The following is a 57,671-nucleotide window of genomic DNA, read 5'->3' as shown; positions in this document are numbered from 1 at the left end:
CTGCAATCGCTGTATTCGATTGCTCTGGCGGCTTTAGCTATAATCCTGATTATTGTGCTATCCGGAATTGGGGTAAGATATGCCATACGCCGCCTGGTTTGGATTCTCCCTTTCAGTGGAACAATAATTTTACTGGTTCCTTTTACTCACGGGGGTGAGCCGTTAGCTGCCTTTTCCCTACCAGGAATAACTTTGTATGTTAGCGGGGAAGGGGTATATAGGGCGTTACTGTTGGGAAGCCGGGTGATTGTATCAGTCCTTACTATTATGTTGGTTACCGCAACTACAACTTCTGTTGAGTTGTTGCGGGCCATGAGAGCGTTACACGTCCCCGTAATTTTTATTCGCTTAACGGAGTTTACCTGGAGGTATGTCTTCGTATTGCTCGATGAACTAAATCGTATGCACCAAGCCCGGAGAGCAAGAGGCTTTACCCTTCGTACCATATGGGATTCTTTTTCCCGCAAAACCCTGGCGGAAACCATAGGGATGCTTTTCCTGCGATCTTTACAGAGAGCAGAACGAGTATATCAGGCTATGCTGGCCCGAGGCTTTACCGGTGAAGTTAAGGGCAGAATGGATGGTCAAATCCGAGCAGTTGACTATATGTGGGGTTTAATGTTGGTATTGTTCTCTATTTTGCTCTTGTTAATTGATCGAGGAGGAATGACATGGAATCTGTAATCGAAGTTTCTGATCTCCATTTTGCTTACCGGGATGGTACAACGGCTCTGCGAGGGGTAAGCTTTTCCCTCGAACCAGGTTCGAAAGTAGCCTTACTGGGGTCGAACGGTGCTGGGAAATCGACCCTTCTTTTACACCTGAATGGACTGTTTTTACCCCAGCAGGGAATAATCCGCGTTCTAGGTAGAGAGATTAACAAGAAAACAGAGCTATGGGTACGTCAAAAAGTAGGAATAGTTTTTCAAGACCCAGATGATCAGGTGTTTTCCAGTACGGTCTGGGAGGATGTTGCTTTCGGACCGTTAAATATGGGGTTCTCTTCGGAAGAAGTGACCAGGCGAGTAAACTGGGCTTTAGAGGTAATGGGAATACAGCATCTGCAAGAGAAACCTCCTCATAACCTTAGTTACGGGCAAAAGAAAAGGGTAGCTATCGCTGGAGTTTTAGCGTTAGATCCGGAAATCGTTATTATGGATGAACCGATGGCTTTTCTGGATCCCAGAGGACAAGAGGACCTGAAGGAAATACTGGAATGGTTACATGAACAGGGAAAAACGTTAATAGTGGCTACTCACGACGTGGATTTTGCCGCTGCCTGGGCTGAAACAGTGCTTGTCATGAAGAATGGTGTTCTTCTCCGTGAGGGCACGAGGGAATTATTGACCGATGAAAAGATCATTGAAGAGGCCGGGCTTAGGCTTCCCCTGGTAGTGCAGATATTCCGACAACTGGGCATAGATACTGAAACGAGGTTACCCCTTTCCGTGGAGGAAGCTGTTAGACAAATTAGGATGCTGTTGGAAAGATAGAAGGGTTTTAGTGAAGCATTGTGGAATAAATAGCTAAAAATATTATCTATAGAAAGGGAGCTCGATAATGCACCTGGCGGACGATATTACCCAACTGATAGGGAAAACACCGATGGTAAGACTTAACTCTCTGCCGGAGCCAGGTTCCGCTGACCTGCTTCTAAAATTGGAGTCCTTTAACCCAGCAGGCAGTGTAAAGGACCGTATTGCCCTCAGTATGATTGACAAGGCAGAGAAAGAAGGGATTCTCAAGCCGGGCTCGGTTATCGTAGAACCGACTAGCGGCAATACAGGTATTGGCCTGGCTATGGTGGCTGCTGCGCGGGGATATCGCCTGATATTAGTGATGCCGGAGACGATGAGTATAGAAAGGCGCAAGTTGATGGCGGCCTTTGGAGCTGAGTTCGTCCTAACCCCGGGCGCCGAGGGAATGAAGGGCGCAGTGGCTAAGGCAACGCAGATTGTGCGAGAAAACCCTGATTACTTCATGCCGCAACAGTTTGAAAATCCTGCGAATCCCCAGATTCACCGGGAAACTACGGCTCAGGAGATCCTGGAACAGACCGGAGGAAATCTAGATGCTTTTGTGGCCGGAATAGGTACGGGAGGCACCATAACTGGAGTAGGGGAAGTCTTGAAAAAACAGTTGCCTCACGTTAAAGTAATAGGTGTAGAGCCGGCATCTTCCCCGGTGCTTTCGGGTGGAGAGCCTGGCCCCCATAAAATTCAGGGTATTGGTGCCGGATTTGTGCCAAAAGTTTTAAATCTGAATATTATAGATGAGATTGTTACGGTTTCCAATGAGGAAGCTATGGAGACGGCACGACTTTTAGCTCGCAGAGAAGGCATTCTGGCAGGAATATCTTCTGGAGCGGCTGTATATGCTGCCTTACAATTAGCCAAGAAACTAGGTAAAGGCAAAACAGTGGTTGCTGTCGCTCCGGATACAGGCGAGAGATATTTAACGACCGAGCTGTTTAAATTTCCTGCCCAGTAGCGGTTGTAATGCCGCAGGTTATCATCAAAAGGCCTCGAACACAAGAAAAACACGAGCCCCCTGTTCCGAACTTTCAATTGTAATTAATCCTTGCAACCCTTAAGGTTGGTTATTAAAATTATAAAAGTAGTTTGCAGTTTTTTTATAGTTTAGGAGGGGAACAACTCTATGGCTGGACATTCAAAATGGGCTAATATAAAGCATAAGAAAGCACGTATGGACGCAAAAAGAGGAAAATTATTCACTAAACTTGGACGGGAAATAATTGTAGCGGCTAAGCTAGGGGGCGGCGACCCGGAAGCAAACCCTCGGTTGAAGGCAGCTATACAGAAGGCCCGGGAGGCTAATATGCCTAATGACAATATCATCAGGGCCATCAAACGGGGAACCGGGGAAATTGAAGGAGCAGACTATGAGGAGGTCGTATACGAGGGTTATGGGCCGGGTGGAGTAGCATTACTTTTAAAGGCTACTACTGATAACCGGAACCGTACCGCTTCAGAAATAAGACACCTGTTTGCCAAAAACGGAGGAAACCTGGGAGAAAACGGTTGTGTCGCGTGGATGTTTGACATGAGGGGTCTTTTAACGGTAGATCTCAATGAGGTACAGCAGGATCCCGAGGAAATTATGCTGGAGAGCATAGAAGCCGGCGCGGAAGATGTTAGCGTAGAAGGAGAAACAGTGGAAATAATCACTGCGCCGGATGAGCTGATGACGGTTAAAGAAACCCTGGCCGAAAAGGGATATAAATTTACTATAGCTGAAGTAACTATGATACCCAAAACTACAGTTTCCGTCAGTGACAGAGAACAGGCGGAAAAGATATTAAAGCTGGTTGACGTTCTGGAAGACCATGATGACGTCCAGTCGGTGTACGCAAACTTCGATATTCCCGACGATTTGATGAAAGAAATTGGACAGTAAAAGGAGTTGCCTCCCGTAAAGGCAACTCTTTTTACTTATCTGCTTCGGTATTCATCGAGGGAGTCGAGCGCCTCCAACAATTCTTCTACACTGCCAAAGTTGAGCGTGCCTTCGCGTACCTGCTGTTGCCACGGTCGGGGAAGACTGTCTATTCTTACGTCGGTTACGGATACAACCCCTCCGTCTATGCCAACGGGTCCCCGGATTATAGCTACATAGTCACCATAGGCTCCCAAATGACGTTTTTTGGCATCTTCGGGGCACAGGTCTTCTATCTGCCTGCTAAGTATTATGTAGTCGCCGGCTTCATAAACGGTCCACCCTTCCTCCTGGGAGAAAGTTTGTTGCAATTCGTTTACAGAGAGACCGTCTAGATGCTGGATATCTTCCTTTTCTTTGGTTATCGTATGTTCACAGACCGCATAATATTCCTGAAATAAAAGCTTGCGCTCATTAGCCCTTTCTCCTTTGTCCTGGGAGGTGGCAGCAGCCGGCGTAAATATGGGTTTTTGTAACTTCGCGGTCCCGAAAAAGTTGTTGGAAGCCAGATATACTAAGAAGAAGCTTACTAAGGAAGCTAAACTGCAGGCTATTAGGATATGCTTATATTTTTTCCAAGCCATCTACAACCCTCCTTTGTAGGAATCCTTTAACTTATAGCTTATCCACTTTTAGATCGGCATATACCTGGATGAGAGATTACCTAATTTTGCTTCGTCAGCGTTAGGAGCTGAAAGTACAAAGCAAACAGCAGCCATCGGGAAAGAATGTTCTGCTACGAAAGGATAAGGCTATGGCATGTCGAATATAGAACGAAGAGGAGAGAAAATTCATGGTTATTTTGGGCATTGATCCCGGCACGGCTATCACCGGCTATGCAGTGATAGAGGCCTCGGACAACAGAATATCACCAGTTGATTACGGCTGCATCCGAACTAATGCTCAACATGCCCTTCCCCAGCGGCTGCAAACCATATACTTCCGGATACAGGAGTTGATAGAAAAGTACCGTCCCCAACATTGTGCCGTAGAGGAACTTTTTTTCAATAAGAACAGCAAGACAGCCATGGCTGTAGGTCAGGCACGGGGAGTGGCTTTACTGGCGGCGGCTAATGCGAATCTGGAAATCTACGAGTATACACCGTTACAGATTAAGCAAGCCGTAACGGGTTACGGTCGGGCCGACAAGTTTCAAATTCAGCAAATGGTTAAAATGCTTGCCGGGTTGAAGGAAGTTCCCCGGCCGGACGATGTAGCCGACGCTTTGGCGCTTACTATCTGTCATGTCCATGCTTATCGCATGCTTCAGGTTGTGTCTGCAAAGGGTGATACATATTGATAGCGTATTTGCGAGGAAATTTGCAGGATAAGGCGGCAGACAATATTGTAGTAGAGGTAGGAGGGATAGGATACCAGGTCATTGTCCCGGCGGGAGTACTTGCCAAACTGCCGCCTCCCGGGCAGTCAGTAATGGTTCATACTTATCTGCATGTCCGGGAAGATGGATTACAATTATTTGGTTTTTTGGATCTAGGAGAACTGGAGTTATTTAAAACCCTTCTCAGTGTTTCCGGTATGGGACCGAAAAATGCCATAGCGGCATTATCTACTATGCCGGCAGAGCAAATTAGACAGGCTATTATTACCGAGAATGTAAATGCTTTGACTAATATACCGGGTATCGGCAAAAAAACGGCTCAAAGGTTGATATTAGAGCTTAAGGATAAATTAGGCAAGCAGTTAAAGGAAGAGGTTTTGGTATCCACTGCACAAGGGGAAACCTCAGCGTTAAATGATGCCCTGGAAGCTTTGATCCAGTTGGGATATAGTCCTCAGGAGATACAAGGGCTACTCCGGAAAGGGCTCAAAGAACTGGGACAGAATGTACAGGCCAATGATCTGGTCCGTTTTGTTTTAAAGCAGTTAGGGAGAAGCTAGCAGGAGGTTCATATAATGACCGAGCGGTTGGTGTCTGCCAGAAAAAAAGAAGAAGATCTTTCTATAGAGAATAGCCTCCGGCCTCAAACTTTCAAGGAATTTATAGGGCAAAAAAAGGTGAAAGAAAAATTGGAAATTTTTATTCAAGCCGCCAGAGCTAGAGGGGAAGCTCTAGACCATGTTCTTCTGTACGGGCCTCCCGGACTGGGTAAAACAACACTGGCTCACATCATCGCTCAAGAGCTAAAGGTTAACATACGCATTACTTCCGGACCCGCCATTGAGAGACCGGGTGATCTGGCTGCTATTTTAACCAATCTGGAGCCTAATGATGTTTTATTTATCGATGAAATTCATCGCCTTCACCGCAGTGTGGAAGAAGTGCTTTATCCGGCTATGGAGGATTTCGGGCTGGATATAGTTTTGGGGAAAGGCCCCAGCGCTCGGTCTCTGCGCTTGGGTCTGCCTCCGTTTACTCTGGTAGGCGCTACCACCAGGGCCGGTTTATTGAGCTCACCGCTGAGAGACCGGTTTGGTGTGATAAGCAGGTTAGACTTCTACGAAAATGAAGAATTGGAGCAGATAATTATGCGGGCGGCTAAGATTTTAAATGTTTCTATCGATCATGAAGGAGCGAGAGAAATTGCCCGGCGCTCTAGAGGGACCCCTCGAGTAGCTAACCGGTTGTTGAAAAGAGTAAGAGACTATGCAGAAGTTAAAGCAGAAGGGAAGATTACGCGAGAAGTAGCCCGGGCAGCTCTTAAACTGTTGGAGATTGATGAATTAGGCTTAGATATGGTTGATCGAAAAATGCTTCTTGCTATAATTGAGAAATTTGATGGGGGACCTGTAGGTTTGGAAACCTTGGCCGCCACAATCGGAGAAGAGCCCGATACGGTAGAAGATGTATATGAGCCTTATCTTTTGCAGCTAGGTTACATAAGCAGAACGCCTCGCGGACGGGTAGTAACCAACCTGGCGTATCAACATTTTGATCTACCCATAAGAAAGGTCACCGGACAGGAAACTTTTTCCTTTTAGGTGACGGCCCGAGGTAACACCTCGGGTTTATTAATGACTGAACATATCGCTTAGCGGTATCAAGCGGGCGTACTCTTCTAAAGGGATACTGGTTTCCCAGTGACCGGTTAACTTGGCCAGGAGGATTACGGCTAAGAAAGTACCCCACAGGAGAATAATGTAGTGTGGAGGTTTTAGATATAACCTTTTTGCCGTAGAGGTTACCCTTAACGCTTCAGGAACGGGACAACTGTCGATGCAGTTCAGGCAGGCGGTACACTCGGGAGAATAGACCCTTCTCATTTGATCTACCTTAAGGTGATTGGGACAGTTTCTGGTACATGCCCTACAGCCAACACAGTAATTTTCTTCACGGGTGATTTTAAAGGGGCTAGCCAGGCTGAGAAGACCCAGCAGTGCTCCGTAAGGACAAAGATAGCGGCACCAGAAATGACGGATGATGAGCGAAAGTAGCATTAGAATCAGTAAAACCTTTACGGTAAAAGGACTGGGGGATAGAAAGAATTTCAACATTTTAACGTCGGCGATTTTATTGTACGGAGCGTGGAGAAAAGCACTTATGGCGGCGACCGGCATATCCAGAACTATAACTTTTAGGAAGAAACCCAGCACAAGATACTTGACAGCCATAAGCGGTTTGTCCAACCATCGGGGCAGGGTAATATTGGAACCGAAAATCTTTTGGCCCAGAAGTCCCAGGCCTTCCGAAAGAGTTCCTATAGGGCAAATCCAGCTGCAAAATCCTTTCTTAAATAGCCAGCTAACCAGCAACACGGCGATAAAAATGGCCAGTCCGGCCGGGTGAACGGAGTCAAAGACCCCGGTAGTCAACCATAGCTTAAAAGCCATTAAGGCACTTATGGGAAGAAACCCTTCCACGGAAGGGGGTCGGGATACAAATTGACGGCCTGCCTGTTCAAAAAAGCTTACAAATTGATAAAATCTCCAACCGATATAAAGTAGAAAAAGGGAAAAGGCAATCTGAATACTGTGACGAAGCCAGCGAATTTTTTTGAACATGATGTTTCCCTCCAGAACAGTTTTTTAAGACCATATTACTGCCTGGCAGCAAAAAAAGTCTGTAAGCTAAATCACCATTGTGACAAAAAATACACCTGCCTGTGTTGTATTTCACAGAACGGGGATCGTTTGCAGGTTATGATGGAAATAGAAAAAACGAGACGTTAGAGGGAGGTTGTTAATTATGAAAGTCAAAGTTGAGAGGGAGCTTTGTATAAGCTGTAGTCTTTGTGAGGTTACCTGTCCTGAAGTGTTCGAACTGGATGCGGAAGGCAAGTCTAGGGTGATGGTAGATGTGGTGCCGCCGGAACTGGAAAGTACAGTTAGAGAAGTAATTGATGATTGCCCTGTGGGAGCCATTTCGGAAGAGGAATAAGGTGGAGGTCAGGTAGAGTGTTAACCCGAAAGGGTTAAGGAGGAGGGAAAACATGAAATTGGTGGGCAATTGCCAGACAACTGCTATGGGAATTTTGCCCCACACCGAAATCAATCAGGCCCTCCGACTGGCTTTGTCCCTGGATATACCCTTTTGGCCTCAGTTGCCGAAGGTGAGTTTTTGCGAGGACATGTACGCCCAGGCTGCAGAGCAATTCCCGGGGGTAACTTTAGATTTGGAGGAACAGAGAGTTAACTTTTCTATGGATAAATTCTACCAGGATTTGCCTATATACGTGGAAAACCTGGATGACCTCAGATACTTTGCCATTTCGGAAAAATATTCTCCTGTTTACCATCGTTTTTTGAACCAGGACTTGCAGAATTATTCTGCCATAAGGGGACAGAACATAGGGCCCGTCAGTTTTGGCCTCAAGATAACCGATGAGACCAAAACCCCTATAATTTATCACGATGAAGTGAGACAGGTCATATTTGATTATATGGCCAAAAAAGTAACTCAGCAGTACCGGGAACTGCAAGAAAAAAACGAAAATGCTTTTGTTTGGGTAGATGAACCCGGGCTGGAATTAATTTTTATGGCTTTTACCGGCTATCCCAGTGAAAGAGCAAGGGAAGACTACCGGGAGTTTTTGCAGCATATAGCCGGTCCCAAGGGCGTTCACTTGTGCGGTAATCCCGACTGGTCTTTTCTGCTAAATCTTGACTTGGACATTCTTTCCATAGACATACTGCAGTGGGGGCACATTTTTGTTAAATACAAAGAGGAATTGAAAAAGTTCTTGGACAGAGGAGGTATTATCTCCTGGGGCATCACTCCTACTTTGACCGAGGAAGTCATCGCTGAAAATGTGGATACCCTTCTGGAAAAGTTAGAGGAGCTGTGGGACGCCTTATCTAGGGCCGGGATAGATAGGCGGCAGGTGGTGCGGCAGGCATGGCTGGCGCCTGCCCGGTGCTGTCTACTGAATGCGGATGGAGTCAAGTCCGTAGAGAAATCCTTTGCCATGCTGCGAGAACTGTCGGCCCGGCTGCGGGATAAGTATTCTTTAACCTGAAGATAATTATATTTGGTATTATTATCGGAATTGGATTTGTTTGTTACTAAAGACGGCAAGTTGCCGTCTTTTTTGTACGGACGAGCTGAATTTACAAGTAAATTTTTTCGGATGGCACATAAGAATGAATCATTTGATACACAAAATCAATCAGTTGACGGGTGATTTGTTCTGGATAACTGTAAATTCCATTCTTGCATTCGAAAGGATAGTGAAGTAATGGAGAATCAATTTTATTTTTTCTGATATTTTTCAGATAATCACGGGGCATGCGGAAAACGCCGATACTAATATCTTTGATTTTTTCGGCAGGCAATATAGAAAATGTTTCCTGGATACACTGTTTGTAGTGTTCTTGCCATTTTTCGATATACAGGATAGGATCAAAACACAGTCTAACTTTCCACCCGTCATTGATTGATTGTTTGATACATTTCAGTCTTGCATTGAGCGAAGGTGTTTTTTGTTCAAATTCGTTAATCGCTTCTTGAGGAGAGAGTGTCCACGCCAAAACAATATTTTCGGAGGGCGGTAAATGCCGGATGGCAGAATAATTGACGCTTTTGGTCCGCAGTTCGATTTGTAAATCCGGATGCCTTCGGGCATACTGAATCCACATCGAAGCAAAGGGTACTACGTTTTCAAAAGCGAGCAAGTCGGTATCGTAGGAAATAGAAAGGTAAACAGGATGCTTTTGTAAAAGAGACTCTAATTCCGAGAAAAAATCCTCAATGTTGACAAACACAACGATATTGGCAGATGGATACATTCCTTGAAGATAGCAATAATCGCACTCGTAAATGCAGTTCAAAACGGAGGAAGTATAGTAGAAGTGTTCATTTCCAAAATTTTGACAAACTTTTGTCCCTGGATAGATGAAGCGATCTTTTTTTACTGCTAAAATCAACTTCCGACTATTCTTTTGCAGAAAGAAATTTTGCCTGGTTCTACAAAAGACATCTTTATAATGATTGACTTCTATTCTGGTAGCGTGAGGAAACCGGTGGAGTACTTTTTTTGTGATGGGGTGAGTTGCTATACTTTTTTCAATATAAATATGGGAAAAGCTATTCATGAACAAGTTGTCTTTTGATTTGTTCAAAATAGATCTTCCCTTCGCTTTTCGACTTAGCCGTAACATTTAAAAAAGGTCGTAAGCACGCAAGGCTTTTTTGATAGCGTATTTTATACTGTTTTGCAAATTGTTTTAGTTGGTGGGTCATAGTGACAGATAATCGTAAATTTTGGCTTATTTGATGTAACATGTCATAGTCATTTTCAGTCAATATGTCACCAAAATTCATATTGAGTAGCTTAATATTATTGATCAATTCACAAATTACGGGTATGTTTTGGTGGATTAGTTCAGAAACCATTCGTTGGGACAACTTTTTTTCTTCTAAAAAATCAGAAACGATTTTAACACAGTAAATGTTATGAGGGGGCAGAAAAGAAGCAGCAGCTTCATAAAACCCGGCACCTTCCATATCGACGAAATTTCCTTCAATGGTGGAAACCATGTTTTTATAAACCGGGTGAGAAAAGGTTTCGAGTGTGCCTTCCACCAGGTGATGTTTAATTAAAATGTCGGGATAATATGTTCTTTTAGTTTCATGATGAATGATTTTATGGCATAGAACCGGAGTACCATGTTTATGGTCAGTACTGGTAGCACCACAAATCCCTATATTGAAAGCAGCATCCGTGCTTTTGACCTGGTACAGGGTCAACAAATGAGCAGTAGCAATAGCGGCAGCAAGAACTCCTGTCCCGCTAATGATGAGTGCCACATCCTGGCTACTATAAATTTCATATTTAGAGAATTGGGGTATTTTTTTTAAGCAAAAATAACGAATTAATGGTTTCGCTTCACTGTAAAAAGCCGTCACGATATAGAGCATCATCAAACACCCGGTTATTGCTTTGTCTCTATAAATTATATAAGACATTCTTGGATAAGTACAGCGATACGGAAGCGGGGATCATGTCAACCTACTGTAGGAATTTCGCGGGATACTCGCCGCCTGCAGGCCGCAAACTGTTAGATAAACGAAATATTATCACCAAGCGTCTCCAAAACCCGATATCGAAGATTGTCAAATGATGGCGATTATTGATAATTGATCGGAATGATCAGGTTTAATCGCCTTTTTTCCCCCGATAACATTTTACTTGTATTCAAGTGGGTGTTTGCAGAAGTGTCAACCCGGTTGCAGGAGGGTGACCTGCCGGCAAAATTTAAGAAAAATGTAAGAAAGATGAAAAGAAAGTGTAATAAGTTTTTGGTAATTTTAAGGCCGAAAACAGTCTCCTGATTTTGTGTTAAATTTCACATGCGCAGGCAGAGGGGGTGGAACGGGAGGTCTTGTTGCCAGCTGGGGATTACAAAGCCGGAAAGGAGGAGAGCTTTTGAAACCGGTTAGTAGATTGTGGTTGACTTTTTTGCTAGTTGTGGTGCTGGCTTTGTTTTTGCAAGGCTGTTCTAGTGGGAAAGAGGTTAAGGAAACTTCTGCAGTGGAAAACGAAACTGCTGTAGAGGCCGAGACGGTAGACTATACTCCCCAAAACGATGTGGAGGCCTATTATAAGGAAGTAATGCCCGGTAAGTTCAAGATGTGGAAGGAAAGTGCTCATGGCCGCAACGGGGTAACCTGTTCTGTCTGCCATGAGGACCTCAAGGATAACAAGCTTCCGGCGGAAAAGCTAGTTTACAACGGCGAGTTTGACACAGTTAAGCCGGAGACTTGTGCTAAATGTCACCAGAAAGAATATGAAGGATGGAAGAACACCCGTCATGTCCAGGCTGTAGAGTTTTCCAAGAAAAACGTCCGTTATCACCTGTTAGACGGATACCCGGCCATGCAGGTGCTAGGATGTAAGTCCTGTCACGAAAAAGTTGCCAAAACCTGTAGCAGTTGTCATACGGTGCACAGTACTGAGCTTCCCAAACCGCCGCTTAACATTACCAATGGGTGTGAGAACTGTCATATGGGACCTGACCACCCGCAGAGGGAAGCTTTTGAATCTTCCAAGCACCATCAGGTGGCGTTAGCTACAGGTGAACCTACTTGTATCACCTGTCATACTACCGAGGAAAACCGCCATGAGATTTTCCGTATTAAGGGAACGGAAGATCACGGCCGTACCAAGATGCTGCAAAACTGTCAGAACTGTCATAGCCGCGAGTTTGCGGAAGATGCTTTGGCGAAAGTCGATGAAATTAAGAAAGAAACCAATCGGATCATTGACGAAGCCCGCAAGATCATTCAGGGACTGTATCGCGACGGTATCCTCAAACCGAGCCCTGGTTCCTTGCTGGACGAAAACGGCATGCCTATGCTGAATGCTAAGGGAACCAGTTACAGTCACGTCAGCCATATTGAAAGTTTGATGTTTGAACTCTTCAAGTATGCCGGAGCGACAGCCATCAAAGGTGCTCAACACTTTGCTCCAGACTACGCCCACTGGCACGGAAATGCAGACTTGTGGCAGAAGTATCTTGAAATAAAGAATGAAGCGGAAAGGTTGAGGCTGGAAGCTAAGCTTAAGGAAAAACTGGGTATCGAAACGGAAGAGTATCCCATGTTTAAGTACTCGCAAGAAACCGGTAAGGAGTTGCAAGACTTAAATTAATTAGCGGACAGGAAATTTTAGAGACTGGGGGAAGAGGGTTATGGCCCTCTTCCTTTTTTTGAGTCACGGGATAGAACAGGTCTAGCTGGCTTTTTTATGGCATGTTTTGCTAGAATGGTGGGGGAGGTTTTACCGTAACTTTGTCGAAATAGCTTTAAAAAAGCTGGAGGTAAAAATATGTTTTCCCGCTTAACCCTGACTCAGCGCTTCATGCTAGTCATCACCATTGCGGTATTAATAGTGGCTACGGCCGCTTTTTGGTGGGACATGAAACTACAGCAGGAGTATGCCTTGAAGGAATTGAAAGAAAAGGCCCGGGTGATAGCACTGCAATTGGTGGCCACCCGCCAGTTTATAGCTGCCAACCAAGACCGGATTAACAGTGATTCTCAGGGTCACTTTGAATTTAAGGGCCTAAACCCGGCGGCGGTGGGTAAAGGTGTTGGTGATATTTTTAGCAGGTTAACCCGTTACCGGTTCAAGCAGACGCGGCTCGAGGTTAGAAATCCGGACAACGCACCGGACGATTACGAGAAGAAGGCTTTGTTGCGCTTTAAAGCTGAACCGGATTTAGAGGAGATCTGGGGCATCGATATAGTAGGAGGGGAAAAGGTATTCCGCTATTTAATTCCTTTATATTATGAGGAACCGTGCATGGCCTGCCATGGAAAGCCGGCGGGGGAAAAGGATATTTCGGGCAATCTAAAGGAAGGTCACGAGGCAGGAGAGTTGGCCGGTGCCATCAGTATTACTACTCCCATGAGTTACGTGGAGGAAGGTCTGCGGAGGACTTTTTACAGCCATTTGTTTTTCTTCGCGGCTTTAGTCGTCTGGTTGCTGTTTCTCTTAAACTGGTTTATGAACCGGTTGGTGAGTTCCCCTTTGCGAAGATTAATGGTCATGGCCTCTAGAGTGGGAAAGGGTGAATGGGGAGCTCTAGTAGATGAGACGAAAATGGCCGGTGAAATCCGGGAATTAGCCCGTCAGTTAAACTCTATGGCCGCCCAACTGAAAGAACTTTATGCCAAACTGGAAGTTAAGGTAGAAGAGCGGACCCGCCAGTTAAAGGAAGCCAACCGGCAACTACGGGCACAGCAGCAGCAATTGAAAGAACTAAACCGGGAGCTTAGAGAGGCCAATCGAGTAAAATCAGAATTTATGGCCAATATCAGCCATGAACTGCGCACTCCGCTTACTGCTATCCTTGCCTTTACGGAGATGCTTCTGGACGGTGCTGCCGGCAGGATTACGGAAGAACAAAAGGAATATCTACAGGATATTGCGGAAAGCGGGCAGCAACTACTCAAAATGATTGACGATTTATTGCGGCTCTCTAAAATTGAGGCAGGAAAGATGGAGTTAAACCGCAGCTTGATAGAAGTGTATCATTTGGTCGAGGGAGCCGTGCGCACGGTTAAACCGTTGGCGGAGCGGAAAGGCCTGGTGATCCATACGAAAGTCGAGGAAGGCCTGCCTAGTTTGTTCGCGGATCGAGAAAAACTGGGGCAGGTTTTGTTGAACCTTTTAAGTAACGCGGTTAAATTTACTCCCGCCGGGGGATATATAGAAGTTAGGGCGGGCCTGACCAAAGACGGCCGGGCATTTTCCTTTGCGGTCAAAGATACCGGTATCGGTATCGCGCCGGAGGACCAGAAAATCATTTTCGAGAAATTCCGACAGGTAGATGGTTCTCCCTCCAGGTCCTACGGAGGTAGCGGATTAGGATTGGCTTTGGCCAAGCATTTAGTCGAATTGCACGGCGGAGAGTTAACCGTGGAAAGTGAGCCGGGTAAAGGGAGTACTTTCACCTTTGTAATTCCTGCACAGCTGAGTGAGGGGGAAGTTTCATGAAACAAACCATTTTGGTGGTGGATGATGAGCCTAAAATATTAAAAATCCTGGAGCATTCTTTGCGGCGGGAAGGTTTCGAAGTTGTCAAAGCCGCCGACGGGGAAGAGGCTGTTATGCTGGCGCAGGAGAAGAAACCGGATTTAATTGTACTGGACCTTATGTTACCTAAGATAGATGGTTTTGAGGTCTGTCGTCGTGTGCGTAAATCGAGTGATGTTCCTATACTTGTCCTTTCGGCTAAAGGAAGCGAAGTGGATAAAATTGTTGGTTTCCAGCTGGGAGTAGACGATTACCTGACCAAACCTTTTAGCCCGGCTGAGCTGGTACTGCGGGTAAAGGCAATTTTACGGAGGGCTTCTACCTCCGAAATCGTTAAGAAGAGGAAGCAGCTTGTTTTCCCCGGCATCAAAATAGACCGGTCTACTCATACGGTGGAGGTGGCAGGAAAAGAGATAAACTTAACGGTTAAAGAATTTGAACTGCTATGGCTTTTGGCTTCCCATCCGCGCCAGGTATTTACCCGGGAACAGTTATTGGATAGAGTTTGGGACGGTGCTCACTGCGGGGAGGAAGGCAGTGTTACCGTTTTGGTACGCCGTCTCCGGGAGAAAATTGAACCGGACCCGGCTAATCCTCAGTTTATTAAGACCGTATGGGGATTGGGATATAAATTCGAAACCGATGACTTGAAGGTTGATTAGTAATTTAAAGATTGTTTGTAATATAATATATACTTAGTAAAAATAAAAATGCGGAGGTAATGTACGGTGAATGAGTGGAGTTCTTTAGGGAAGTTATTCATTATGTTTGGAATATTCGCCGTGATTATAGGTCTTTTTATGCTGGGAATGGGTAAAGTTTTCAATATTGGCCGACTGCCGGGGGATATTTACTACCAGAAAGGCAACTTTACATTTTACTTCCCGCTGGCTTCCAGTATTCTGTTGAGTATAATTTTAACTATTATCCTCAACCTGCTCTTACGCAGGTAATTTTATTTTGGAGTTTATTGACTTTTGCCTTCCACCCCCCGAAAAGCTTAAGTTCTTACGAACAAATGTAATGAGCGAGGTGATAGGGTTGGAGACTTTTGATGAAGATCCGTACGTGCTTCTTCATAAAGCTCGTGCCGGAGATAGACACGCTCGAGAGGAATTTACCAGGCGCTTCACCCCGTTTGTTTTGCGCGTAGCTTCGGAAAGTGTGGGAAGATATGTAGCGCTGGGACAGGATGATGAAAGCAGTATAGCCTTAATGGCTTTTAATGAAGCAATTGATCAATATGATCCAGGACAGGAAACTAATTTTTTGACTTTCGCCGAAACCGTTATCAAGAGGCGATTGATCGATTACCTTCGCCGGGAAACAAGACGACGGCAACGGGAATTTCTTATTTCCCCGGAAAAAACAGAGGAAGGATATCCGGATTCCTTCCCCGTATCTCTTCAGGAACGACAGGCCGTTGAAATTTTTAACCGGCAACAGGAGGCGAGTGAACGAAAAGAAGAGATAGCCCTATTTAAGAAGAGATTAGAGGAGTTTGGTATCTCGTTGCCGGATTTGGCCCGCTCATCGCCCCGTCATAAGAGTGCCCGTCGTAGAGCCATGGAGGCGGCAAGGATTTTAGCGGAGGAAGATTCTCTCCGGGAGTCTTTTCTTCGCCATAAAATGTTACCGCTCAAGGAACTGGAAATCAGAACCAGATTTAGTCGCAAGACCTTGGAACGTCACCGCAGGTACATAATAGCCATCGCCTTAATCTATGTAGATGAATTTCCTTACCTTAAAGAGTATCTTAAAGAGACTGATTCGACAGTTGAAAGGGGGTAGGACGGTTGAAGACAAAGGAACGGAAAGGACTGATTTTGGAAAAAACAGGAGATAAAGTTATAATACTCACGCCTGACGGAGAATTTGTCGAACGTTCTGCCCGCCTGGTCAAGGGAGAAATTGGAGATGAGATTTATTGGAATACACCTGTAAGGTTCGGAGGGATTGGTCGAAGATTACTGTTGGTCGCAGTGGCTGTTCTCTTTTTCTTCCTATTGCCCGGGATTGTTTCCCATTTTATCTGGCTGCCTGTAAATCAGGAGGCAGTAGCCTTTGTGAGCGTAGATATTAATCCTAGTATAGAGATTGCCTTAAATCGTCAGCAAAAAGTTATTTCTGCTTCTGCCTTTAATGATGACGGCAGGCGGCTGCTGGAAGGTCTTAAACTTAAAGGGTGGGTGGCGGAGAAAGCGATAGCCATGATTATCCAAGAGGCGGCAAGGGCAGGGTTTTTCCAGCCGGACCAGGAGAATACGGTAATTCTGGGAGTTTCGCCTGGGGGAGCCGAACAGGAATGGGTTGAAAAAGTAGAGAGAAAACTTAGAAATACCGCAAGGCAAACGGTGGAAGAAATACAGGTAGATGCTCTGGTAGAAACTGTGCGCCTAACTTCAGAAGATCGAGCTCAAGCCAGGAAATTAGGCCTTTCCCCGGGGAAATACGCTATCTTTATGGAAGCCGTGGCCTCCGGCCTAAAGGTAACGGTTGAAGATATGCGGGAGAAAAGTGTGGCCCATGCCATTAAAGAGGCCGGGGGTAAAGTGGGCGAGGTTATGAGGCGGGCCCACTGGAAGAAGAATTTTCACCGGATGATCAATAAAAAAGATACCGGGCACGATAATGGCGCGAGCACGGAACCGGAAGGTTTTCCGCCAAAAAGCAACTACGGGACGAATGATGATTTGGGGCAGCAGAATAACCTAATGGGGCCGTATCAGACCAAACCGGCGGCAGGTAAACACGTTTACTCTCCTGGCCGAGGAAGGCCCGCTTCTCCGGAGCTTGAAAAAGTTCAGAAGAGAAGACTGAAGCAGCGTCCCCCCAAATTCGGTAGCAAGCAGAAAGTTAACCACCAATAGTCTGGCTGAAACGGCAGGACTCTTATCGTTTTTGTCGAAACCAAAACAGGTAGTGCCTTTTTGAGGAGAGATGAAAGTGGAGCGAAAGAAGTTAGTATGGTTAATAGGGTTTCTGCTGATTTCTTTTTTTATGAGTGAGTTTAAGGTCAGTGCGGAAGAAATAGTACCTATCAGGGTCCGTCTGGCTTCGGGGAATGATGCCGTGAGTTTTCGCGTGGTAGAAGGAAAATATGAACTGGTGGACGGTGCCCTAAATTTACCTATTGGTTCTCCTCTCCCCGGCGAGATCTGGACGATTCGTAAAGAAGGGCTCAACCTGAAGGTTGCCGTAAACGGCCAATTACAAGAAATACCTTACGAAGGTCCTCTCTTTCTCACTCAGAAGGACACCTCTCAATTGAACCTATTTAGCTATAATGACACGCGCTACCGGGGGGATCTGGTTATTTACAATACTCAAAACGGTCTGCTGGTAGTCAACGTTTTGGATATTGAAAAGTACCTCTATGGTGTAGTAGGCAGAGAAATGGGGTACTGGGCGGAAGAAGAGGCTTTGAAAACCCAGGCGATAGTTTCCCGGACCTATGCCTTAAGTCGCAGGAATCCGGACCGGCTGTATGATGTAGGTTTAGATACTTTTACGCAAGTCTACGGTGGATATGAGGCAGAGCTGGAGCCTGGGGCCGATAGAGTTAAAAAGGCGGTTGATGCCACTGCCGGACTGGTAATCTATTATGACGGGCAGCTTATTGAAGCTTTCTTTCATGCCAATGCCGGGGGTTATACGGAAAGTAGCGAGAATGTATGGTCGGAAGCAAGGCCGTACTTAAAGGCGGTACCTTCTCCGTGGGATGAATATGCCTTAAAATACCCGAAGCAAAGTAGTGGCTGGCCAGCCAACACCTATAGCTGGGTTAAAACTTTTACTCGCCAGGAACTTGAGGAACAGTTGGAGCAGTGGAATGAGCAGAATCAGATCCTCGGACGGGATGACAGGGTGGTTAGAGTGGGAAAAATCTTGGCCCTTAAAACCTACCGGTTTGCAAAGGATAGCCGGGAGAGTAATGCTTCCGGCCGGGTAACCCGCCTGGATCTAATTGGAAACAGGGGGACCAAGACTTTCTGGCGGGATACCATCCGCTCCGTATTTGGTCTTAAGAGTACCCTTTTTGAAGTGAAGTTTGATTCCACGGTTAGCATTTTATCTGGAGTGGGTGAACAGGTTGAGGTGCATAATGGTAGCAGTATATTTGCTATCGGTGCAGAAGAAAATCGTTTAACTCCTAATGGTAACAGGGAAACTTATGTGGTGAAAGGTATGGAAAGCCGGCGAGTTATTCCGAAGGAGTTCCGGAACGTTACTTTTGTGGGTAGGGGCCACGGGCATGGAGTAGGCCTCAGCCAGTGGGGCGCCCGGGGTATGGCGGCGGCCGGGCATAATTATCAGGAAATAATCGAACACTATTATAACCAGGGCAAGAAAGACGGTAGGTTGACGATCGGGCCTTATCGGTTGAAGACCGAAGGTGGCGAAAAATGAGAGTAGCGGATTTTGATTACCAGTTGCCGGAAGAATTAATTGCCCAGGAACCGGTGGAGCCCAGAGATTCTTCCCGGTTAATGATTCTGCACCGAAAAACCGGAAAAATTGAACATCGGATTTTTAGGGATATAGTTGAATACCTTCGCCCGGGGGACGTAATGGTTCTTAACAACACGCGGGTAATACCGGCTCGGCTTTACGGGCGGAAGGCGGAAACGGGAGCTCAAGTTGAGGTATTTTTGCTTACGCACCGCGAGGGAGACTGTTGGGAGACATTGGTAAGACCTGGAAAAAAAGTGAAGCCCGGCAATTCTATTATTTTTGGTAACGGAGAACTGGTGGGGAAGGTTGTGGGCTACACGGAAGCGGGTGGTAGGCTAATACAATTCCAATACGATGGGAGTTGGGAAGCAGTAATAAATCGTTTAGGCAGGACTCCTTTGCCGCCTTATATCAGGACGGCGAAAGAATACCGGGAAAGATACCAGACGGTATATGCCCTTCACGAAGGGTCAGTGGCGGCGCCTACGGCAGGACTTCACTTTACTCCGGAATTGTTGGAGCAGATTAAGAAACGAGGTATCAAGGTGGTCTTTTTACTTCTCCATGTAGGTTTGGGGACATTTCAGCCCGTCAAAACCGATAGAGTTGAAGACCATAGAATGCATGCGGAATATTACCGGCTTTCTTCCGATACGGCTGAAACGATTAATCATGCCCGTCGGAAGGGTGGTAGGGTAATTGCGGTAGGGACTACTACCGTACGCACTTTAGAAACGGTAGCTGATGAAGAAGGAAACGTACGTTCTGGAGAAGGTTGGACCGACATCTTTATCTATCCTGGCCATCGTTTCCGGGCTGTTGACGCCCTGGTAACTAATTTTCATTTACCGCGATCGACCCTTCTTATGTTAGTAAGCGCGTTTGCCGGTAGGGATAAAATTATGGAAGCTTACCGGGAAGCCATTGATAAAAATTATCGTTTTTATAGCTTTGGTGATGCCATGTTGATTCTATAGATTTTTACGGACAGGGGGTACTACCCTGACATGACGATAGCCTTTGAGGTAATTAAAGAATGTAAGGATACCCGGGCTCGGGTTGGTCGGCTTTATACTCCTCACGGGGTGGTAGATACACCGGTATTTATGCCGGTGGGGACGCAAGCGACGGTCAAAGCCATGTCCCCCGAGGAACTGGAAGAAATAGGAGCCCAAATTATTCTCAGCAATACTTATCACCTATATCTGCGTCCCGGGGCGGAAATTATAAAAGAGGCAGGCGGCCTTCACCGCTTTATGCACTGGAATCATCCCATCTTAACGGACAGCGGGGGATTTCAGGTTTTTAGTCTGGCTGATCTACGCCAAATTAATGATGAAGGAGTCACTTTCCGTTCTCATATCGACGGCTCCAGTCACTTCTTAAGCCCGGAGAAGGCTACTGAAATACAAATGGCTCTGGGATCAGATATTGCTATGTGTTTTGATGAGTGTCCCCCTTATCCTGCTTCCTATGAGCAGGTAGAAAAAGCAGTGAAACGTACTTCTAGTTGGGCTGAACGGTGTCTTGAGGCTCACCGGAGAGAAGACCAGGCCCTTTTTGGCATTGTTCAAGGGGGAGTATTTCGAGACCTCCGGGAGAGAAGCGCCGCTGAGCTAACAGCGCTTGATTTTCCCGGCTATGCCATCGGGGGCCTGAGTGTGGGAGAACCTAAACGGTTAATGTATGAAGTGCTGGACTATACTGTACCCCTGCTTCCGGCATCCAAACCCCGCTATCTCATGGGAGTGGGTACTCCTGATGCTCTATTGGAAGGGGTTAAGAAGGGGGTAGACATGTTTGACTGCGTTCTTCCAACCCGGGTCGCCCGGAACGGTTTGGCACTTACTTCCAGCGGGAAGGTTGTGGTTCGTAATGCCCGGTATGCCCGTGATTACGAACCTTTAGATCCTGAATGTGACTGTTATGTCTGCCGAAACTATACAAGAGCTTATATTAGGCATCTGTTGAAAGCTAACGAAATCCTGGGCTTGCGTCTTACTACTTATCATAATTTGTACTTTTTGATCCGACTAATGGCCAAAATTCGAACGGCCGTTATGGAAGGGTATTTCTTAAAATTTGCCGAAGAGTTTATGGCAAAATATCTAGAAAAAGAGGTTTCCTCGGGAGAATGTCGAAACCAATGAACTGTTGGCAAATGAGAAAGAAAGGCAGGTGAAAAGATATGGAGGCTTGGGCCGGGACTATCATTTATGCTGTCCTTTTTTTTGCCATCATGTATTTTCTGCTGATTCGACCGCAGCAAAAGCAACAAAAGAAGCGGCAGGAAATGATTAAGGCATTGAAAGTCAATGACCCGGTGGTTACCATCGGAGGTATTCACGGCCGTATAACTAAGATAAAGGATACCTCCATAATGATACGAATTGCGGACAAGGTGGAGATCGAATTAGAGAAAAGTGCTGTTGCCTATGTCCCCGGCAAACAGAATAAAAAATAGCAACGTTGGGATTAGAGGTGGAACCAATGGTAACGCTGGAGGATGTAAAAAAAGACCCGGAGGTTGACACCTATATACGGATGGGAAACGAGTACTTGGGAGTATTAGGCTTTACTGAGCATGCCTACCGGCATATTAATTTAGTTGCCAATATTTCTCGCAACATTTTGCAACGGCTGGATTACCCGGAACGAGATCAGGAGCTGGCAGCTATAGCCGGATACCTTCATGACATTGGGAACGTAGTGAACCGGCACTATCATGGTCAGTCGGGAGCGCTCATTGCCTACACTATTTTACGTCGTATGGGTATGCCGCCGGAGGAAATAGCTACGGTCGTTTCGGCGATCGGCAACCATGAAGAAGAATACGGCCATGCGGTCAACCCGGTGGGAGCAGCTCTTATCCTGGCAGATAAGTCTGATGTCCATCGTTCTCGGGTAAGAAATCAGGATTTTGCCACTTTCGACATTCATGACCGGGTTAACTATGCAGTACAACATTCCTTTCTACGGGTTGATGCTAAAGCCAAGTCTATTACCATGGAGTTGAAAATTGACCTGGAAATCAGTACGGTAATGGAATACTTTGAGATTTTTTTAACCCGCATGATTATGTGCCGCCGGGCAGCCGACTTTCTGGACTGCCACTTCGGCCTGATAATTAACGGAGCCAGGTTACTGTAGGTATTATTATACAATTGACAAGGCTTATCCGGAGATATTAATGGGCAGGTATGCGAAAGTCAACTATTCACAAGAAAGAAGGGGGAGAAGCTGGATGAACTGGGGAAAGTTTTTCCAGGTTACTCTAATCATAGTGGCTGTTATAGCAGTGGCAGTAGCCAGTTATACTCCTATAAAAAATAACTTAAATTTAGGTTTGGACCTGCAGGGCGGCGTTCATGTTCGGCTGCAGGCGCTAGATACTCCTGAGAATCCGGTGGAAGACGCCGACATGGTCCAGTTGAAGGCTGTTATGCGGCAGAGAGTTGACGAACTGGGCCTCAGCGAACCGGTTATCCAGCGGGAAGGAAGAGACCGACTGATAATAGAAATTGCCGGAGTAGATAATCCCGAAGAAGCGGTGAAGGTCATAGGCAAGACAGCATTTCTGGAATTTAAGACGGCGGACGGAGAAACAATTCTGACCGGGAAGGACTTGAAAGATGCTAAAGCTGTTACTGACCCTAATACCAACGAGCCGGAAATTGCTCTGGAATTTAAGGCCGAAGGAACAAAGAAGTTTGCAGAAGTAACTGCTCGATTGTCTCAACAATACCCGGAAAATGATCCCCGCCGGCGGATAGGAATTTACCTGGACGGAGAGTTGTTGACTAACCCGGAAGTAAGGGAGCCCATTCCGTCCGGAAAAGCAGTTATCACCGGAAATAGATCTTTTGACGAGGCGGCAAAAATTGCTGCTCTATTAAGAGGGGGAGCCCTGCCGGTCAAGGTGGAGATTATAGAGAAAAGAACGGTAGGCCCCACCTTGGGGAAGGATTCTTTAGAGAAAAGTAAAGCGGCCGGACTTTACGGCATAGCCGCCATTATGTTATTTATGTTACTGTACTACCGTATCCCGGGACTGGTGGCTGACTTTTCTTTAATACTGTACGGAATCATCGTAATGGGAGTTATGGTTCTTCTGAAGGCCGTACTAACTCTGCCTGGAATAGCAGGATTAATTCTTTCGGTGGGAATGGCTGTAGACGCCAACATCATTATTTTCGAACGAATTAAGGAAGAGTTGAGGAACGGTAAGACCTTGCGAGCTTCTATCGAGTCCGGTTTCCGAAGGGCCTTCTGGACTATTTTTGATGCTAACGTCACCACCTTAATTGCGGCAGTCATCCTGTACCACTTTGGCAGCGGTCCTATAAGAGGGTTTGCCGTAACCTTGAGTTTAGGTATTCTGGCCAGCATGTTTACGGCTATTACTTTTACCCGTTTTATGCTGCGCAATATTGCTGAAACCAATCTGGTCCGTCATAAGTGGCTATATGGGGCTTAAGGGGTGAGAAAAATGAATTTTGTAGGCAGACGCAAATTATGGTACCTTTTATCCCTGGCAGTCATTATTCCCGGTCTAATATCGTTGTTTGTACAGAGCTTGAATTTTGGGATTGATTTTACGGGAGGCAACCTTTTGCACATTCGCTTCGAAAAGGATGTCAAAATCAGTGAAGTGCGGGAGGTATTTGCAAAGTTTGGCCTGGAGGACAGTTCTATCCAGGCGGCAGAAGGAAATCAGTTTATCGTGCGGACAGTAGAACTGACTGAAGAGAAGAATGACAAGATTTTGAAGGCCTTAGAAGAACGGTTTGGTTCTATAGAAGTGCTGCGAAATGAAAAAGTGGGTGCCGTCATCGGGCGGGAATTGACCACTAATGCCATCTACGCTTTGGTGATAGCGTCCCTACTGATAGTCATTTATATCAGTTTCCGGTTCGAATTTCTTTTTGGAATTGCGGCCATTGTAGCCTTGCTCCATGACGTTTTTGTCACCCTAGGTATTTTTTCCCTTTTTCAAATTCAAGTGGATGGGGCTTTTGTAGCTGCTATCCTAACCATCATTGGTTATTCGATTAACGATACTATTGTCATCTTCGACCGTATCCGGGAAAACTTAAAAATGAAACGAAAGGAAAGTCTCGAAGAACTGGTCAACCGCAGTATAGCTCAAAACCTGACCCGGTCCATCAACACTTCCCTCACTGTTATCTTTGCGTTGCTGGCTCTTCTGTTTCTGGGGGGAGAAACTACTAAAGTTTTTGCTCTGGCGCTGTTGATCGGTACTATTGCGGGAACTTACTCTTCGATTTTCACCGCCAGCCCTCTTTGGATTGACCTGCGAAATTTTGTAAGAGGCAGGAAACTGGCTCAAAGAACTTAGCTCCATTAATTGTCACTTATGTTCTATGTCTTTACGCCGGAGTACTAATATGTTACCATGTTTATAAACCGAAGTCTTTTGTGGAACTTCTCCTGCCCGAGAGAAGTTCCACTTTTTAATTGTTTTCAATATAATACAGAGGGGTTTTAATCATGGTTGATAAACTTGCAGCCGCGAAGCTATCAATCGTTTCCAACTCCATTCTAGTACTTTTCAAGCTCATCACTGGCCTAAGCATTAATTCGGTCAGTATAATTTCAGAAGCCATCCACTCCGGCCTGGACCTTCTTGCTTCCGGAATTGCCTATTTCTCGGTACGGGAAGCAAGTAAACCGGCCGATGATTTACACCAGTTCGGTCATGGGAAGATTGAAAATTTGTCGGGAACTATTGAGGCTATATTAATCGTTTTAGCGGCTATCTGGATAATTTTTGAAGCGATTAAAAAACTCCTTCATCCTACTCCCATTGCTGATGTCCGTTTAGGAATAATCATCATGCTCATATCCGCCTCGGTCAACTGGATTGTATCACAAAAACTATTCCAAACTGCTCGAGAAACCGATTCCGTCGCCCTGGAGGCCGATGCTCTTCACTTAAGAACTGACGTATATACCTCTGCCGGCGTTCTACTGGGATTTGTGGGCATAAAATATACCGGTTGGCCCTGGCTGGACCCTCTGCTGGCTTTGGCTGTAGCTCTATTAATTATAAAAGAAGCTGTAAGATTAACCAGGGAGGCGTGCTTGCCTTTATTGGATGTCAGGCTTCCCGAAGAAGAGGAGAAGGCTATAGTGGGCATTATTGAAGGGCATGCCGAACATTTCATTGAATTCCACAAATTGCGGACCCGTAAGGCCGGGGCGGAAAGGCACGTTGACCTGCATCTGGTATTTCCCAAAGGAAGACCGGTGGCTGAAGTGCACGCATTATGCAGCCAGATTGAAGCGGATATTAAAGCTCGGTATCCGGGAACGCAGGTGCTGATCCATGCAGAACCGTGTGATGATACTTGTACGCAATGTTCAGACTGCCGAAAGTTAGGTTGAAGTGGCTGGAGCAGGAATTTTAAGGCTCTGGCAGAATTTTAAGAGTAATAAATTTTGCCGGGGGTGAGATGGTGCAGGTTTATTTGGTGGGCGTGTTTATTTTTGCCCTGGTGGTAGCCGTTTTCGCGGTACAAAATGCTCAGACTGTTTCCATACGGTTTTTGACCTGGGAATTTAAAGATATTTCGCTGGTTTTGATTATACTGGGTTCGGCAGCACTGGGGGCGGTCATGATGGCTTTTATTAGTACCATAAAACAAATAAAAAATTTTCGAAAACTAAAAGAGATGCAAAGAGAGAACAAAAGACTCCAGGAACAACTGGAAAAGCTGGCGGAAGAACTTCAGCAGAGCGCTGGCGGGTAGCAGGTTAAGGCCATGGAGGATAACGATGAGGGCAACATCTAAAGTCTGGCATATCATTCAACAACCGGATCCCCTCAAGCAAAGGATTTTAGTCCGGGAATTAGGTCTTTCTCCGATAACGGCCCAGATACTCATTAACCGTGGTGTCCGGACGGTAGAAGAAGCAAAGGAATTTTTGGAAACTCCTTTAGAACGATTATCTGACCCCTGGCAGATGAAAGGAGTGCGGGAAGCAGTTTCCAGGATACTGGAAGCCGGGTCAAAGGGTGAAAAAATTCTGATTTATGGGGATTATGATGCAGACGGCATTTGCAGTACTGCTTTACTGCTGGACATTTTGCGACAGGGCGGGATAGAGGCCGATTACTATATTCCCAACCGTTTGGAGGAAGGGTACGGCCTTAATACTGAAGCCTTGTCCCGGGCAGCGGATAAAGGTTATAAACTGGTAATCACCGTAGATTGCGGAATAAGTTCCCGGCAAGAAGTTCAACACGCGCACCGGCTGGGTTTAGAGGTGATTATTACCGATCATCACGAACCGCCTTCCGATCTACCGGAAGCGTTTGCGTTGATTAATCCCCATTTGGAGGAAAGTTTATTCCCTTTTGCCGGTGTGGGAGTGGCGTTTAAACTTGCTCAAGCCCTGGCCGAAGAGCTTAAACTGTCTCGCGTTAACGGTATTTTTGCCGGGGATCAACTTGATTTGGTAACCTTAGGGACCATCGCCGATGTAGTGCCGCTGGTGGGAGAGAATAGAATACTGGTGAAGAACGGTTTGCAGGAATTGAGCAGGACGAAGCGAGTAGGACTCAAAGCTCTTATGGAAATATCCCACCTGAGATCGGAAGAGATCGAACCTGCCCAGGTAGCCTTTATTCTGGCACCCCGTATTAATGCAGTAGGTCGCCTGGGAAATGCGGCTTCAGCGGTAGAACTTTTAACCACTGAATCCCCCCACCGGGCATGGGAGTTGGCCAATTTACTAAACCGGCGGAACCAGGAAAGACAGACAGTGGAAGTTCAGATTCTGGAACATGCCCGGCGTATGGTTGAAAGGGAAGTTGATCTGGAAAACGAATTGGCCATCGTATTGGCTTCACCTTTGTGGCATTCCGGTGTTATCGGAATTGTAGCCTCCCGTTTGGTGGAGCAGTACTATCGTCCGGTGGTTCTGGTGGCTCTAGAGGGAGAAATAGGAAAAGGGTCGGCTCGCAGTATTCCCGGTTTCCATATTTATGAAGCGTTATCTCGCTGCAGTCATTACTTGGAATCATACGGGGGTCACGAGCAAGCCGCCGGGCTAACTATCAAGAAGGAAAAAATCCTGGAGTTTCGCCAGCACCTCAACCATATAGCCCGGGAAATATTGCCTGAAGACAAATTAAAGCCTCTGCTCCACGTGGAGGCAGAAGTATTACTACCGCAAGTCGATTGCCAACTGGCGAGAGAAATTTCCCTGTTGAGTCCGTTTGGTGCCGGTAACCCGGAACCTTTACTCGCCTGCCGCGGGATAAAGGTTGTTCAGTGCCGTGAAGTAGGGAAGAATGGAGAACACGTCAAATTAAAGTTAAGAAGCGGGCATCAAGAATGGGACAGCATAGGATTCGACATGGAATGGGCGAAAGAACTGGCTTCTACCTCCGAACAGGTTGACCTGGCCTTTATTCCGCGGTTGAATACCTGGAACGGGCGCCGTAGTCTTCAACTACAGCTGAAGGATGTGAAGGAGACGGAAGAAGAAAAGCCAGCGGTATTGCCGGTAGCAGGAGAAAAAGAGATTTTGATATCCCGGCTAGAAGAAGCATTATTCCTTCCTTTGACGAGTACTCAACGGCTTGTTTTGGATAAATTTTGGGAGAAGAGGAGAATAGTTTATCTGACCCAATCTTGGGGACATGCCCTGACCTTGGGGGCAGCAGCGGCAGGCGGCCGGTCACTCAGGGAGAAGGACGCGACCCTGGTAGTTTTTCCTCTGCGCAGTCAGGTGAGCAGGTTTTGTGGCCAATATGGTCAAATCCTCCAGCGTTTGGGTATAATGGTTAAAAAGGTGGACAGTTCATTTAGTTCTCAGGAAATAGAGAATTTTTGGAATGAATTGGTCCCCTCCCAACCGTTGGTAGTAGTCACTACTTCCTCTGTGGCGGAAAGGTATTGGGAAAAACTCCCTCTTAATAACGGCAACTTGGTGCTTTTCGCTTTCGATTGGGTAGAAACAAAGTTGTTACAGAAGGCAGGTATGGTTATAAGTGAAGAACCGATTCCGGAAGAAGTGACAGATGAGGTTTTTGAAGAAGTGCGAGAGGAGAACATTCATTTTTCAGGGAAAATTGTCGAAAGCCGCGACTGTTCCGATAAGAGGGGATACATTGCAGGGCTGGTGGAAAGAGACAAAAGTCTTTTGGTTTGTGTTTTTCATGCTAAACAAGCCGTACAACTGGCTGAATATTTTAGAACCCAATTCCCCCAACTGGGTTCAACAATAATGTTCTATCATAACGGGATGAATTATCATCAGAAGCGTCTGGTTTGGGAACAGTTCCATCATCACCTTCTTTCAATCCTGGTAATTTCTCTGGAGTCGTTGCCTGTACCTGCGGGAACGGTGGATGATGTAGTTTTTTATCACTGCCCTTTTCAGGTTAGGGACCTTTTACAACCGGTTTGGGCCACACCATTTTCTAATCATAAATTTAAACTACATCTTCTGTTCAATGACCGGGATCTCAAGATGAATCAATTTTATCTGGATAGCTTTTTCCCCGGGCGTGAAGTGCTGGTTCCCTTGTATCAATTACTCAGGAAATCTGCCGGTCGCTCCGTGATTAAGACGACGCCGGGTAAAATTGCGCGGGCTCTGCGCCGCAGGATCAGTGCACCAGTCAGCGTGTATACGGTAGAGGCAGGACTGGCTATTCTTGAAGAACTGGAACTGTTGCGTCAAAGGAAGGAAGGGGGAAAACGGTTGATTACCTTGGTTTCGTCCGGTAAGGAAAGAGAATATCTGGAGGGATGCTGGCGTTATATAGAAGGTCTCAGGGAGAAAGAAACTTTTTCTCGGTTGCTTCAGTGGATTGAGTCCCGGAACTGAACGAAAAAGTTTTTATCTAGGAGAAAGGGTGGAGAAAGTGAATTTAAAAGAGAAAATTCGAATAATTCCAGATTTTCCCCAGCCGGGTATTTTATTTAAAGATGTGACTCCTTTACTCAAGGATGCTAAAGCGTTTGCCTATGCTATTGACCAGATGGCTTCGAAATGTTCTTCTTTGGAGTTTGATTTAATTGTGGGACCGGAAGCCAGAGGCTTTGTTATCGGTGCCCCTCTTGCTTACCGCCTGGGTGTTGGCTTCGTGCCGGTGCGCAAAAAAGGAAAACTGCCTGCTGCTACCATACAGGGGGAGTATAAATTAGAATATGGTTTTGATGTGTTGGAAATTCACCAGGACGCCATTCAGCCGGGGCAGAAGGTATTGGTAGTAGATGATCTATTGGCTACCGGGGGAACAATCGGAGCAACTGTTAGGCTGGTGGAGAAGGCTCAAGGTATTGTTTCCGCTGTAGTTTGCCTTATCGAGTTAACTTATTTGCCCGGTCGGCAAAACCTTAAAGAGTATGAAGTGATTTCCGTAATCCAGTACTGAAAAAGTTAATTTGCGGGCCACGACTTTTGATCAACTGAGGAAGAGGGTGGGCCCTATGGATATTGAGGGTCTTAAAGCAAAAGTATTATCGTACAATCCTAAAGCCGATCTAGAGCTTATAGATAGAGCTTACCGGTATGCAGCTGAAGCCCACAAAGGACAGAAGAGACGGTCGGGAGAGGAATATATAACCCACCCGTTGGAAGTAGCCGGTATTCTTGTTGAGCTTAAGCTGGACGTGATAACCATTGCCGCCGGCTTACTACATGATGTCGTAGAAGATACTTCCATCACTCTGCCGGAATTAGAGGGTCAATTTGGTTCCGAGATAGCCCTGCTGGTGGATGGAGTTACTAAACTAAGCCGTATAGAATTTAACTCCAAAGAAGAACAGCAGGTGGAGAATCTTCGGAAAATGTTTTTGGCCATGGCTAAAGACATCCGGGTAATTCTTATTAAGCTGGCGGATCGGTTACACAATATGCGTACTTTGAAACACCAGCCGGACGAAAAGCAAAAAGAAATTGCTGAAGAGACCCTGGAGATTTTTGCTCCTTTGGCTCACCGGTTGGGAATATTCAAGATCAAATGGGAACTGGAAGATCTGGCCCTGAGGTTTTTAGAGCCGGAGGTCTATTACGACCTGGTAGAAAAAATAGCTAGGAAGCGACAGGAGAGGGAACAATATCTTAATAAAGTAATAGAAGTTTTACGCGAAAAGCTGTCTGCGGCTGGCATCGAGGCAGACATTCAAGGTCGTCCTAAGCATTTCTACAGCATCTACAATAAAATGGTTAAACAACAAAAGGAACTCTCGGAAATCTACGATTTAATTGCCGTAAGAATTATCGTAAACACGGTTAAAGAATGCTACGGTGCCCTGGGAATTATCCATGCTTTATGGAAGCCTATTCCCGGTCGCTTTAAAGATTACATTGCCATGCCCAAACCTAACATGTACCAATCCCTGCATACTACGGTTATCGGACCGGAGGGAGAGCCCTTTGAAATTCAGATTCGTACCTGGGATATGCACCGGACGGCCGAATACGGAATCGCTGCTCACTGGCGCTACAAAGAGGGAAAAACGGAAGGGGATAAAGACTTTGAAGAAAAACTCACCTGGTTGCGTCAACTCTTAGAATGGCAGAGAGATATGCGCGATGCCAGGGAGTTTATGGAAACCCTGAAGATAGATTTGTTTTCCGACCGGGTCTATGTATTTACTCCTAAAGGAGATGTGATCGAACTTCCGGCGGGCTCGGTTCCCGTGGATTTTGCCTACCGCATTCATTCTGACGTAGGCCACCAGTGTGTAGGGGCCAGAGTCAACGGGCGCATTGTGCCGCTTGATTATAAGCTGAAAACAGGAGATATAGTAGAGATACTTACTTCCAAAGGCAGTAAGCCCAGCCGGGACTGGCTCTCATTGGTTCAAACTTCCCAGGCCAAAAACAAGATTCGCCAGTGGTTCCGCAAAGAGAAACGCGAGGAAAACCTGGAACGGGGCCGGGAACTTTTAGAGAAAGAAGCTAAAAAGCAGGGCCTGGAAGTAGCTGAAACGCTTAAAAATGAAAGGCTTCTGGCAGCAGCTAAGCGTTTCAATATATTTACCGTCGATGATCTTTATGTAGCCGTCGGAGATGGGGCCCTGACCGCTTATCAGGTAATTTCCAAGATTCGAGAGGATATGGGGATAGCCCGAACGGAGGAGAAGACCACCGCTCCCGCGGTGAAGTCTACGAAGGGCTATGGAAAGCCTTCCCACGGAGTACGGGTGAAGGGAATAGAAGATGTAGTGGTACGTCTGTCCCGTTGCTGTAATCCTTTGCCGGGAGACAGTATTGTAGGATATGTTACGCGGGGCCGGGGTGTTTCTGTTCACAGAAGCGACTGTCCCAACTTGATAAATCACCAAAATCAGGAAAAAGAAAGAATTATCGAAGTAGAATGGGACACGGAAAAAGAGGAAGGTGTATATCAGGTGCAAATCGAAGCGGTAGCCATAGATCGTCCCCGTTTAGCCATGGACATTATGGCTGCTGTAGCCGATACTAAGACCATCATCAACGCCGTACATGCACGGGCAACGAAAAACAAACTGGCTACCGTGGATCTTAAGATTGAGATCAGGAGTTTGGAGCATCTCGAGTATGTTATGCAAAAGGTTAGGAAAATTAAGGACGTACTGGAAGTTAAACGGGTAACTCCTTCGTATTCTTCTGAAACAAGAAAAAGTTGAAGCGGGAAACAGAGGTGAGACGAATTGCGGGCGGTAGTACAGCGGGTGACCCGGGGAAGGGTAACCGTTGACGGTCGGGAAACAGGAGCTATTGGTTGTGGCCTGCTCATTTATTTAGGGGTAGGACGGGAAGACCGGGAGGAAGATGTTGAGTACCTGGCGGATAAAATAGCCAACTTACGGATTTTTCCTGATCGGGAAGGAAAGATGAACCTTTCCCTGCTGGAGGTAGGGGGGGAAGCGCTGGTGGTATCCCAGTTTACCCTTTACGGGGACTGCCGGAAGGGACGGCGTCCCAATTTTACGGCAGCCGCGTCCCCGGATGAAGCTTCGCGGTTATATGACCTTTTTGTGGAAGCTTTGAGCGCTAGAGGGATAAAAACAGCCACCGGTCTTTTTCAGGCCTATATGCTGGTGGAGAGCATTAACGACGGCCCGGTTACCATGTTATTGGATAGCAAAAAGATTTTTTAAAGAGCAAGGGAGGTTTAAGCATGTTTCTCAAAACTCTGGTTGTAGGGGCTATCGCCACCAATTGCTACATCGTAGGCTGTGAGAAAACTAAAGAAGCAGCCGTAATCGATCCCGGCAGTGACGCCGCTGCTATTTTACGGGAGGCGGAACAGGCAGGTTATGCAATCAAAAAGATAATCAATACCCATGGACATGTCGATCATATTGGAGCCAACAAAGCTATAAAGGATGCCACCGGGGCTACCCTGCTTATCCACCGCGATGACGCTGGATTTCTTTCTGATGCAGCCAAGAATCTTTCGACTTTTACAGGTATGCGGATTACCGGGCCGAAAGCTGATGAGATTATTTCGGAAGGAGATATTATTGAAATTGGTTCTACCGTAAAGCTGGAAGTTTTGCATACTCCGGGCCACACCCCCGGCAGCATATGCCTAAAAGGTGATAATTTTATCTTTACCGGAGATACCCTTTTTGCCGGTTCCGTAGGGAGAACGGATTTACCGGGAGGATCATATTCAACATTGATTAATTCCATTCGAGATAAGCTGCTTCTTCTCGATGATGACTTCACGGTCTACCCCGGACACGGGCCCAGTTCCACCATTGGTTATGAGCGGGTCAACAACCCGTTCCTTAAGTAAGAGACGGGCATTAAAACTTCACGGTAGAGGATGGCTGTTCCGTGATAATATGGGTTAAAGTTCCGCGATCCGACTACCTTAAAACGGTCGAAGATGTAATACGTCTCTTTTTTCCAACGGTTAATCTCCGCTTGGGGGAAGCGGCTTTTTATAGCTCAACGGAAGAAGCAACTCTCCGTCTGGAAGTCACAGGGCGAGCGGCAGTTACCGTTCGCGGCACTTTTTACTGGAAAGACCAGGCGACGGATCAGGTAATAACAGAGACGCTGGAAGGCGACCGGGAAAATGAACTGAGGCGACTACTCCGCCTGGTGGTGCGCAAGCTTCTGGAAAAGGTTACGGGAAAATACCCGGGTCCCTGGGGAATTTTGACGGGGACCCGGCCGGTCAAGATTGTCAACCGGTTGCTGGACCAGGGATTGTCTGGGAAGAAAGTCGTGGACCGGCTTACCAACCAATATGCTGTACGTAGGGATAAGGCAGAACTGCTCCTGGAAGTAGCCCGGAGGCAGCGCCTTTTCTTTTTGCCGGGACGAGAAGCCGCCCGAACTGTTAGTGTGTATATAGGTATACCTTTTTGTCCCACCCGTTGTCTATACTGTTCCTTTCCCGCCTACTCCCTGGAACGACATAAGTCTGTAGTGGATGTTTATCTAAATGCCCTGGCGGAGGAAATTAAAGCGGTAGGACGGGCCGTAAAGGAGCAGGGGATGCGGGTTCAGAGTATTTATGTAGGGGGAGGAACGCCTACCAGTCTTACGGAAAGCCAATTGGAAAGAGTTTTGCTTTTGGTTGAGCAAAACTTTGTCAGCGGTCAGACCCTCGAATTTACGGTGGAAGGAGGACGTCCTGATACTCTCAGTCGAAAAAAGCTGGAGCTTTGTAAAAGATACGGGGTTAATCGCATCAGCGTTAATCCCCAGAGTATGAACGACAAGACCCTGGAAGTCATAGGGCGGGCCCATAGTGCGGAAGAAGTAAAAGAGGCAGTTTACCTGGTGCGGGAGCTGGATTTTCCCGTTCTCAACATGGATATAATAATTGGCCTGCCGGGGGAGACGGCAGAGGATGTTGCTCGTACTTTGGAAAACATATCGGGAATGAAGCCTGAAAACCTTACCGTGCATACTATGGCCGTTAAGCGGGCTTCTTACCTAAACCGTCAGCGGGAGTTTTACGAATTGCCTGATGAAAAAGAAGTTACTAAAATGCTTGCGTTTACCAAGCATTATGCCCGCGAGATGGGTATGCATCCTTACTATCTCTACCGGCAAAAGCGCATTCTGGCCAATCTGGAAAACGTGGGATATTCTTTGCCGGGGAAAGAAAGCATCTACAACATTCAGATGATGGAGGAACGCCAGGTTATCCTAGGGTTGGGAGCCGGAGCGGCTTCCAAATACGTTGACTGGCGTGACTATTCTCTTGTGCCCGGCTACAACCCTAAAGATCCCGTTGTTTATGCCTCCAGAATAAATGAATTGATTCAGCAAAAAATTGACAAAATAAGGGCTATTGGATACAATGTATCATAGCTTGTACCGGGAATTATCTCTCGTCTGGTGCAGATTGACGGTTATGGCGAGAGGTTAATTTTTTATGCGGAGGGTTTTTTATGCTGACGACACGCCCGAGGGGGACCAACGACATACTGCCGGACGAGGCGATTAAGTGGCAATACCTGGAAAAAATCATCCGGGAAATTTGTGAACAGTACGGGTATGAGGAGATTCGTACCCCTATTTTTGAACATACGGAGCTTTTTTACCGGGGAGTAGGGGAAACTACCGACATAGTGGAGAAAGAAATGTACACGTTTACTGACCGAAGTGATCGCAGTCTAACCCTGCGCCCTGAAGGAACGGCTCCGGTAGTTCGGGCTTTTTTGGAGCATAAGCTTTATTCAGGACCTCAACCCACGAAACTCTATTATGTCGGTCCCATGTTTCGCTACGGAAGGCCCCAGGCAGGCCGGTTTCGCCAGTTTCACCAGTTTGGGATTGAGGTTTTCGGTTCGAGAGACCCTGCCGTAGACGCCGAAGTCATTGGGCTAGCCATGGATTTTTACGAGCGGTTGGGCCTGCGGGATCTAGAACTTAACATCAACAGTGTAGGATGTCCCCAATGTCGGCCCCGGCATCGTTTGGAACTGCAGGGTTATCTGAAACCTCACGCGGAAAAGCTATGTCCCACCTGCCGTAACCGCTTTGAAAGAAATCCCCTGCGGATTTTTGATTGCAAAAATACCGGTTGCCAGGAGTTGGTGGAACAGGCTCCTACCATAACTGGTTCTTTATGTAATGAATGTAACGAGCATTTTCAGCGCGTGAAGAAATATCTGGATACGATAGGAGTTCAGTATGTAGTAAATGAAAAGATGGTTAGGGGATTGGATTATTATACCAATACTGCTTTTGAAATTATAGCTAAAGGCATTGGCGCCCAAAGCTCTATAGGCGGTGGGGGACGTTATGACGGGCTGGTAGAGGCTTGTGGCGGTCCCTCGATACCAGGTATTGGTTTTGGCCTGGGACTGGAAAGGATACTTTTAGCTATGGAGCAGCAAGGTGTTCAAGTGCCAAAAGAGGAAGAGGCAAAGGTTTTTGTTGCCGTTCTAGGTGAAAAGGCTAAGGAGACGGGGTTGCGCCTGGCGTTTAAACTACGCAAGAAAGGTGTGGCGGCCGAAATCGATTATTTAGACCGCAGCCTTAAAGCTCAGATGAAAGCGGCCGACCGTTACGGTGCCCGGTTTACCGTTATCATTGGGGAACAGGAACTGGAGCAAAATAAAGCTGTAGTTCGCAATATGATAACCGGAGAACAAGAAGAAGCCGCTTTGGAGGCAGTGGAAGAGCTGCTGTTAAAACGCCTGAATTAAAAAGTATAAGTTAAAAGATAAAAATACCTGTTTTAAAAAAAGTAGCCACGATAGTAACTTCCGGGGAGGATGAGGAAATGGTAGAAACAATGAGAGGTCTAAAAAGGACCCATAACTGTGGAGAATTACGAGCCAATCACGCGGGCCAGGAAGTTATTTTGATGGGATGGGTTCATAAACGCCGGGATCACGGGGGACTTATTTTTATCGATTTGCGAGACCGTTCCGGTTTGGTTCAGGTGGTGTTTAGCCCGGAAGTAGATAAAACTTCTTTTGTTAAAGCGCAGAGAGTTAGGGGAGAATACGTATTGGCCGTACGAGGAACGGTACGTATTAGGCCCGAAGGTACGGTGAATGAAAACCTGGCTACCGGCGAAATAGAGGTTTATGCTGAGGAACTGCGAATATTAAATTCGGCCAAAACACCACCTTTTTACATTGAAGAAAATGTGGAAGTTGACGAAACAGTTCGTTTGAAATACCGATATCTGGACTTGAGAAGACCCGATATGCAGCAAGTCTTAATACTGAGGCACAGGGTTACCAAAGCCATCCGGGATTTTCTTTCGGAACGGGGTTTTCTTGAAATAGAGACTCCTATGTTGACCAAAAGTACTCCGGAAGGTGCGCGGGATTACCTTGTTCCCAGTCGGGTTCATCCCGGCGAATTCTTTGCCTTACCCCAGTCACCGCAGATCTTTAAACAGATACTTATGGTGGCAGGTATGGAAAAGTACTTTCAAATTGTCCGGTGTTTCAGGGACGAAGACCTTAGAGCGGACCGGCAGCCGGAGTTTACCCAACTGGATATGGAAATGTCCTTTGTAGACCGGGAAGACATTCTTTCCCTTACGGAAGAACTTATGGCTTATGTTTTCTGGGAAACCCTGGGTATAAAGCTGGAAATACCGTTCCCGCGGCTTACCTACCAGGAAGCTATGGAACGTTTTGGCTCTGATAAGCCGGATGTTCGTTTCGGCTTAGAACTGACGGACGTATCGGATTTGATGCAGGATGTGGAGTTTAAAGTTTTTGCCGATGTCATCAGAAAAGGTGGACAGGTCAAAGGAATTAACGCTAAAGGTTGTGCTTCTTATTCTCGCAAAGATATTGACGACCTTACCAAATTTGTAGCCGTTTATGGAGCTAAAGGGCTGGCATGGATGGCCATACGGGAAGACGGAATCAAGTCGCCCATCGCGAAGTTTTTCAAGGAGGAACAACTGGTTGCTATCCGGGAGCGCATGGCCGGCGAGCCAGGAGATCTTTTGCTTTTTGTGGCCGACCGGCCGGCGGTAGTAGCTGACGCTTTGGGCCACCTGCGATTGGAATTAGCAAAAAGGCTTCAACTGGTTGATCCAGAAGAGCTGAAGTTTGTATGGGTGATTGATTTTCCCCTGCTGGAATATGACGAAAAAGAAAAACGCTATGTAGCTATCCACCATCCTTTTACCTCCCCGGTGGAGGAAGATGTGGAGAGACTGGAAGCAGAGCCGGAAAAAATTAGAGCTCAAGCTTACGACTTGGTTTTGAATGGAACAGAATTGGGTGGAGGCAGTATAAGGATTCACCGGCGGGATATTCAAGAAAGACTGTTCCGCGTGTTAGGCCTCTCGGAAGAGGAAGTTCATGAGAAATTTGGTTTTATGCTGGAAGCATTTGAGTACGGGACGCCGCCTCACGGGGGCATAGCCTTCGGTCTAGACCGATTGGTTATGCTGATGGCCCGCAAGGAAAGTATTAGGGATGTAATTGCTTTTCCCAAAACTCAAAGTGCTACGGATTTAATGACTCAGGCCCCATCCCCGGTGTCACCGCGACAGCTTAAAGAACTACACATCAAGTTAGATGTAGTAGCAAAAAAATAGAAACTAAAACGTATATTTTTCTTTCGTAGAATTTATAATAAAAGATGACCTCCTGGAGGGATTTTGAACTTGCAAAGATTTTAGGTTTGTGATACCATAAGGGCAGGAAAAATGAAAAGACGACGCCCTGCAATGCCCGTGAACGGCTGTAGTTTTGAGCCAACACAAACACATGGGGAGCCCGGACTCTGGGTGTGGCTAGTATGCCCTAAACAGGGACACTAAAAGCATCCAGGAGGGCACCCACCTGCGGAGCGCGGGTTCAAAAAACTACAGCGGAATCACGGCATGTGTGGGGTGGTTTGAATTAGGCTGTGCAGCTCGGGCTGGCAGCTTTTAATTTTTGTGTGTGAAGTTAGTTTAGCCACCTGTCAAGGTGGCTTTTAAAATAGAGCGTATATTTTACTATATTTTTCAATGAGTATCTTGTCAAAAAAGAGGAAATGATATATAATACCCCATAAGGGTATCGTTAAAAAGGGAGGTCAAAGGATGGCGTCCTATGCAGAATCTAAAGAAGAATTATTGAAGCGATTGCGAAAAATTGAAGGTCAGGTAAAAGGTATTCAACGGATGATTGAAGAAGATAAGTACTGTGTCGATATTTTAATTCAGATTGCAGCAGTGCGGGCGGCGATAAATAAAGTTGGTACCATTATTTTTGAACATCATACTCGAGGTTGTCTTAAGTCGGCCATCCAGAACAATAATCTGGATGAGATGATTGAAGAATTAATTAATGTCCTGATTAAGTTCACCAAGTAGAGGATAGCTCTCCCGGGAATGAAATTAGTTTACCGGGGGAATGGTAAAGATGCTATTAAATTAGCAAACCAGAGAAAGGGGAGATTTTTGATGGCAGGTAACCAAGTTCTTTCTCTTACGGATGCAAACTTTAAAAGTGAGGTTTTACAGGCTGACCAACCGGTTATGGTTGACTTCTGGGCCGCCTGGTGCGGACCATGTCGCATGATTGCTCCGGTGGTGGAACAAATAGCTGATGATTATGCAGGCAGACTCAAGGTAGGTAAACTGAATGTGGATGAAAACGGTGCTACAGCAGCCGAATATGGTATCATGAGTATTCCGACATTACTGTTCTTCAAGAACGGTGAAGTAGTTGAGCGGGTAGTGGGATATAAAACCAAGGAAGAACTGAGCCAGGTAGTAGAAAAAGTTTTGGGCTAAAAGGTGGCAGGGCCACCTTTTTTTATCATTCCGCCTGAAGAAGGTGGTAAAATTGAATCTCTTTGATTACGGTCGGGAAAAATTTATGATGAGCCAAGCCCCCTTGGCGTTGCGCATGCGACCCCGTACCCTAGAGGAATTTGTGGGACAGCAAGATATTGTAGGCCCAGGAAGAATGTTGCGCCGGGCTATAGAAGCAGATCAACTTTCGTCTTTAATATTTTATGGACCTCCTGGTTGCGGGAAAACAGCTCTTGCTCAGGTGATTGCCAAAACCAGTGCTGCCCGTTTTATTCAAGTTAATGCGGTTACGGCGGGAGTCAAGGAACTGAGACAGATAATAGATGAGGCGCGAGAACAACTGGGTATGTATCAGCGCAAAACTATCGTTTTCATCGATGAAATTCACCGTTTTAATAAGGCGCAACAGGATGCTTTGCTCCCTTCGGTGGAAGAAGGTATCATTATCTTGATCGGTGCCACTACCGAAAACCCTTATTTTGAGGTCAATAAAGCGCTGCTGTCCCGTTCCCGGGTATTTGAATTCAAGCCTTTAAAGGATGAGGAAATTGCTTTATTACTCCGACGGGCTATGGAGGATAAAAAGCGGGGATTGGGTTCCTACCGCTTTGAAGTAGATCCGGATGCTTTTAAACACCTGGTACACATGGCGGCAGGAGATGCTCGAATTGCCCTTAACGCCCTGGAGTTGGCAGTTTTGACTACTCCTCCGGGCGATGACGGGGTGCGACGTATTACCCTGCAAGTCGCCGAGGACTGTATTCAGAAGCGGGCGGTGCGTTATGACCGGGCCGGGGACGAACACTATGATGTGGTCTCGGCTTTTATCAAGAGTCTTCGGGGTTCAGACCCGGATGCAGCCGTTCACTGGCTGGCCCGCATGATTTACGCGGGGGAAGATCCCCGGTTTATAGCTCGGCGTATGATAATTCTGGCGGCAGAGGATATTGGGTTGGCCGATCCCATGGCTTTAGTAGTGGCCAACGCCGCCGCCCAGGCCGTAGAATATGTAGGCATGCCGGAGGCACGGCTGCCGCTGACTGAGGCTGCTTTATATTTAGCCTGCGCGCCTAAATCTAATGCCGTAATAAAAGCTATAGACAGAGCTTTAGACGACCTGGCCAAAAAGCCGGTGGGCGAAGTTCCTGTTCATCTTAGAGATGCTCATTACAAGGGAGCAGCAGAGCTGGGCCGTGGTCGCGGGTATAAGTACCCCCATGATTATCCGGGAAATTACGTGGAGCAGCAGTACCTGCCGGACGAATTAAAAGGGGTCACTTACTATCACCCTTCTTCCAATGGCCGCGAAGCTGAATACAGAGAGCGTTTGATGTATAAAAAAGAAGAAAAACACAAAAAATTAAATAAAACATAGTTGATAGCTCGGTTTTAAAATTGACATTTTTGAAAGGGTTTGATAAGCTATTAATACCGACAATTTTACTTGGATTTGAGAGGTGAATTTGGTGAAGCTGTCCACCAAAGGAGAATACGGGCTCAGGGCTATGTTTGATTTAGCTATGCGGTATGGGGAAGGGCCTATCTCTTTGAAAAGTATAGCTGAAAGACAGGACATTTCTGAGCACTACTTGGAACAACTGGCCGCAGGGCTGCGTAAGGCCGGTTTGGTAAAAAGTGTCCGAGGTGCCCAAGGAGGATATATACTGGCGAGGGAACCGGATGAAATTACCGTGGGGGAGATTATACGGGTCTTGGAAGGACCTATTGCTCCTATGGACTGTGTCAGTGAAGAAGCGACAGAAACTTGCGAACGAGCTGAAACCTGTGTTACCCGGGGTATTTGGGAAAAGGTTAAGGAGAAGGTATCGGAAGTGCTGGATTCCATAACACTAGCCGATATGTGTCGGGAAGCAGATAAAATTAAGAGCAAGAACGACTATTACATGTATTATATTTAAAATACTCGAAAAGGAAGGGAATGTTAATGAGAAGAGTATATCTTGATCATAGCGCAACTACTCCTGTCGATCCCGAAGTTGCAGAACTAATGGTCAAATACCTTACCGACACTTTTGGCAACCCTTCCAGTGTTCATAGTTTCGGGAGGGAAGCTAAAAAAGGTTTGGAGGAAGCTCGGGAAAAGGTAGCCGCCCTCATGGGGGCCCGGCCGGACGAGATAGTTTTTACCAGCGGCGGTACGGAAGCAGATAATCTGGCCATCATGGGTACGGCATTCGCCAACCGAAATAAGGGCAACCATATCATTACCTCGGCCATAGAGCACCATGCGGTGCTGGATACCTGTGAAAACTTAAAGAAACACGGCTTTGAGGTTACGTTTCTGCCGGTTGATGCGGATGGACTGGTGAAGGTGGAAGATGTAGCAGAGGCGATAACCGATAAGACCATCCTTATAACTATTATGCATGCCAACAACGAGGTTGGAACCATTCAGCCTATTGAGGAAATTGGCCGTTTGGCTCAAGAGAAAGGAATTATATTTCACACCGATGCCGTACAGACTTATGGGAGAATCCCGGTGAACGTTGATAAACTTAATGTAAATCTTCTATCTGCTTCTTCCCATAAGATTTACGGGCCTAAAGGGGTAGGTTGCCTTTATATTCGCAAAGGCACCCGTATTCAGCCGATTGCTTTTGGTGGTGGGCAGGAGAGAAAACGCCGCCCGGGGACGGAAAACATGCCCGGCATTGTAGGATTTGGCAAGGCGGCAGAATTGGCTGGGAAGCGCATGCAGGAGGAGATGGAACGGCTCACTAAACTGCGGGATAAGCTTATCGACGGTGTTTTAAATCGAATTGATGATGTTCAACTGAACGGTCACCGTACTAAACGTCTACCGGGACACGTTAATTTCAGTTTTCACTACATAGAAGGCGAATCATTGTTGCTCAGTCTGGACATGAAGGGGATTGCGGCTTCCAGCGGTTCAGCCTGCACTTCCGGTTCTCTAGATCCTTCCCATGTTCTCTTAGCTATGGGAATTCCGCATGAAATTGCCCACGGCTCTGTACGGATGACTCTGGGCAAAGATAATACGGAAGAAGACATAGACTATGTATTGGAAGTGCTGCCGGGTATTGTGGAACGGCTGCGCTCCATGTCTCCACTTTATCAGAGAAAAGAAGCCTGTAAGCATAAGGAGTGTTATCAAAATGTATAGTGAAAAAGTGATGGACCATTTTACCAATCCTCGCAATGTAGGCGAGATTGAAAATGCCGACGGAATTGGGGAAGTAGGGAATCCTGTTTGTGGAGATATTATGAGGATTTATATAAAGGTAGAGGACGGAGTTATTAAAGATATAAAGTTTAAGACGTTTGGCTGTGGTGCTGCCATTGCCACCAGCAGTATGGTAACTGAGATGGTAAAAGGCAAAACTATCGAAGAAGCGTTGAAGGTTACCAATAAGTCGGTGGCAGAAGCTCTGGATGGCCTGCCGCCGCAGAAGATGCATTGTTCCAACTTGGCGGCAGATGCCTTGCATAAGGCCATTGAAGATTATCAGAAAAAGAAAAAAGCAAGTTAAACTAGAACGAACGGGATTAGCCAAGAGGTGGAAAAGTGGGAAGAGGGAAAAAAGTATTAGTAGCTATGAGCGGCGGTGTTGACAGTTCCATCGCCGCTGCTTTATTAAAACAGGAAGGATATGAAGTCGTCGGAGCAACCATGCAGATTTGGCCCGCGGATGCTCCTCACCCAGAGATCGAAGGGGCTTGTTGTTCTTTAGCGGCGGTGGAGGATGCCCGGCGCGTGGCCCACAAACTGGATATTCCTTTTTATGTGCTCAATTTTCGGGACTACTTTGAAGAGAAGGTAATTAATTATTTTGTTGATGAATACCTGGCAGGGCGTACACCCAATCCTTGTATTGCCTGTAACCAGTATGTAAAATTCAAGGCACTGTTGGAAAGGGCTCTAGCATTAGGTTTCGATTTCATTGCTACCGGTCATTACGCCCAAATTGTTTTTGATTCCCAACGGCGGCGTTACTTGTTGAAAAGGGCGCGCGATCGGCGAAAGGACCAGAGTTATGTATTATATGGTTTTACTCAAGAACAACTGAGCCGGACTCTTCTACCCCTCGGGAACTACACCAAGAAGGAAGTTCGCCGTATGGCGGAAGAAATGAATCTGCCGGTGGCTAACAAGCCTGAAAGCCAGGAAATATGCTTTGTCATAGATAATGACTACCGTAAGTTTTTGCGTGAGAAAGCGGGAGAAAAAATTGAACCGGGACCAATATTGGATACCAAAGGAAACTTATTGGGGCAGCACGAGGGGATCCCTTTTTACACCGTTGGCCAGAGGCGGGGTTTGGGGCTTGCCCTGGGAAAACCGGTTTATGTGGTTGCCATAGACCCTGCCGCCAACGCGGTGGTGGTTGGAGAGGAAGGAGAATTATTTAGCACGGGGTTGCTGAGTGAAGAAAACAATTTTATCATGATACCCGAGTTGACCGAACCTATGGAGGTTACTGTCAAAATTCGTTACCGGGCACCGGAGGTTAAAGCTACTATTATACCCTGGGAAAAGGAAAAGGTAAGAGTGGAGTTTCTGGAACCCCAGAGAGCAGTTACGCCGGGACAGGCGGCAGTGTACTATCAGGGCGATTTGGTTGTAGGCGGGGGGACAATTGCGGAAACTTTGCCTGAGAAGAAACGGGTAACAGAAAATTAAATTTTCTCTTCGCGGGAAAGGAGGTAAAACTTTTCCCAACGGTTATATATCCTGCCGGGCGGATGAATCTGTATTTGAATAGAAATCTTGTTCAAAGGACACCTCTCAAGGAAACATATTTAACTTTGGGGTTCTTTTTTTTTCCTTTAAGGGAAATTTGCTGTTATTTTTTTGAAATGTTTCTTATAATTTTTTTCGGTAACAATTCTAAAAAATTAGACAGTCAATTAATCGGGTAATTTGTCAAAATATTTAAAAAAATTTATTGGGGGTTTTAGTATGGTATTAGCAGCGGAGAAAATTAATAATGGTTTTCCGTGGTACCGGACTTTTGATTCTCTCAATCATGCGGTAGTAATAATCGACCGGAAAGCCCGTATTGTTGTGTTTAACCGATTGGCGGAGCGAATTTTCAATTGTAGTTCTTTCGAAGCTATAGGAAGGCCGGTTAAAGAAATCATTCCCAAGACTGACTTGCCGAAAGTAATCGAAACCGGGCAACCCCAATTTGGGCGTAAATTCAAGCATAAAGATAAAGTATATGTTTGTAATCGCATGCCTATTCTGGAGGAAGGATCAGTAATTGGAGCCATCTGTATGGCTCAAGATATTACCGAAATGGAATCTATTGCCGAGGAGCTCCAAGCGATTAAGGAACTAAAGGGGACATTAGAGACTATCCTGGATTTGGCTTACGAAGGTATGGTGGTAGTTAACCGGGAAGGCAGGATAACTATGCTTAACCAGGCTTTTGCAACTTTACTGGGGGTTACCCCGGAGGAAACCATAGGAAAACCAATAGATCAAGTTGTCCCCAATCTCCGTCTTCCGGTAGTTCTGGAGACGGGAAAAGGGGAAATAGGCGATATAGAAAGAATCGGAGATCGGGATGCAGTAACCATGGAGGTGCCTATTGTGAAGGACGGGCAAGTTGTAGGGGCTGTTGCTAAAATAATGTTTCGGGATGTGGAAGAGTTAAATGCTCTGGCCCAGAGAGTCAACGCCTTGTGTGCTGAACTGGATTATTATAAAGGCGAGGTTGAACGCTACCGGGACAGCAAGTATAGTTTAGACAAAATAATCGGAAATAGTGGCGCTATACGAAAATTAAAGGAGACGGTGAAGAAAGTTGCTCAAACAAATTCTACGGTTTTAATTATGGGAGAAACCGGCACGGGTAAAGAACTTTTCGCTCACGCCTTGCACCGGGAAAGCAGTCGTCGTCACGGACCTTTTATTAAGGTTAATTGTGCAGCAATACCTGAAAACCTTCTAGAGTCTGAACTTTTTGGATATCGGGAAGGAGCTTTCACTGGTGCCCGTAAAGGGGGGCAGATCGGGAAATTTGAGCTGGCCGACGGAGGTACTATATTCCTGGATGAGATTGGAGACATGCCTTTATCTTTGCAGGCCAAATTGCTGAGGGTACTTCAGGATAAAGAAATTGAACGTCTGGGAGATGCAAAGCCCCGCAAGGTAAATGTAAGAATAATAGCCGCAACTCATCAAGATTTGAAAGAGCGAATTGGTCGGGGAGAATTCAGAGAGGATCTTTTTTATCGACTAAATGTGGTAAGTCTAAATATTCCCCCGCTAAGAGAAAGAAAAGAAGATTTGCGCCTGCTGGTTAACCATTTTGTGGAAAAATACAATTGTGAATTTGGGATGAGGGTAACCGGTATTTCTTCCGATGCTTACCGGCTATTATTAAATTATCACTGGCCCGGGAACGTAAGGGAGCTGGAAAACGTGATAGAAAGGTGTTTCAACGTGGTCGAAGGTTCTACAATTCTTCCGGAGCACCTGCCCATGTATCTGCAACAATTCGGGCGGTCTCGCCGGTTGGTGAAGAAAAAGTGTACTTTGAAATCTCTGCTGGATCAGGCCGAAGAAGGAGCTATACGGGAAGCTCTGGAAGCTACCAAAGGCAATAAAATTCAAGCGGCAGGGCTTCTAGGTATTTCGCGAGCATCTCTTTACCAAAAGATCCGGAAATACGGGTTGGATCGACTGTATTAGTAACTAAACGTGAAATTGATGCATAAAGTTTTAGACTGGCGAGGGGGCTTTGCAACTTTAGACAGGTAAAAGAACAAGCCAACTGTCCAAAAATGTAACATGTCTAAAATCTTAGAAGGGATTGATAAACATTCACAACCTACAGTATCCAGAGAAGCTAGAGAACAATTGTGTAAAGATATTAGACACAGCTTGCGGCCTTCCGCTATGGTTTTCCTTAGAAATAGCAAGGATTCTAAAAAGCTAGTGTATTGGTATCAGTTTTGCACCTTACTACCTGTATGAAAGGTGTGGTACTGGGGAGGGATACAGTGAGAATTTTGGATCAAGGCCGCGGTTCTATCTTCTCACCTATCACTCCGGAGGACTTTCGCCGGCACATGCGTTCCAAAGCCCAGAAGGCCCATACGGATAAACGGATGGATCTTAAGACGGCCATTGCCGAATTTGTTAAGCCTGGAAATTATTTGTCTATTGGCGGTTTTAGCTTTGTGCGTTTGCCGATGGCTTTCCTGTGGGAAGTTTTGCGGCAGGGCTATGTATTTAAGATGGCGGGAGGTTCCCGGAGTCTGGATTTTAATATGTTACTGGACAATAATATGGTCGAGGCAGTTGATGCCAGCTACATACTGGGCATGGAAACTCTTGGTATTCCCTATCATGCCCGTAGATTGGCGGAAAGAAAAGAAATTCGAGGCGAACTAAAGATATGCGAGTGGTCTAACGGAACTATGGCCTGGCGTCACAAAGCGGCGGCCATGGGGGTTCCCTTCCTACCGGTTAAGAGTTTGTTGGGAAGTGACACTTTTAAATACAGTGGGGCGAAAAAGGTAAAGTGTCCGTTTACTGGAGAAGAGGTGGCGTTAGTTCCTGCCCTCTACTCGGACGTGGCAGTTATTCATGTCCATAAGGCAGACATGTACGGTAATTGCCAGATTTATGGTATGCTGGGTGACGATATTGAAAAAGCTAAATCGGCCAGGCATGTAATTATAACCACGGAAAAAATTGTGGATGCCGAAGAATTCAGACGGGGGCCTTCTCCTGTTATTACTCAGTTTTATGTGGACGCGGTGGTGGAGGTTCCCTACGGAGCATATCCTACCAATATGCCCGGTCTCTACTACTTGGATTTGGAACATTTAAAAGAATATCTAGCAGCGTCCAAGGATCCTCACGGTAAAAAAATTCGAGCGTATTATCAAAAATATTTTTTTAACCCTATCAGTTTTCAGAATTTTCTTGATTTAAACGGAGGCATGGCCACCCTGGAACGACTGCGAAAACTTGAACAATTACACAATGGAGGCGAGAATACGGATGGTTTCCTGTAACCGGAGAGAGCTGCTGGCGGTAGTGGCCTCCCGCTACCTGGAAGATAATCACATAGTGTTTGCCGGTACAGGGCTGCCTTTATTGGCGGTAATGCTTGCCAAGCGTCTGCGGGCTCCCAATTTAACTTTAGTTTTTGAAGCGGGTGGAATTGCTCCCGCCCTTCCCATGCTGCCCCTTTCGGTGGGAGACTCCCGTACCACCTATCGAGCTATCCGGACGGCAAGCATGTCCGAAGTTATGGAGATGGCGCAACAGGGATTGATTACTTATGCTCTCCTGTCGGCTGCTCAAATAGATGTTTACGGTAATGTGAATTCTACTATTCTGGGGCGGAGTTACATTCAGCCGGAACTGCGGTTGCCCGGAAGCGGCGGTGCTAATGAAATGATGTCTTTATGTTGGAAAAGTTGGATAATCATGGAACACGATCGTAAGCGATTTGTCGACAGGGTTGATTTCATTTCTTCTCCCGGTTATTTAAGAGGCCCGGGCTGGCGCGAGAAGGCAGGATTGCCCGCTGAAACCGGTCCTGAACTGGTGTTTACGGACCTTGGAATCTTCGACTTTGAACCTGAAAGCAAACGCATGCGCCTGAGGGCGACTATGCCTGGAGTAACCGTGGAGAAAATAATGGATCAAACAGGATTTTCACTAATCATACCGGTTAGCTTACGGGAAGAGCCTCCACCTGCCGAGGAAGAATTACGAGTGCTCCGGGAAGAGGTTGACCCTTGGAGGGTGCTGCTGGAACCAGACAATTTTCTCTCAAGGGTGAAAAAAAAGGTTCAGGGGGGAGAAACATGGGTCTGTTGAGATTAGAGAATATTCACCTGTATTTTGGTGGAGTTGCCGCTTTATCGGGAATAAGTTTAGAAGTCCACCCGGGGCAGATATTTGCCATCATTGGGCCTAACGGGGCAGGTAAAACCAGTTTATTGAACTGTATTAGCGGTTTATATCGACCCAGTCGTGGCGCCATCTTTTTCGAAGACAGAGATATAACCCACCTTCCTCCGCATAAAAGAGCGGCCCTTGGAATTGCCCGGAGCTTTCAGAACATAGAGCTGTTCAAACACATGACCGTGTTGGATAATTTGATGTTGGGCCGGCATGTTCACATGCGTACGGGGCTTTTCAGCGGTGGACTATATTGGGGTAGAGCTCAAAAGGAAGAAATTGAAAATCGCTGGGTGGTGGAAGAAATTATCGACTTTCTGGAAATAGAAAATATCCGGTACAAACCTGTCGGAACTCTTTCCTACGGATTGCAGAAGCGGGTGGAACTGGGAAGAGCTCTGGCCATGAATCCCAAGCTTTTGCTGCTAGATGAACCCATGGCCGGTATGAATGTGGAAGAAAAAGAAGACATGGCCCGATTTATCCTTGACATCTCGGAAGAGCGGGAAACGACCATAATTCTTATAGAGCACGATATGGGCGTAGTCATGGATATTTCCGACTGGGTGACTGTGTTGGATTTTGGACGCAAAATTGGTGAGGGTACTCCGGAGGAAGTGCAGAGAAATCCCAAGGTGATTGAAGCCTACTTGGGGGAAGCTGCCGGATAAAGCAAGCATCTACGAGGAGGGAGAGGGAAAAGATGTCCGCAGATACGTTGCCCAAGCTTTTGGTGGCCAAGGCGAAGCGTTTCGGCGACAAAAAGGTAGCTTTAAGAGAAAAAGATTTTGGAATTTGGCAGGAGGTTACTTGGGAGGAATACTTGCAGAAAGTGAAGCATTTTGCTTTAGGCCTAATGAGCCTGGGTTTTCAGAGGGGCGATAAGGTGGCCATCATAGGGGATAACCGACCGGAATGGATTTACTCCGAACTGGCCGCTCAATCGGCCGGTGGAGTTTCGGTGGGAATATACCAGGATTCCCTGGCCAAAGAGGTAAGCTACATCATTGACCATTCCGACGCCCGGTTTGTGGTGGTAGAAGACCAGGAGCAGGTTGATAAAATCCTGGAAATTAAAGATGCCATCCCTAAAGTCCAGCGGGTAGTGTATTATGAGCCGAAAGGCCTGCGGAATTATAATGATCCTCTTTTGATGGAATTTACGGAAATGCTGGAATTAGGAAAGAAATTTGAAGCTAAACATCCCCAACTGTTTGAAGAACAGGTGGCTGCCGGTCGCGAAGAGGATGTAGCCATCATTTCCTATACTTCCGGTACTACCGGTTTTCCCAAGGGAGCAATGCTGACCCACGGTAATCTGTTGAGCATGGCCAGGAATTTGATAGCAGTAGATCCGCTAACCGAGAAGGATGAATATGTATCTTTCCTTCCTCTAGCCTGGATTGGCGAACAGATGATGAGTCTGTCTTCGGCTCTGACTGTAGGTTTTACGGTGAACTTTCCTGAGGAACCGGAAACAGTACAGGAAAATCTTAGAGAGATCGGACCCCATGTAATGTTTTCTCCCCCTAGAATTTGGGAAGATATGGTATCCAAGGTACAGGTCAAAATAGAAGATTCCACCTTTCTGAAGAAATTCTTATACCGGCTTTTTCTTCCCGCAGGTTACAAAATGGCCGATCACAAGTTTCAGAAGACTACCCCTTCGCTTTTAGACCGATTCTTATACGTTCTGGGAGATTTTCTGGTCTTTAGTGCCATCAAGGATCACCTGGGTCTGCTTCGGTTAAAGCGGGCTTATACGGGGGGAGCCGCATTGGGGCCGGATGTTTTTAGGTTTTTCCATGCCCTTGGAGTCAATCTCAAACAAATTTACGGGCAGACGGAGATTTCCGGTATTTCGGTAGTACACCGGGATGACGATATTAAGTTCCACACAGTCGGCAAACCAATTCCACAAACGGAAGTTAAAATAGCCGAGAACGGTGAAATTCTTTCCCGCAGTCCCAGTGTATTCAAGGGTTACTACAAGAATCCGCAGGCTACGGCGGAAGCCTTAGCCGGGGGTTGGTTGCACTCGGGGGATGCCGGTTACATCGATGAAAATGGCCATTTGGTGGTAATCGACCGACAAAAAGATGTTATCCGGCTGGCGGACGGAACGATTTTTTCTCCTCAGTATATTGAAAACAAGCTTAAGTTTAGCATGTACATTAAAGAGGCAGTAATAGTGGGCAAGGATAAGCCGTATGTGGTGGCCATGATTAACCTAGATGCGGGCAACGTCGGAAAATGGGCGGAAAACCATCAGATAGCCTATACCACCTATATAGACCTTTCGCAGAAGCAGGAAGTCCTTGAATTAATCCGGCAAGAAGTGGAACGGGTGAACAGTGAACTGCCGAAAGCTGCCAGAATTCACAAGTTCGTAGTATTACATAAGGAGTTAGACGCTGATGACGAAGAATTAACTCGGACCAAAAAAGTCCGGCGGGGCTACATTGCCGAGAAATACAAAGAACTTATTGAAGCCTTATACGGGGAGGGGCAGGAGTTTAAGGTAAAAGGAAAGATACGATACCGCGACGGGCGGGAAGCTTTGGTGGAGACGGCCTTGAAAATCATGTATATGCAAACGGAGGTGGCGTAGTGAACTTCTTTCTGCAATTATTGGTCAGCGGGCTGGTAGTAGGTGCGGTGTACGCGCTGGTAGCTCTAGGTTTTGTGTTGATTTTTAAAGCCAGCGACGTGATAAATTTGGCTCAGGGGGAGCTCCTGTTAGTAGGAGCTTACGTAAGCCTTGCCTTGATGGCGTCCTACAAACTGCCCTTTATTGCTGCGTTAGTACTCACCATCCTATTTGCCGTACTGCTGGGGATGGCAATTGAAAGAGTTGTCCTGCGGCATTTCATTGGCGAACCTATCATATCTGTTATTATGGTGACTATCGGCCTTTCCAGTGTCATGCGTGGTGTAATCCAGATGATATGGGGAACGGAAACCAGAACTTTTCCCCCGCTTTTTCCTCAGGAGCCGGTATATTTTGGTCCGGTAGTAGTTTCCCAGGTCTATCTCTGGTCATTGGGCATTGCTCTTGTCCTGCTGGTGCTGTTTACCCTTTTCTTCAAATATTCTTCTATGGGAATAGCTATGCGAGCTACGGCTGATGACCAGCAGGCGGCTCTTTCTATGGGCATAAGTGTGAAGGTTATTTTTGCCACAGCCTGGGCCATTGCAGCGGTGGTCTCCGGTATTGGCGGTATCTTGCTGGGAAATATCAATGGCATCAATTCTTCTCTCGCTCATATCGGATTGAAGGTATTGCCGGTGGCTATTCTGGGAGGACTGGACAGCATCCCTGGAGCGATTATAGGTGGTTTTATCATCGGTGTACTGGAGAGTCTGGCCGGCGGTTACCTGGATCCGGTCTTCGGGGGAGGGGTCAAAGAGGTAGCTCCCTTTGTGGTGCTGGTATTCATTCTGATGATAAAACCGTATGGTCTCTTTGGAAAAGAAGAGATAGAAAGGGTGTAAAACGGTGCAGATAAGGAATCCCTTTGTAATGAATTGTGGCGTTTTTACCACCAGTTACCGCCAGGATATGGCCTTTCATTTTACTCCTTTGGCCCACCTGCGGGTAATGATTATAGTAGCCTTACTGTTCCTGTTTCCCTTTATGGTAAATGAATATGTGGTCAGTGTTGCCAACCTGGTGGGAATTGCGGTCATTGGAGCCTTAGGCTTGAATATTCTTACCGGTTTTACCGGGCAGATTTCCATTGGGCATGGTGCCTTTCTAGGAGTTGGTGCTTACACTTCGGCTATCCTTACCACTAAGTTGGGCCTTTCCTTCTGGATTGCTCTACCTTTAGCCGGCATTGTAACTGCTCTCGTAGGTTCTATCTTCGGTATACCGTCGCTTCGTTTAAAGGGGCTGTATTTAGCTATTGCCACCCTGGCAGCGCAGGTTATTATTGAATTTACCATCATCCACTGGACATCTCTCACCAACGGTACTCGAGGCATGATCCTTCCGGCTCCTCAACTGGCTGGATATTCACTAGATTCAGACCGCAGTTATTACTTTCTGATTTTGGTCTTGGCCCTGCTGGCTACCGTGTTCGCCTTCAATCTTTTCCGCACCAGGCCGGGAAGAGCTTTTGTAGCCATCCGGGACCGGGATATTGCGGCCGAAGTCATAGGTATAGATCTTTTTAAATATAAAATAATGGCTTTTGCCCTCAGCTCTTTTTATGCCGGAATAGCCGGCAGTCTCTGGGCCCACTACCTTACCATAATCAGTCCGGAGCATTTTACCATCAGCGTTTCCATTGAGTATTTGGCCATGATTATCATCGGTGGTTTGGGCAGTGTGATGGGTTCTATCTACGGAGCTCTCTTCATGACCCTGTTGCCGGTCCTGTTACGAACTTTGGCTGAAGCTTTAAGCAGTATTTTCCCGGACATCGAAAGCGTTTTCTTGGGATTAAGAGAGGCAGTTTTCGGCGCCACCATTATCCTGTTTCTGATTTTTGAACCGGAAGGCATAGCCAAGATATGGAAAAATATTAAAGACTATTTTCACCTGTGGCCGTTTTCCTACTGAAGCGGTTTCGACTGCAGCCTTCCAGACTGGTAATAAGAGAGGAGGGATAGCTTAGAGATAAAGAGACAACGGGTGTAAGAAGCTCATTAAAGAAAATGAGTACAAAAGGGAGGAATGTTGGAAGTGAAAATTAAAATCAAAAAGTTAATGTGGTTGACTTTGGCTATTACTTTGACCTTGCTGCTAGTGGTAGGCTGCGGATCCCAGGCCCCTAAGGAAACGCCGGAGAAGAAGTCCGGGGAAGAAGCGGCGCCGCCGGAACAGAAAGAACCTATCAAATTAGGAGCCATTTTTGACATTACCGGTGCCACTGGCGATGTTGGAGCTCCTTACGCGGATGGTGCTAAAAACTATATCGCCTATTTGAATAGCCAGGGAGGCATTAACGGTAGGAAGATTGAATTGATTGATATTGATTACGCTTATAAAATCCCGCAGGCCATAGAAGCTTACAATAAATTGGTCAAACAGCATAAAGTGGTTGCCATCTTGGGTTGGGGTACGGGAGACACGGAAGCTCTGGTAGAAAAGATCAGACAGGATAAGATTCCCTATATTTCCGGTTCGTATTCGGAAAACCTGTTGGAGATTGAGACCCATCCTTATAATTTCCTGGTCGCACCCTCCTATTCAGATCAGATACGCTTTGTCCTGCAATGGATTAAAGACAACTGGACCGATACCAGTCGCAATCCGAAGGTTGCCTTCATCTACAACGATACCGGTTTTGGCCGCTCACCCATTGAAGACGGTCGGGAATTTGCCCAGAAAATCGGTGTAGACCTGGTAGATGAAGAGATTGTCGACCTTAAGGCTTTGGATGCCACTTCTCAGTTGCTCAATATGAAGAAGACGGAGCCGGACTTTGCCATCCTTCAGGAAACTTCCAATGCAACAGCCACCGTCCTCAAAGACGCCAAAAAGTTAGGTTTAACCACTCAGTTCATCGGTCTTAACTGGGCTGCCGATGAGAAAGTCGTTGAACTGGCGGGAAATGCAGCCGAGGGTTATATAGGGGTTATTCCCTTTGCCTTCCCCTATGAGGATTTGCCGGCCATTCAGGAGATTAAGAACTGGGTTGAGTCGAACGGCGGTAACTGGGCGGAGAAAAACCAAAAGTTTATCCAGGGATGGGTTTCCGCCGCCGTTATGGCTGAAGGTATGAAGAGAGCCGGGGATGATATAACGGGAGAAGGTATCCAAAAAGGTTTGGAAAGCATTAAAAACTTTGACTTAGGCGGTCTGGCCTCTCCCGTATCCTTTAGTGCGGAAAGCCATCGGGGAGCTTTGAAGGCACGACTCTACCAGGTGAAAGATGGTAAGTTTGTGCCGTTGACCGACTGGATGAGTTTACCGGAAAGGTAAAGGAAACGGGAAAGGGTTCCTCGATAATGAGGAACCCTTCTTCCCCGTAAAAAGGGGGGATAAGATGCTGGCTTTGAACAATGTGGAAGTTATGTACGACCGGGTCATCCTGGTACTGAAAGGAATGTCCTTGTCCGTACCTGAGGGAAAAATAGTCGCTTTGCTGGGAAGTAATGGAGCCGGGAAAACTACCACCCTTAAAGCCATTTCCGGTTTGTTGAAAGCAGAAAACGGAGAGGTAACCGACGGAACCATTGAATTTATGGGCCAGTCCATAACCAACATGGAAGCGGAGAGGATTGTAAAAGCCGGTATATTCCAGGTTATGGAAGGCAGGAGAGTTTTTGAACACCTGACGGTGGAGGAAAACCTTTTGGCCGGTGCTTTTACCCGGCGGGATCGGAAAAATGTTAAGCGAGATCTGCAGATGGTGTATCACTATTTCCCCAAGCTGGCCCAATTGCGGAACAGGACCGCCGGTTATTTGAGTGGTGGCGAACAGCAAATGCTGGCTATTGGCAGAGCGTTGATGGCTCGACCTAAAATGATGTTGTTAGATGAGCCATCCTTGGGACTGGCTCCTTTACTGGTACAGGAGATATTTGAGATCATTGCCCGTATTAATCGGGAAGAGGGAACTACTATTCTCTTGGTGGAGCAAAACGCCAACCTAGCTCTTTCTATAGCCCATTACGGGTACATTATGGAAAACGGCAAAATTGTTCTGGAGGGACCGGTGGAGAAATTGAAGAGTAATGAAGATGTGCGAGAATTTTATCTGGGTCTTACCGAAGTAGGGAAAAAGAAAAGTTACCGGAACGTTAAACACTATAAACGAAGAAAGAGGTGGCTGTGATGGTCACGGTGACCCAACTGAGAGAATTTATTCGTTATGCCTGGGAACGAGCCCCGGCTGTTCGGGCGCAATTAAATTCCGTAGGGATGACACCGGAAGATTTTAAGAATTTGGATGATCTCGTTAAAATCCCTGTTCTTCCCAAGAAGAAGCTCATGGAACTACAGCGAGATCATCCTCCTTTCGGGGGGTGGAATGCAGTTTCGGTAGGAGAGATGCAGCGAATTTTTACTTCTCCTGGACCTATTTACGATCCCCAGGGAGCAGGCGAAGATTTTTGGCGCTGGGCGCCGGCCCTGCGGGAAGCTGGTTTCGGCCCAGGAGATTTGGTATTAAATACTTTTTCCTACCATTTAACTCCCGCCGGATTTATGTTTGATAGTGCCCTGCGTTCCCTGGAATGTGTTGTTATACCGGCTGGAGTCGGTAATGTGGAAATACAGGTGGAAATGATGAAAAGTTTAGGGGCTACCGGCTTTACCGGTGTTCCCAGCTTCCTGATGGCTTTAATTAAAAAGGCGGAAGAAAAAGGGTACCAGTTTAGAGAGGAATTCAACCTTAGAAAAGCTTTTGTCACCGCAGAAAAGCTTCCAGAAACTATGAGAACACACTTGGCGCAAGATTACGGAATAGAAGTTTTTCAGGGTTATGGGACGGCAGACGCTGGTTGTATCGCCTATGAATGTACAGAACGAAAGGGCATGCATGTAGGAAAGGAGGTAGTAGTAGAAATTGTAAACCCGGATACCGGCGACCCGGTACCTCCCGGGGAGACGGGAGAAGTAGTAGTTACTTTGCTGAACAAAACCTATCCGTTGGTCCGCTTTGGCACCGGTGACCTAGCCTCCCTGTTGACGGGGTCATGTCCCTGCGGGAAAGAGACACCGCGTTTATCGGGTATTTTTGGGAGGGTAGATGAAGCGGTAAAAGTACGCGGGTTATTTGTGCATGCCCAGCAAATAAAAAAGATATTTGATGATTTTCCCGAAATAAAAAGGTATCAAGGAAGGGTGAACCGTTCCGGATACCGGGATGAACTTGAATTATGGGTAGAACCGGCGCAAACAGACACCTTCAATTCTGGCCTGGTAGCCCGTATAAAGGATAGAGCTCGGGAGATCCTGCGTCTGAGAGTTTTGGTTCGACAGGTGGCTCCGGGAACGATTAAAGAAGAATCGGTACTTATCGACCGGAGGAAATGGGATTAGTTGCTATCATGCGCTGAAGCGCATGTTTTTTTTTACTTGTGGTAATAATATGAAAAACGAAAAACTGTTTATATATGGTGAGAAACGGGTGCTAAAAGGAAGACATCTATTGGGGTTACCGGTGGTTGCTATATCTGAAGGACGAAGACTGGGGATGGTTGGCGATTTACTTCTGGACCTACAACGACGTCGGCTATCGGCGCTTCTGTTGGAAAAAGGAGGGGGGTGGCGAGGCCCGGCATTAGTCCTTTTTCAAGAGGTTCACTCGGTAGGGCGAGACGCAGTTACTGTCAGCCAACCGGGGATGGTCAGAGAGTTGAAAAAAGAAGCTTGGTTGGAATCCTTGCCTTCCTCCAGCCTGCGTTGTTTAATTGGAAGGCGAATAATTAACGTTCAGGGTGATGAGGTAGGAACATTGGAAGACCTTTTTTTCCATATGCCGCAAGGAAAGTTTGCTGGATTAGAAGTTTCGGCAGGATTGATAGCCGACTTCTTATGGGGAAGAGATTTCTTAGAGGAAAATTTAGTTCAGGTGTTCGGCAATGAGGTGGTAGTAGTAAAAAAAAAAGGAAGGGTGGGAAAACCATGAAATGCCCTGTGTGCGGTAACCAAGAAGTAGGATGCATCGGTACGGAACGGTTTTATTGCTGGAACTGTTTTGTGGAGTATAATGCCAGGAACGAAGTTTTTCGAATCGAAGAAGACGGTTCTTTAACGGCATGTCATAATCAGCCTCATACTATTGGCAGTTCTGTGGAATAGTGAAATTGGAGGTGCGAGCGGTGTTTTTCCGTGGATTTTTCAACGGCTTTTTAACAGGAGGAATTATCGGGGCTCTGGCCAGTTATTTGTTTATACCGCAAAAGAAACTACAGGTTGACAAGAAAATGATGATGGGCAAGTCCCGGCGGTTGCAGAGAAGAGCCCGGCGGGTTATGAAAGAAGTGAGCGATGGGATCAATGAGTTGCTTAAGAAATAGTGAGGGTATCCTCACTTTATTTTTCTAAATTCAAGGATGAAGACTATGAAAATTTACCTTAGCACCCGGTTTAAGCGATTACTTTTCTTAACAGGATTGACTTTGGGGATCCTGTACTTTCTTTATCTAGTTCGCTCTATTCTGCCGCCCTTTATTGTAGCCGTAATTTTTGCCTATTTGCTCCACCCTCTGGTGGAAATTTGGGAGAGATATAGAATACCGAGGACGTGGGCCATTATTTTAACCTATCTAAAAGTTATCGCCGTAATTCTTATTCTCTCCTTCTATTTTTTCCCTAAAATTGTAAAAGAACTCAATACTTTTGCCGATGCGGTACCTGTCTATACCAAACAGGTCCAAGATTACCTGGGGAATTTATATCGGGGTTACCACAGGATCATTATTCCGGAAAGTATACGCCAGGTAATTGACGAAACTGTTAGAGGTATAGAAAGGCAAATGATTGCCGGAGTGCGGCAGGTGGCCCGGTCTATAGTTGGTATTTTTGCCCACGCAGTCAGTATAATTCTGGCTCCTGTGCTCAGTTTTTACCTTTTGAAAGACCTGGACACCATTAGCAAACGCTTTATAGCTTTGCTGCCTGTTCAATGGCGGTCAGATATTCTGTATCTGTTGACAGAAATTGATGCGGTACTTACCAAATTTATTCGAGGTCACCTCTTGGTAGCTACTATCGTCGGAGCATTAACCGCCTTGGGTTTGGCTATTTTAAAGATGGAATTTGCCCTCCTGCTGGGCATCGTGGCCGGCATAGCCGATCTCATTCCCTATTTTGGGCCGGTAATCGGAGCTGTGCCGGCGGTAGCCCTGGCTTTGCTCAAGTCCAAAGTACTGGCCCTCTATGTGGTAGTAGTCATGGTAGTAGTGCAACAACTGGAGTCCAATGTTATTTCCCCGAAAATTCTTGGTGCCAGTGTAGGACTGCATCCTCTGGTAGTAATTTTTGTTTTATTGGCCGGCGGACACCTTTATGGGGTATGGGGAATGCTGGCGGCGGTTCCTGTTGCTGCTGTAGTGAGGATTGTGGCCAACCATTTCTTCAGCCGTTTGATCAATATTCCATAGTTCAGTTGTCACCGAACCTTCCTTGACTTTTTGATTAAAGATTGACAAAATGTTTTTGTATTCAGTATAATGGAAAAAAATTTTAAGCTATCGGCAGTGAAGGAAACAAGTAAGCCCC

Annotated in this window: 57 protein-coding genes and 1 other RNA gene (1 of these 58 cut by a window edge); 54 read left to right on the top strand and 4 right to left on the bottom strand. The window is 46.4% G+C overall.

What is annotated here, in order from left to right:
- From cbiQ to KKC1_RS08365, 4 genes are all read left to right on the top strand, one after another.
- Window positions 1-684, top strand: the 3' portion of a protein-coding gene (gene cbiQ, locus KKC1_RS08380; RefSeq protein WP_088554017.1) for a cobalt ECF transporter T component CbiQ. 123 nt of this gene lie to the left of the window's left edge; the window shows 684 of its 807 coding nt (coding positions 124-807); its start codon lies off the left edge, out of view; the stop codon is at window positions 682-684.
- Complete coding sequence (locus tag KKC1_RS08375) at window positions 672-1,493, top strand: ATP-binding cassette domain-containing protein (protein ID WP_088554016.1); 822 nt, start codon at window positions 672-674, stop codon at window positions 1,491-1,493. Before cbiQ ends, KKC1_RS08375 begins: the two co-directional genes overlap by 13 nt.
- A 67-nt stretch (window positions 1,494-1,560) precedes the next feature.
- Window positions 1,561-2,490: a cysteine synthase A gene (gene cysK, locus KKC1_RS08370; RefSeq protein ID WP_088554015.1), complete on the top strand. Its 930-nt coding sequence runs from the start codon at window positions 1,561-1,563 to the stop codon at window positions 2,488-2,490.
- A gap of 168 nt (window positions 2,491-2,658) precedes the next feature.
- Complete coding sequence (locus KKC1_RS08365) at window positions 2,659-3,417, top strand: YebC/PmpR family DNA-binding transcriptional regulator (protein WP_088554014.1); 759 nt, start codon at window positions 2,659-2,661, stop codon at window positions 3,415-3,417.
- A 35-nt stretch (window positions 3,418-3,452) separates the two neighbouring features.
- Here the strand turns inward: KKC1_RS08365 and KKC1_RS08360 are convergent, their stop codons facing one another.
- Entirely contained in the window at window positions 3,453-4,040 is a 588-nt protein-coding gene (locus tag KKC1_RS08360) for a hypothetical protein (protein ID WP_088554013.1), read from the bottom strand.
- 209 nt (window positions 4,041-4,249) lie between these two features.
- On the opposite strand from KKC1_RS08360, the gene ruvC reads away from it, so the two are divergent.
- The 3 genes from ruvC to ruvB are packed head-to-tail and all read left to right on the top strand — an operon-like array spanning window position 4,250 to window position 6,396.
- Complete coding sequence (gene ruvC, locus KKC1_RS08355; protein WP_088554012.1) at window positions 4,250-4,756, top strand: crossover junction endodeoxyribonuclease RuvC; 507 nt, start codon at window positions 4,250-4,252, stop codon at window positions 4,754-4,756.
- The gene (gene ruvA, locus KKC1_RS08350) at window positions 4,753-5,355 is read left to right on the top strand and encodes a Holliday junction branch migration protein RuvA (protein WP_192868149.1); all 603 of its coding nucleotides are present in this window, start codon (window positions 4,753-4,755) and stop codon (window positions 5,353-5,355) included. The genes ruvC and ruvA overlap by 4 nt, the downstream gene beginning before the upstream one ends.
- Before the next feature lie 15 nt (window positions 5,356-5,370).
- A complete protein-coding gene (gene ruvB, locus KKC1_RS08345) occupies window positions 5,371-6,396 on the top strand; it encodes a Holliday junction branch migration DNA helicase RuvB (protein WP_192868148.1) in 1,026 nt (341 codons plus the stop codon).
- A gap of 30 nt (window positions 6,397-6,426) precedes the next feature.
- On the opposite strand, the gene KKC1_RS08340 is transcribed toward ruvB, so the two are convergent.
- On the bottom strand, window positions 6,427-7,416 hold the full coding sequence (locus tag KKC1_RS08340) for a 4Fe-4S binding protein (protein ID WP_088554009.1): 990 nt from the start codon (window positions 7,414-7,416) through the stop codon (window positions 6,427-6,429).
- Window positions 7,417-7,600: 184 nt separating this feature from the next.
- Between KKC1_RS08340 and KKC1_RS08335 the strand changes: the two genes are divergently transcribed.
- Together KKC1_RS08335 and KKC1_RS08330 are read left to right on the top strand one after the other, a co-directional pair.
- Window positions 7,601-7,792 (top strand): ferredoxin, encoded by a 192-nt coding sequence (locus tag KKC1_RS08335; protein WP_088554008.1) that lies wholly within the window; start codon window positions 7,601-7,603, stop codon window positions 7,790-7,792.
- 52 nt (window positions 7,793-7,844) lie between these two features.
- Window positions 7,845-8,870 (top strand): uroporphyrinogen decarboxylase/cobalamine-independent methonine synthase family protein, encoded by a 1,026-nt coding sequence (locus KKC1_RS08330; protein WP_088554007.1) that lies wholly within the window; start codon window positions 7,845-7,847, stop codon window positions 8,868-8,870.
- A 91-nt stretch (window positions 8,871-8,961) separates the two neighbouring features.
- Here the strand turns inward: KKC1_RS08330 and KKC1_RS08325 are convergent, their stop codons facing one another.
- Together KKC1_RS08325 and KKC1_RS08320 are read right to left on the bottom strand one after the other, a co-directional pair.
- Complete coding sequence (locus tag KKC1_RS08325; protein ID WP_202820011.1) at window positions 8,962-9,972, bottom strand: SPL family radical SAM protein; 1,011 nt, start codon at window positions 9,970-9,972, stop codon at window positions 8,962-8,964.
- Window positions 9,938-10,759, bottom strand: a complete 822-nt coding sequence (locus tag KKC1_RS08320; protein ID WP_238134244.1) for a 5'-methylthioadenosine/S-adenosylhomocysteine nucleosidase family protein — start codon at window positions 10,757-10,759, stop codon at window positions 9,938-9,940. Before KKC1_RS08320 ends, KKC1_RS08325 begins: the two co-directional genes overlap by 35 nt.
- A 520-nt stretch (window positions 10,760-11,279) precedes the next feature.
- On the opposite strand from KKC1_RS08320, the gene KKC1_RS08310 reads away from it, so the two are divergent.
- From KKC1_RS08310 to KKC1_RS08090, 45 genes are all read left to right on the top strand, one after another.
- Window positions 11,280-12,503 (top strand): multiheme c-type cytochrome, encoded by a 1,224-nt coding sequence (locus KKC1_RS08310; protein ID WP_088554003.1) that lies wholly within the window; start codon window positions 11,280-11,282, stop codon window positions 12,501-12,503.
- Between the two features lie 177 nt (window positions 12,504-12,680).
- A complete protein-coding gene (locus tag KKC1_RS08305; protein WP_088554002.1) occupies window positions 12,681-14,354 on the top strand; it encodes an ATP-binding protein in 1,674 nt (557 codons plus the stop codon).
- Window positions 14,351-15,055, top strand: a complete 705-nt coding sequence (locus KKC1_RS08300) for a response regulator transcription factor (RefSeq protein ID WP_088554001.1) — start codon at window positions 14,351-14,353, stop codon at window positions 15,053-15,055. The genes KKC1_RS08305 and KKC1_RS08300 overlap by 4 nt, the downstream gene beginning before the upstream one ends.
- A gap of 66 nt (window positions 15,056-15,121) precedes the next feature.
- Window positions 15,122-15,346, top strand: coding sequence for a DUF2905 domain-containing protein (locus tag KKC1_RS08295; protein ID WP_088554000.1), 225 nt, complete (start codon window positions 15,122-15,124; stop codon window positions 15,344-15,346).
- Between the two features lie 88 nt (window positions 15,347-15,434).
- Complete coding sequence (gene sigI / locus KKC1_RS08290; protein WP_192868147.1) at window positions 15,435-16,184, top strand: RNA polymerase sigma-I factor; 750 nt, start codon at window positions 15,435-15,437, stop codon at window positions 16,182-16,184.
- A gap of 5 nt (window positions 16,185-16,189) precedes the next feature.
- Complete coding sequence (locus tag KKC1_RS08285; RefSeq protein WP_088553998.1) at window positions 16,190-17,263, top strand: anti-sigma factor domain-containing protein; 1,074 nt, start codon at window positions 16,190-16,192, stop codon at window positions 17,261-17,263.
- Window positions 17,264-17,339: 76 nt separating this feature from the next.
- Window positions 17,340-18,803, top strand: coding sequence for a SpoIID/LytB domain-containing protein (locus tag KKC1_RS08280; protein ID WP_202820010.1), 1,464 nt, complete (start codon window positions 17,340-17,342; stop codon window positions 18,801-18,803).
- The gene (queA, locus tag KKC1_RS08275) at window positions 18,800-19,825 is read left to right on the top strand and encodes a tRNA preQ1(34) S-adenosylmethionine ribosyltransferase-isomerase QueA (RefSeq protein ID WP_088553996.1); all 1,026 of its coding nucleotides are present in this window, start codon (window positions 18,800-18,802) and stop codon (window positions 19,823-19,825) included. Before KKC1_RS08280 ends, queA begins: the two co-directional genes overlap by 4 nt.
- A 30-nt stretch (window positions 19,826-19,855) precedes the next feature.
- Window positions 19,856-20,998: a tRNA guanosine(34) transglycosylase Tgt gene (gene tgt, locus KKC1_RS08270; RefSeq protein WP_088553995.1), complete on the top strand. Its 1,143-nt coding sequence runs from the start codon at window positions 19,856-19,858 to the stop codon at window positions 20,996-20,998.
- A 38-nt stretch (window positions 20,999-21,036) separates the two neighbouring features.
- Window positions 21,037-21,312: a preprotein translocase subunit YajC gene (gene yajC, locus KKC1_RS08265; protein ID WP_088553994.1), complete on the top strand. Its 276-nt coding sequence runs from the start codon at window positions 21,037-21,039 to the stop codon at window positions 21,310-21,312.
- A gap of 26 nt (window positions 21,313-21,338) precedes the next feature.
- Window positions 21,339-21,998, top strand: coding sequence for an HD domain-containing protein (locus KKC1_RS08260; protein ID WP_088553993.1), 660 nt, complete (start codon window positions 21,339-21,341; stop codon window positions 21,996-21,998).
- A gap of 94 nt (window positions 21,999-22,092) precedes the next feature.
- Window positions 22,093-23,325 carry a protein translocase subunit SecD gene (gene secD, locus KKC1_RS08255; protein WP_088553992.1) on the top strand — a complete coding sequence of 411 codons (1,233 nt, stop codon included), beginning with the start codon at window positions 22,093-22,095 and terminating at the stop codon, window positions 23,323-23,325.
- Between the two features lie 12 nt (window positions 23,326-23,337).
- Window positions 23,338-24,207: a protein translocase subunit SecF gene (secF, locus tag KKC1_RS08250; RefSeq protein WP_088553991.1), complete on the top strand. Its 870-nt coding sequence runs from the start codon at window positions 23,338-23,340 to the stop codon at window positions 24,205-24,207.
- A 152-nt stretch (window positions 24,208-24,359) separates the two neighbouring features.
- Entirely contained in the window at window positions 24,360-25,256 is an 897-nt protein-coding gene (locus KKC1_RS08245) for a cation diffusion facilitator family transporter (RefSeq protein ID WP_088553990.1), read from the top strand.
- Window positions 25,257-25,327: 71 nt separating this feature from the next.
- Window positions 25,328-25,621 carry a LapA family protein gene (locus tag KKC1_RS08240; protein WP_192868146.1) on the top strand — a complete coding sequence of 98 codons (294 nt, stop codon included), beginning with the start codon at window positions 25,328-25,330 and terminating at the stop codon, window positions 25,619-25,621.
- Between the two features lie 25 nt (window positions 25,622-25,646).
- A complete protein-coding gene (gene recJ, locus KKC1_RS08235) occupies window positions 25,647-28,712 on the top strand; it encodes a single-stranded-DNA-specific exonuclease RecJ (RefSeq protein ID WP_088553988.1) in 3,066 nt (1,021 codons plus the stop codon).
- A 37-nt stretch (window positions 28,713-28,749) separates the two neighbouring features.
- Entirely contained in the window at window positions 28,750-29,262 is a 513-nt protein-coding gene (locus KKC1_RS08230) for an adenine phosphoribosyltransferase (protein ID WP_088554024.1), read from the top strand.
- A gap of 55 nt (window positions 29,263-29,317) precedes the next feature.
- Window positions 29,318-31,504, top strand: coding sequence for a RelA/SpoT family protein (locus tag KKC1_RS08225; protein ID WP_088553987.1), 2,187 nt, complete (start codon window positions 29,318-29,320; stop codon window positions 31,502-31,504).
- A 24-nt stretch (window positions 31,505-31,528) separates the two neighbouring features.
- On the top strand, window positions 31,529-31,978 hold the full coding sequence (gene dtd, locus KKC1_RS08220) for a D-aminoacyl-tRNA deacylase (RefSeq protein WP_088553986.1): 450 nt from the start codon (window positions 31,529-31,531) through the stop codon (window positions 31,976-31,978).
- Window positions 31,979-31,998: 20 nt separating this feature from the next.
- The gene (locus tag KKC1_RS08215) at window positions 31,999-32,622 is read left to right on the top strand and encodes an MBL fold metallo-hydrolase (protein WP_088553985.1); all 624 of its coding nucleotides are present in this window, start codon (window positions 31,999-32,001) and stop codon (window positions 32,620-32,622) included.
- Window positions 32,623-32,663: 41 nt separating this feature from the next.
- The gene (gene hemZ / locus KKC1_RS08210) at window positions 32,664-34,157 is read left to right on the top strand and encodes a coproporphyrinogen dehydrogenase HemZ (protein WP_088553984.1); all 1,494 of its coding nucleotides are present in this window, start codon (window positions 32,664-32,666) and stop codon (window positions 34,155-34,157) included.
- Between the two features lie 80 nt (window positions 34,158-34,237).
- Window positions 34,238-35,500 carry a histidine--tRNA ligase gene (gene hisS / locus KKC1_RS08205; RefSeq protein ID WP_088553983.1) on the top strand — a complete coding sequence of 421 codons (1,263 nt, stop codon included), beginning with the start codon at window positions 34,238-34,240 and terminating at the stop codon, window positions 35,498-35,500.
- A 77-nt stretch (window positions 35,501-35,577) separates the two neighbouring features.
- Window positions 35,578-37,368, top strand: a complete 1,791-nt coding sequence (gene aspS / locus KKC1_RS08200) for an aspartate--tRNA ligase (RefSeq protein ID WP_088553982.1) — start codon at window positions 35,578-35,580, stop codon at window positions 37,366-37,368.
- Between the two features lie 121 nt (window positions 37,369-37,489).
- A non-coding RNA gene (ssrS, locus tag KKC1_RS08195) (6S RNA) lies at window positions 37,490-37,671 on the top strand.
- 189 nt (window positions 37,672-37,860) lie between these two features.
- Window positions 37,861-38,133, top strand: coding sequence for a metal-sensitive transcriptional regulator (locus KKC1_RS08190; RefSeq protein ID WP_088553981.1), 273 nt, complete (start codon window positions 37,861-37,863; stop codon window positions 38,131-38,133).
- A 90-nt stretch (window positions 38,134-38,223) separates the two neighbouring features.
- Complete coding sequence (gene trxA, locus KKC1_RS08185) at window positions 38,224-38,556, top strand: thioredoxin (RefSeq protein ID WP_088554023.1); 333 nt, start codon at window positions 38,224-38,226, stop codon at window positions 38,554-38,556.
- A gap of 52 nt (window positions 38,557-38,608) precedes the next feature.
- Complete coding sequence (locus tag KKC1_RS08180; protein WP_088553980.1) at window positions 38,609-39,952, top strand: AAA family ATPase; 1,344 nt, start codon at window positions 38,609-38,611, stop codon at window positions 39,950-39,952.
- Between the two features lie 91 nt (window positions 39,953-40,043).
- Complete coding sequence (locus KKC1_RS08175; RefSeq protein WP_088553979.1) at window positions 40,044-40,496, top strand: RrF2 family transcriptional regulator; 453 nt, start codon at window positions 40,044-40,046, stop codon at window positions 40,494-40,496.
- Between the two features lie 26 nt (window positions 40,497-40,522).
- On the top strand, window positions 40,523-41,722 hold the full coding sequence (gene nifS / locus KKC1_RS08170; protein ID WP_088553978.1) for a cysteine desulfurase NifS: 1,200 nt from the start codon (window positions 40,523-40,525) through the stop codon (window positions 41,720-41,722).
- A complete protein-coding gene (gene nifU / locus KKC1_RS08165) occupies window positions 41,715-42,089 on the top strand; it encodes a Fe-S cluster assembly scaffold protein NifU (RefSeq protein WP_088553977.1) in 375 nt (124 codons plus the stop codon). The genes nifS and nifU overlap by 8 nt, the downstream gene beginning before the upstream one ends.
- A gap of 35 nt (window positions 42,090-42,124) precedes the next feature.
- On the top strand, window positions 42,125-43,240 hold the full coding sequence (mnmA, locus tag KKC1_RS08160) for a tRNA 2-thiouridine(34) synthase MnmA (RefSeq protein ID WP_088553976.1): 1,116 nt from the start codon (window positions 42,125-42,127) through the stop codon (window positions 43,238-43,240).
- 279 nt (window positions 43,241-43,519) lie between these two features.
- Window positions 43,520-45,259, top strand: a complete 1,740-nt coding sequence (locus KKC1_RS08155; RefSeq protein ID WP_088553975.1) for a sigma-54 interaction domain-containing protein — start codon at window positions 43,520-43,522, stop codon at window positions 45,257-45,259.
- 311 nt (window positions 45,260-45,570) lie between these two features.
- Window positions 45,571-46,593, top strand: a complete 1,023-nt coding sequence (locus tag KKC1_RS08150; RefSeq protein WP_192868145.1) for a CoA transferase subunit A — start codon at window positions 45,571-45,573, stop codon at window positions 46,591-46,593.
- Complete coding sequence (locus tag KKC1_RS08145; RefSeq protein ID WP_088553973.1) at window positions 46,580-47,407, top strand: CoA-transferase subunit beta; 828 nt, start codon at window positions 46,580-46,582, stop codon at window positions 47,405-47,407. Before KKC1_RS08150 ends, KKC1_RS08145 begins: the two co-directional genes overlap by 14 nt.
- Entirely contained in the window at window positions 47,395-48,162 is a 768-nt protein-coding gene (locus KKC1_RS08140; RefSeq protein WP_088553972.1) for an ABC transporter ATP-binding protein, read from the top strand. Before KKC1_RS08145 ends, KKC1_RS08140 begins: the two co-directional genes overlap by 13 nt.
- A gap of 32 nt (window positions 48,163-48,194) precedes the next feature.
- On the top strand, window positions 48,195-50,102 hold the full coding sequence (locus tag KKC1_RS08135) for a long-chain fatty acid--CoA ligase (RefSeq protein ID WP_088553971.1): 1,908 nt from the start codon (window positions 48,195-48,197) through the stop codon (window positions 50,100-50,102).
- Window positions 50,102-50,986 carry a branched-chain amino acid ABC transporter permease gene (locus KKC1_RS08130; RefSeq protein ID WP_088553970.1) on the top strand — a complete coding sequence of 295 codons (885 nt, stop codon included), beginning with the start codon at window positions 50,102-50,104 and terminating at the stop codon, window positions 50,984-50,986. Before KKC1_RS08135 ends, KKC1_RS08130 begins: the two co-directional genes overlap by 1 nt.
- A 10-nt stretch (window positions 50,987-50,996) precedes the next feature.
- Window positions 50,997-52,058, top strand: coding sequence for a branched-chain amino acid ABC transporter permease (locus tag KKC1_RS08125; RefSeq protein ID WP_088554022.1), 1,062 nt, complete (start codon window positions 50,997-50,999; stop codon window positions 52,056-52,058).
- Window positions 52,059-52,193: 135 nt separating this feature from the next.
- Window positions 52,194-53,423 (top strand): ABC transporter substrate-binding protein, encoded by a 1,230-nt coding sequence (locus KKC1_RS08120; protein WP_202820013.1) that lies wholly within the window; start codon window positions 52,194-52,196, stop codon window positions 53,421-53,423.
- A 64-nt stretch (window positions 53,424-53,487) separates the two neighbouring features.
- Complete coding sequence (locus KKC1_RS08115) at window positions 53,488-54,279, top strand: ABC transporter ATP-binding protein (RefSeq protein ID WP_088553969.1); 792 nt, start codon at window positions 53,488-53,490, stop codon at window positions 54,277-54,279.
- Window positions 54,279-55,487: a phenylacetate--CoA ligase family protein gene (locus tag KKC1_RS08110; RefSeq protein WP_088553968.1), complete on the top strand. Its 1,209-nt coding sequence runs from the start codon at window positions 54,279-54,281 to the stop codon at window positions 55,485-55,487. The genes KKC1_RS08115 and KKC1_RS08110 overlap by 1 nt, the downstream gene beginning before the upstream one ends.
- A gap of 49 nt (window positions 55,488-55,536) precedes the next feature.
- Window positions 55,537-56,076: a PRC-barrel domain-containing protein gene (locus KKC1_RS08105; RefSeq protein WP_238134242.1), complete on the top strand. Its 540-nt coding sequence runs from the start codon at window positions 55,537-55,539 to the stop codon at window positions 56,074-56,076.
- Window positions 56,073-56,249 carry a hypothetical protein gene (locus KKC1_RS16265; RefSeq protein WP_088553966.1) on the top strand — a complete coding sequence of 59 codons (177 nt, stop codon included), beginning with the start codon at window positions 56,073-56,075 and terminating at the stop codon, window positions 56,247-56,249. The genes KKC1_RS08105 and KKC1_RS16265 overlap by 4 nt, the downstream gene beginning before the upstream one ends.
- A gap of 20 nt (window positions 56,250-56,269) precedes the next feature.
- Entirely contained in the window at window positions 56,270-56,467 is a 198-nt protein-coding gene (locus KKC1_RS08095; RefSeq protein WP_088553965.1) for a YtxH domain-containing protein, read from the top strand.
- Window positions 56,468-56,512: 45 nt separating this feature from the next.
- Entirely contained in the window at window positions 56,513-57,553 is a 1,041-nt protein-coding gene (locus tag KKC1_RS08090; RefSeq protein ID WP_192868142.1) for an AI-2E family transporter, read from the top strand.
- Window positions 57,554-57,671: the final 118 nt, after the last annotated feature.

The organism is Calderihabitans maritimus, from assembly GCF_002207765.1.
Classification (GTDB): Bacteria; Bacillota; KKC1; order Calderihabitantales; family Calderihabitantaceae; genus Calderihabitans; species Calderihabitans maritimus.
This window is presented reverse-complemented; position numbering and strand designations above follow the sequence as displayed.

Coding starts and splice junctions, on each gene's coding strand:
- KKC1_RS08145 (WP_088553973.1), top strand. CDS start 46,580: ATGGTTTCCTGTAACCGGAGAGAGCTGCTGGCGGTAGTGGCCTCCCGC.
- KKC1_RS08090 (WP_192868142.1), top strand. CDS start 56,513: ATGAAAATTTACCTTAGCACCCGGTTTAAGCGATTACTTTTCTTAACA.
- KKC1_RS08245 (WP_088553990.1), top strand. CDS start 24,360: ATGGTTGATAAACTTGCAGCCGCGAAGCTATCAATCGTTTCCAACTCC.
- queA (WP_088553996.1), top strand. CDS start 18,800: ATGAGAGTAGCGGATTTTGATTACCAGTTGCCGGAAGAATTAATTGCC.
- KKC1_RS08135 (WP_088553971.1), top strand. CDS start 48,195: ATGTCCGCAGATACGTTGCCCAAGCTTTTGGTGGCCAAGGCGAAGCGT.
- yajC (WP_088553994.1), top strand. CDS start 21,037: ATGGAGGCTTGGGCCGGGACTATCATTTATGCTGTCCTTTTTTTTGCC.
- KKC1_RS08360 (WP_088554013.1), bottom strand. CDS start 4,040: ATGGCTTGGAAAAAATATAAGCATATCCTAATAGCCTGCAGTTTAGCT.
- KKC1_RS08305 (WP_088554002.1), top strand. CDS start 12,681: ATGTTTTCCCGCTTAACCCTGACTCAGCGCTTCATGCTAGTCATCACC.
- KKC1_RS16265 (WP_088553966.1), top strand. CDS start 56,073: ATGAAATGCCCTGTGTGCGGTAACCAAGAAGTAGGATGCATCGGTACG.
- KKC1_RS08225 (WP_088553987.1), top strand. CDS start 29,318: ATGGATATTGAGGGTCTTAAAGCAAAAGTATTATCGTACAATCCTAAA.
- tgt (WP_088553995.1), top strand. CDS start 19,856: ATGACGATAGCCTTTGAGGTAATTAAAGAATGTAAGGATACCCGGGCT.
- secF (WP_088553991.1), top strand. CDS start 23,338: ATGAATTTTGTAGGCAGACGCAAATTATGGTACCTTTTATCCCTGGCA.
- recJ (WP_088553988.1), top strand. CDS start 25,647: ATGAGGGCAACATCTAAAGTCTGGCATATCATTCAACAACCGGATCCC.
- KKC1_RS08140 (WP_088553972.1), top strand. CDS start 47,395: ATGGGTCTGTTGAGATTAGAGAATATTCACCTGTATTTTGGTGGAGTT.
- KKC1_RS08110 (WP_088553968.1), top strand. CDS start 54,279: ATGGTCACGGTGACCCAACTGAGAGAATTTATTCGTTATGCCTGGGAA.
- ruvC (WP_088554012.1), top strand. CDS start 4,250: ATGGTTATTTTGGGCATTGATCCCGGCACGGCTATCACCGGCTATGCA.
- KKC1_RS08260 (WP_088553993.1), top strand. CDS start 21,339: ATGGTAACGCTGGAGGATGTAAAAAAAGACCCGGAGGTTGACACCTAT.
- hisS (WP_088553983.1), top strand. CDS start 34,238: ATGCTGACGACACGCCCGAGGGGGACCAACGACATACTGCCGGACGAG.
- KKC1_RS08215 (WP_088553985.1), top strand. CDS start 31,999: ATGTTTCTCAAAACTCTGGTTGTAGGGGCTATCGCCACCAATTGCTAC.
- KKC1_RS08330 (WP_088554007.1), top strand. CDS start 7,845: ATGAAATTGGTGGGCAATTGCCAGACAACTGCTATGGGAATTTTGCCC.
- aspS (WP_088553982.1), top strand. CDS start 35,578: ATGGTAGAAACAATGAGAGGTCTAAAAAGGACCCATAACTGTGGAGAA.
- KKC1_RS08300 (WP_088554001.1), top strand. CDS start 14,351: ATGAAACAAACCATTTTGGTGGTGGATGATGAGCCTAAAATATTAAAA.
- KKC1_RS08340 (WP_088554009.1), bottom strand. CDS start 7,416: ATGTTCAAAAAAATTCGCTGGCTTCGTCACAGTATTCAGATTGCCTTT.
- secD (WP_088553992.1), top strand. CDS start 22,093: ATGAACTGGGGAAAGTTTTTCCAGGTTACTCTAATCATAGTGGCTGTT.
- nifU (WP_088553977.1), top strand. CDS start 41,715: ATGTATAGTGAAAAAGTGATGGACCATTTTACCAATCCTCGCAATGTA.
- KKC1_RS08155 (WP_088553975.1), top strand. CDS start 43,520: ATGGTATTAGCAGCGGAGAAAATTAATAATGGTTTTCCGTGGTACCGG.
- KKC1_RS08105 (WP_238134242.1), top strand. CDS start 55,537: ATGAAAAACGAAAAACTGTTTATATATGGTGAGAAACGGGTGCTAAAA.
- KKC1_RS08190 (WP_088553981.1), top strand. CDS start 37,861: ATGGCGTCCTATGCAGAATCTAAAGAAGAATTATTGAAGCGATTGCGA.
- KKC1_RS08115 (WP_088553969.1), top strand. CDS start 53,488: ATGCTGGCTTTGAACAATGTGGAAGTTATGTACGACCGGGTCATCCTG.
- KKC1_RS08335 (WP_088554008.1), top strand. CDS start 7,601: ATGAAAGTCAAAGTTGAGAGGGAGCTTTGTATAAGCTGTAGTCTTTGT.
- nifS (WP_088553978.1), top strand. CDS start 40,523: ATGAGAAGAGTATATCTTGATCATAGCGCAACTACTCCTGTCGATCCC.
- KKC1_RS08365 (WP_088554014.1), top strand. CDS start 2,659: ATGGCTGGACATTCAAAATGGGCTAATATAAAGCATAAGAAAGCACGT.
- cysK (WP_088554015.1), top strand. CDS start 1,561: ATGCACCTGGCGGACGATATTACCCAACTGATAGGGAAAACACCGATG.
- KKC1_RS08375 (WP_088554016.1), top strand. CDS start 672: ATGGAATCTGTAATCGAAGTTTCTGATCTCCATTTTGCTTACCGGGAT.
- trxA (WP_088554023.1), top strand. CDS start 38,224: ATGGCAGGTAACCAAGTTCTTTCTCTTACGGATGCAAACTTTAAAAGT.
- ruvB (WP_192868148.1), top strand. CDS start 5,371: ATGACCGAGCGGTTGGTGTCTGCCAGAAAAAAAGAAGAAGATCTTTCT.